The organism is Metabacillus flavus, assembly GCF_018283675.1.
GTDB lineage: Bacteria > Bacillota > Bacilli > Bacillales > Bacillaceae > Metabacillus_B > Metabacillus_B flavus.
On record NZ_JAGVRK010000001.1, the window covers coordinates 1,488,425 to 1,545,585 of the forward strand.

The window sequence follows — 57,161 nt, forward strand, 5'->3', positions numbered from 1 at the left end:
AATTCATGATATATTTTGAAAGTATTATGATGGACGGAGGTAGCAAGTGCTCATTTATTTAAAACCACTTATCGTTAACATGGCCATTCTGTTTTCATTTACCTTTAACGCCAATTTGATGTTTCCCTTTCACTCAAGAAAGAAAATTAAGGTGAAGCAGCAGGTCATATATGGGCTTGTCAGCGGATTTGGAGCCATGCTTTGCATGCTTTATCCGATTGAAGATCTTGGAGAAACATTTTTTGATTTCAGAATGATCGCCATATTGATTGTGACCCTTTATTCTGGATGGCTCGCAGGAGGAATTGCCCTGCTATTTGCTTGCGCCGTCCGCTATGGCTTCGGAGGAGAATTTGTTTTCGTTGGAATTTTAATCAATGCAGCAGCATATGCAGCTGGTTTGCTGTTCAGAAAAATCTACATGAAATCCAAGGTGCGCCTGCTGGCAGGAGCCTTTATTATCATGCTTTATTTCTTCTTTTATATATGGATCGTCTCAGCTTTTATTACGTTTTTGCGCATTGAATTCTATATGATTTACTTTTTGTTTTTCTTTGCCGTTACAATGGCTATGATGGCCATTATTGAAGCCTTAGTCAGAATCAACCGGAATCTCGACAATATGGTATACCTTGATAAATTAACCACAATCGGACAGATGGCTGCATCCATTGCGCATGAAATAAGGAATCCGATTACGGCTGTGAGAGGGTTTATTCAGTTTTTGCAGGAAGATACAACCGATCAAAAGCTGAAAAAATTCTCACCGCTCATATTGGGCGAGCTCGACCGTACGAATAAAATTATTACGGATTATTTAAAGCTGGCAAAGCCATTTGAATTTGAGCTTGCGAGAGTAAATATTGATGAGCTTGTACAGGATTCAGTGGAACTGCTGAAACCGCTGGCAACCTATGAAAATGCGGAAATTAACTTAGAGATGATCCCTAGTAACGATGTTGTTGGAGATGCTGAGCATTTAAAACAGGCAATCATGAATGTACTGAAAAATTCCATTGAATCTATTGAGGGCGGGGGACAAATCACCGTTACCAAAAAACCGGATTATTTTAACGGCAAAGTGATCGTCACAATTGCTGATAATGGCAAAGGAATGACTGAGGAACAGCTTCAGAATATCGGCTTGCCGTTCTATACAACGAAAACAAAGGGAACGGGTCTTGGAACAATGATTACAAGCCGGCTGATTCATGATATGGACGGGGAAATTGAATACGCAAGCAAGATTAATGAAGGAACGCTGGTGACGATCAACCTAAAAGCTTATTCAAATTTGACATAGAATGGAATATTGCGATATATTGTACAGGAACAAATGTTCTTTTTAAGGGGGATGAGTATGAATCAATTGCTTGAATTAAAGGGGATGCTGGATTGGGCACAGCAATTAAATGGTACCGGGGAAGAAACGTTTTTCCAGCCTATTCAAGAAGGGAAATGGTCGCCTGCCGAAATCCTGGCTCATATGACTGCATGGGATCAATACACTCTTGAAAATCGTTTTGAGAGAATAGGGGAGGGAAAGGTTAACTTTGATTCGTTTCCTGAATTTGATTCTTTTAATGCAGAGGCAGCAGCCCATGCGAGGAATACAGCTGACAAATCGCAGTTAATCAGAGAATTTATTGAAACGAGAGAACGAGTTATACAATTTTATGAGAATCTTCCGGAGGAAAAGCGGAAACAGCCTTTTTGGATTGGAAGTCATCAATTAACAATTGATTCTTATATTAAGGATTTCTCAGAGCATGACCGCCATCATAGGCAGCAGATCGATAAAGCAGCCGGATTAGAAGAAATAAAGTAAAAAGCCGCCAAATAAAAAGGCGGCTTTTAATGTACAGAATGAAAGATCATGCTTGCTAAAAAGAGCAAGGCGATTATATATAATGGAAAAGCAATCTCCTTTGACCGTTTCATGGCCATCTTCAAAATAGGGTAGGCAATAAAACCGAAAGCCATTCCATCCACGATGCTGTATGTCAGAGGAATCAGAGCAATAATCAGGAAAGCAGGAAAGCTTTCAGAGAAATCCTGCAAATCAATGTTCTGGATGTTCTGAATCATCAGACCGCCAATTAAAATCAGGATTGGCGCAATCGCGGTATCAGGTATTAGTTTAATATAAGGCAGGAAAAGCAAGGATGCCAAAAAAAATAAACCTGTCGTTATTGCGGTCAGACCTGTACGCCCGCCGGCAGATATTCCTGCAGCTGTTTCTACGGTGCTTACAGTTGGACTCGTACCTAAAAAACCTGACGTAATGGCTGATATGGAATTTGCCTGGAGTGAACGTTTGAAACGATCCCCGCGTTTAATCATAGCAGTATGGCCGTGAACGAGTCCGACGTTTTCAAAAACGATAACCATAGTTAACGAAAAAACGCCGATCCAGAAGGCAAGGTCCGCTATCCCGGTGAATGAGATCGATCCAAGCACATCAGTGTAGCTGCTGAACCCTCCGGAACTTTCAGAAGACGTGCCGGTTTTAACTAATCCGAACGAAAAAGCGATCATTGTACCTGCGAGTATGCTGATCAGGAAATGTCCCGGTACACCTCTGGCAAAAAGTACAATCGTCACAAGCAGCGTTAATATGGATGCTATGACAGCAGGATCCGTTAAGTCCCCAAGCTGGACAAAAGTTGTTTCGCTCGCTTGCACAAGACCTGCTTTTTGAAGACCGATAAAGGTAAGAAAAATTCCGATTCCTACGGTAATGGCTTCTTTAAGTGCAGAGGGAATAGAAGCGGTAAGAAGCTCTGTCAGTTTAGTGAATGAAACGACTGCAAACAGAACGCCTGAAATCACCACGACTGCCAGTCCTTGCTGCCAGGGGATCCCCATTGATTGGCAGATGGTATACGTAAACAATGCATTTACGCCCATGCCAGGCACTAAAATAATTGGAGTGTTTCCAATCAGTCCCATGAGCAAGCACCCAATAAAAGATGCGAGTACAGTAGCAATCATTCCTGCTTCAAGAGGAATGCCTGCATCTGAAAGAATGGAAGCATTCACGGCAATAATGTAAACGGCTGTCAAGTATGAGACGAGACCTGCGAGTACTTCCCGTTTAAATGTTGTTCCATTTTCTTTAAGCTGAAAAATTGATTTCAACAGTAATCCTTCCTTGTTTGTCATCCCTCGACCCAACCCGTTCAATCAGCGAAATGCCGATTCACATTAAGCATTATATCAGGAGGCCGCTGTTTTTGCACCTTCGTTTTCCCCGGCAAATTGAAAATAATGTTAAAACTCCGTAAAGATACAGGAAGCAGGACCATTTCTATCGAATTATTCAAAGTTAGCCATTACATTGGAGGTGCTGTATCCATGCCTGAAATCAAGACCGATTCAAACAAGGCGTCCATGCTTAAGTCATCCTGGCCGATTTTCTTTTCCCTGCCAGTCTTATCCTGGGCGCTATATGACTTTGCCAATACCATTTTCTCCTCCAATATGATCACGATTTTCTTTCCTTTCTATTTGGAGGAAGCGATCGGAAACAGCGAAAAAATGGATCAGATTGCGAGTACGTTTCTTTCTTATGCCAATGCGGCTGCAGGGTTGTTCCTCGTATTGTTTTCACCGCTTTTTGGAGTGGAAATAGACCGGACCGGCAAAAAGAAAATCTATATTATCAGATTCACTGCTGTAACGGTTTTATGTACAATGCTTATGGGGATCTTTGGCTCGGTTCAGCTGCCCGGAAGCCTGCTCGGTTTACCTGCTTCACTTGGTATTGTCGTCATCCTGTTTATCATCGCAAAATTCTTTTATTCATCCAGTCTTATATTCTATGATGCAATGATTACCGATGTGAGTAATGCGAACAGCTTGCCGGTTATTTCGGGCTTTGGAGTGGCGGTTGGGTATGTTGGAACCCTTGCAGGTCTGACTGTTTATCCATTCATAGGAGGTGAGAATTTCCACCTCGCTTTTATTCCAACGGCCATTTTTTTTGCTGTATTTTCCCTGCCGCTTATTTTTTTCACCAAGGATCAGCCCTTACATAATCAGGGGCAGAAAAAGCATTTTATAAGCGGGTATAAAGAAATTCTCGTAACATTCAACGATTTGAAACGCTACAGACCGGCTTTTTTGTTTATGATTGCTTATTTTTTCATTAATGACGCCCTTGCGACAGCGATAGCGATGATGGCGATTTATGCAAAGGCAATAGTCGGCTTTTCAAACAGCCAATTCATTTTGCTTTATCTTGTTTCAACGATAGCAAGTATTGGCGGGTCCTTTCTATTTGGATTTATCACAAAAGCGCAAGGGGCAAAAAGAGCTTTTATGGCAGTAGGCTTTATTCTGCTTGCGGCGCTTTTGATTGCAGTGGCAGCAACTGAGCAGTGGATGTTCTGGATCGCGGGAAGCTTATTCGGAATATCACTGGGAGCGGTTTGGGTAACATCCAGAACGCTGATTGTAGAACTTACTCCTGAAGCAAAACGGGGACAGTTTTTCGGTTTATTTGCTTTCTCCGGGAAAGTATCCTCTGTAGTGGGACCATTCATTTATGGAACAATTACTTTGCTTTTCGCTGACTACGGCGATATGGCAAGCAGGGCAGCACTCGGCTCTCTTATGGTCATGGCTGCTGCGGGATTAGTCATCCATAACCGAGTGCAGTATACAAGGCCTTCACTGATGGATTAATACATGCCTCCTCCTGCATATACATAAAGCGATAAGCACCCGGGAGGACGTGAAAGGCATGGCGCGCAAAGCTTGGGGAATTGATTCTGCAAAAAAAGCAGATCAGGACTTATATAATTGCGTTAAAAAATATTACGGAACCCCTGCATACTGGGGAAGGTATCTGGCAGATGTTCCAGGAGTATCAAGAGGATTATCCAAGCTTGAGATAAGTTTTATTCATAGCAGAGGCATAAAGGTTTTACCAATCTATAACGTGTTTGATCAGGCGATACATTATGATAAAGGCGCCATTGCTGTCCGTAATGCTGTATTTCATGCACGAAGGCTCGATATTGCAGAGGGCACAGTCATTTTTGCTAACATTGAGCATTTTTTCTCGGTACAGCCGGAATGGATTGCAGCGTGGGCTGAAAAGATGTCAGAAACCGGCTATCGCCCAGGGTTTTATCACGATCCGCTGAAAGGGGATTTTTCTGAAGCGTATTGCGCTGCTGTTAGTCAAAACAGTAAAATTGCCAATCAGAGTATCCTTTGGAGTTCTAGGCCTGAAACGGGAACCAGCAAGGAGTATGAAGCCCCTCCATACAATCCTGCAAAGCCTCCCTGCAAAGGGAATGTTTGGATTTGGCAGTATGGGAGAGATGCAAAAAACTGCCCGATTGATACAAATCTTGCAGATGACCGCCTTTTAAAATATTTATATTGATGCTGTTTGATACAGATACTTCATCTATCAGCAGAAACAGCCGATATAATCTCTATAACAGTCAATGGAAGGAAGAACTGCATGGAAATGAACAAAGGTATACTGCTTGATAGCGGAACAAATGAATTGGAACTGGTTGAATTTCTCATAGGTGAGAACCGCTTTGGAATTAATGTGATAAAAGTCAAAGAGATCATTCAGCCTGCTGAAGTGACAGCTGTGCCTCATTCTCATCCAAACGTTGCAGGAATCATGGAGCTGCGGGGTGAGGTGCTGCCTGTTATTCATACAGCAAAAGCCCTGAATTTACCTGATAAAGAGCCAACAAGAGCCGACAAATTTATTGTCACAGAGTTTAATAATCAAAAACTCATTTTTCATGTGCATGGAGTTACACAAATTCATCGGGTAACCTGGGATCATATCGAGAAGCCCACCTCCATGTATCAGGGACTTGAAGCGCATGTTACAGGCGTTGTCCAGCTGAATGAGAAAATGGTTTTAATGCTGGACTTTGAAAAAATTGTAGTGGATATCGATCCTTCTTCAGGGCTGACAATAGACCGGATAAAGAAGCTTGGCAAAAGAGAGCGTTCTGAGAAAAAAATTGCAGTTGCTGAGGATTCTCCAATGCTCCGGAAGCTTTTGAAGGAAACACTGAAAGAGGCTGGGTTTACAGAGGTGGAGTTCTTCGAAAACGGAAGAGATGCACTTGAGTTTCTTGAGAATATGGCTGCTGCTGACGGACCGATGCGTGATCGCATTCAGCTGGTTATCACCGATATTGAGATGCCGCAGATGGACGGGCACCATCTAACGAAGAGGATTAAAGAAAACAGCAGGCTGCAGGAGCTTCCGGTCATAATTTTCTCTTCCCTTATCACGAACGATTTGATGCACAAAGGCGTAAAGGTAGGAGCAGCTGCTCAGGTTAGCAAACCGGAGATTGATAAGCTGGTTGCATTAATTGATCAATTTATTTTATAGTTAGTCTGTGTTAGAAGATTCTGCTGATTTTTGAAAATTTGCTGGTTTTTGTTCACTGCACAAATAACGGTTTAGCTTGGAGCAGGAAGGCCCGGGAATCCTGCGGGAGCAGCGGACAGTGGATACCCGGCAGACGCTCCCGTTCGAACCAGCTAAAATCAGCTGATAAATTCAGCAGTTGCCGCTATGCGTAAATTTTTTCTCTTTATTAAATATGAAAATAAGAACACTGGACAATACTTAAAGGGTGATTTTAAGTAAAATAAGAGAGGATGGGATGTGGATGATAAGTGAAGCGAAGAGGTTTGCTGAATTTGCTCATAGGGGCCAAGTTCGCAAATTGTCCGGCGTCCCATACTTTGTACATGTTGAAAATACTGCTACCATCCTGCTCAAAGCAGGGGCTTCCGATGAATTGATTGCAGCGGGTTACCTTCATGATACAGTGGAGGATACCGATGCTGAGCTAGACGATATTAAAGAAAAATTCGGGACTGCTGTGGCTGAACTGGTAGCCTTTAATACAGAGGATAAAAAGAAATCCTGGGAAGAACGAAAACAAGCAACGATTAATCACACAGGTTCAGCAAGCCTGGAAGAAAAAATGCTTTTGGCTGCTGATAAATTAGATAATCTCAAGAGCATTGAACAGGAGGTTATCAAATATGGAGATCAGGTGTGGCAGCATTTTAGCAGAGGCAAGGAACAGCAGGCTTGGTATTACAGCCAGGTAGTGGAGCAGCTGTATGCAAATTTAAAGCCCGAAGAAGTTCCTACTTATTTCTACTCGCTTGATAGGCTTCAACAGAGGCTGTTTTCGGATAAAGCTTAATTACAAGTAAAGCCGCGCAAATGAATGCGCGGCTTTTTAATAATTTTCACCAAGTTTTTTAAAGACAGGCTTCACGTATGTACGGGATTGCTGCATAGGCTTACCTGTGTTTTCTTCCCTTGTTCCAGTATACATTTGAAGCAAATCTTTTGCTTTTTGCAATGATAAATGCGTTTTTGGGTTGCGATAAGATTGGCTGAGTGCACCTAAGTGCGGTAACTGATGAAAATCTTCTTTGGTAGGGGGCATGTGAAAGTAATAGGAGCCTGCACATACTAAAACATCAGACTGCTGTTTGCTGAATTTGGGGTTTTGAGAAAAGTGGAGCCCTTTCTTTTCGGCCTTTCCTTCAGATATCAATTTTAACAGGGCTTTTTTCTTTAAAAAATAAAGGAATTTTGGGTTTGTAGCAGTTTTTGCATGACGGTTGACGGTGTAAATGGCTTTTGCAATATTGTCAGCTGTCATGGGCAGGGCTTGTTCTTTCTGTCTATCCATCATACGAAATCTCCTTAATATTCCATTTGTATAAACTGGTTTAGTACAATTATACGGAACCTCGAAATAAATGCAACCTGGGAGCAGACTCACGAACTGGCTTCTTCCCCCAAATACCCTTGGTTTTCCATATGCTCCAAAAATAAATCGGCATATTTTGGATCCCACTGTGTGCCTTTTCCTTCCCTTAGAATGGAAAGGGCTTTTGAAACCGGCATGCCCTTACGGTAGGGACGGTCAGAAGTCATGGCATCATAGGCATCAGCAACTGCAAGGATTCGTCCGAATTTAGGGATGCTTTCCCCCTTAAGTCCTTCAGGATAACCTTTCCCGTCATATCTTTCATGGTGGTATTTAACCCCTGGGATCAGGGGGGCCATAGCAGACGCGGGCTCTACATTGGCAAGAATGTTTGCTCCGATTACCGGATGAAGTTTTATTTCTTCAAATTCATCTTCCGTGAGCCTGCCATCCTTTAATAAAATGCTGTCTTTTATTCCTATTTTGCCAATATCATGCAGCAGGGCTGTTTTCTTCAGCAAATCAAGTTCCTCTTTATTCATACCCGATTGTTCACCAATAATAAACGCATATTCGGCGACCCGGATTGAATGGCCTGCTGTGTACAAATCCTTAGCATCTAAAGTCATGGCAAGAGTCCTGAATAGGCTTTCCGTTAGAAGACTGTTTATTCGGTCCTTTGCCTTTAGACCTTCGAGCATCTGATTATAGCCAGCGATAAGCCGGGAGAATTCATCTGAATATACTTCGTTCCGGTACTCATATTTTCCTTTCTTAACGAGCCGCATCCCTTTTTCTAAGCTCGCAATCGGCTCGCCGATGTCCTTCAGCAAAAGGAAACATACGAAGGAAGAAAATGCGATCGACATAAACATAACAATAGCTGCCCAGCTCCAGTATTCCTGCGTCATATCAGCAGCAGCCTCGGAAAGGTGCACTTGTGTTGCCAGGCTGAAGAGGAGGAGGGGGAAAATCCCAATATAGATGGCCGTAAATAAAACCTTGCTTCGAATGGAGGTATATATTTTGGACGGCTGCGCTAAATCCTGATCATAAAGCATAAGTGCTCTTTTTCTAAGGTCATAAAGCAAAGGCTTGATTGAACTGGTTGTTAGAAAATATTCGATGACACTATGCATACCAGCAATTAGAATCGCGCCCACCATTGCAAGTATCATATAATACGAAGGAAAGCTGAATAGACCTGATTGATATAAATAGACAGAAAGGGAGAAACCAGGCAGTGAAAAGCTAAACAAATGGGGGATATTGATCCTGAAGATTGTGCGCATTGGAAATCTGTGTACTTCATCGAATGCTTTTCTGATTTCTTCAAAAGAGGCATCATGCAGGAGACCTTTTTTGATTGGTGTCAGCTGAAACTTGAGAAAGAAAACGTCTGAAGCTATCATACATAAAAACGAAATCAGCATAATTCCAAACAGAAGAAGCATTTCTTTTGAAGAGATCGATATGGTAGAGAAAATAAAAACAGAGCCTACACCAAAAACAGCTATCAAGGAGCCGGCAATATAATTCGATATCACTTTTTTTATAAAATTTGAATAAGTCTTCAATATTTCACAACCTTTGGAAGCAGTAGCATGATATTCCTAATTATACTAAATTCGACAAAAATATTCATTATTAAAATAATAAAAAACGGCTGATGTCAAATCAGCCGTCTATTGTACCGGGTTAACTGTTTTTTTTGCTTTTTTTTCCTGCAGGTTTTTTCGCTTTTCTTCAAGATCTGCTTGCTCGCTCAGCTTAGGGAGCGTTAACGCATAGAAGATAAAAACAAGAAAAATCACGGAAGCCATTCCATAATAAATATAATCAATCGTTTCAATAAATTTTGGGAAAACAAGAGCGATGAAACCTAAGGTTAGAGACTGGGCTGTCATCATTAGAGGATCAATCCATCCGCTGACTCTACCCATAAGCTTCGGATTCACAATTTTTGGCATCCATCCGCCAATCGCGATATTGATCGGTCCTAAGCATATTCCAATAAAGAAAACAGTTGTTAAGTATACCCACAAATGATCGGTAAAGCCCAGCAAAACAATAAGTGCAGAAGCCGCCAGGATAGGAACGATCATCATTAGATGAGGCTTGATCTTTTTTTCGATGAATGTTGCAATCGCACTGCCGGCAAGAAGACCGATTCCGAGCGATATGGCAAAAAACGAAGCATACCATTCGTAGTTTTCAGGTGATAACTTGTATTTCATCGTAAACATTGGAAGAATGGCAAATCCTCCATTAACGAAGCCAAATACAAAGAACCCAAAAATGATGACAGCAAGAAGCTTGTTTTGAATAATATAAACAATTCCATCTTTAAAATCCCTGAAAGATGTTTTAAAATTAATGTCCTTCCAGTTGGGATTTCCGTTTGGAAGTCTTGCACCTCTAGGAATTTTACAGGCTCTTATCAATAAAGCAGAAATTACAAAGCTGATAAGATCAATCGCAACTGCCCCGTGGATACCGATCGTTTTATATGCGATCGCGCCAAGGCCAACCCCAAACACCATAAATAAACTAAAAAGGATTTGGTTCAAACCGGCTGCCTGAGCGTATTGTTCTTTTTTTAGTATCCCCTGAACGAGGCTGTTTTCAGCGGGAAAGAAGAATTTCGTTACGGAACTTCTTAGAAATAGAATGAAAAAAATGAGAGGGATTGAATTCAGAAAAAGTGCTCCGAAAAGGACGATACTCAGCCCGGCACGGATCCAATCACAATTTTCTGCTACTTTTTTCCTGTCAAAACGGTCTGCTACAACTCCGACCACAAAGAATACAAAGATAGTCGGGAGAGAGTACATAAGCTCTGCAAGCGTCGCATAATAGGGCTGGCTGCTGAAATGCTCCAGCATATAAAAAGCAAAGGCCATGTTGCCGATGGTTGTACCCATTTGCGATGAAAGGGCTGCAAAAAAGAGCTTTACGAAATTAGGATTCTTAAAAATCTCCATTCTAACGCTCCTATTCACCTTTAAATCCAATCAATTGTTATTATAAGTGATTCAATCTTTTTTTAACATGGAATGTTTGTAAATTTTTAACTACAATTTTTCTTTACATCAGCTTCACTAACTGATTATGGAGACCCGTGTACCATTCGGAACAGCAGCAGCAAGCTCAAGAACATCTTTATTATACATTCTTATACACCCTTTTGAAACGGATTGGCCTATAGAAGCGGGGTTATTTGTTCCATGAATGCCGTATCCTGCCTTTGATAAGGAAAGCCACATCGCTCCATAGGGGCCTCCGGGATTCGGCTCTCTGTTCACAATAACAAATTCTCCAATGGGTGTGCTATACAGCATGCGTCCGGTAGCAATGGGATATTGCTTTACTAAAGTTCCATTTCTGTAAAGCCCCAGCTTTTTTTTGCTAATTGATACAGCGATTCGGTAGGGAATGGTGTTCGGATCACGGAGGCCGGGAACGAGAAGCTTTCTGCCTGGTGAGAGGGCAGACTGAACTGTGAGGCCGTTGGCTTTTGCCAGTGCCTCGGGACTGATTCTGAAATCTTTTGCAATTGAACGTACAGTTTCCCCAGCCTTGACCATATAAACCATCCTTAATCCCCCTTTTAATTGACCGCGATTGCCCATGAAAACAAATTATGCAAAAGAAGGCGTTTGTTTCCTTTAAGGAATGAAGTCAATGGGGAAGATTATGGTATAATGAGGTGCAAAATTCATATTGAATTAAGGGTGTTTAAGATGGAAAAAGAAAAATTTGCGATAGTGGATATCGGGTCCAATACAATGAGACTGGTTATTTATGAAAGAGATAAAAGCGGCAGGCTGAAGGAAATTGAAAACGTGAAAGCTGTAGCACGTCTTCGGAATTATCTAAATGAAGAAAATGTACTGGAAGAAGAAGGCATAAAAAAAATGCTGGATACCCTTAAAAGCTTCCAGGAGGTATCCAGGCATCATCAAATGAAAAATGTTCATACAGTAGCGACAGCAACAGTCAGACAAGCAGTTAATAAAGACGAAATATTGGAGCGTGCCGAAAAAGAAACCGATTTTTCAATCAGGCTGCTTTCAGAATACGAAGAAGCTTATTACGGGTATTTAGCAGTTGTGAATTCTACATCCATTAAAAATGGAATTACCATTGATATTGGCGGAGGGAGTACAGAAATAACCCTCTTTGAAAACCGCGAGCTAAAGGAATACCATAGCTTTCCTTTCGGAGCCCTTTCATTAAGAAAGAAGTTTGTAAGCGAAGAACTTCCAGATGAAAAAGAGTCCATTCGTCTCACTGCTTACATTAAAGAGCAGCTTCAAACTCTTCCTTGGCTTAAAGACAATCGTCTCCCTGTTATCGGAATCGGAGGAAGCGCCCGAAATCTGGTACAAGTAGATCAGGCATTAAAGGAATATCCGTTTGCTGGTGTTCATCAGTATGAAATGACCCCGCAGGATATGAAAAATGTCCTCACTTATTTGAAGTCTCAGACTTTTGAAGATTTGCAGCGTGTGGATGGGCTGTCCAAAGACCGCGCCGATCTAATTATTCCTGCTGGAATGGTCTTTCAAGTTCTGTGCAGCCAGGTACAGGCAGATCGGTTCATTATGAGCCGCAAAGGGCTTAGAGACGGCGTGTTTTTTGAGGATCTTTCAAGGGAGTATGGAATCAGCGCTTACCCGAACGTGGTAGAAGAGAGCTTCTATGAGATGGCTACTGACTTTCATATTGACTTAAACCACGTTATTCCGGTTACAAACATGGTTTTCGATTTCGTTCGTCTTTTGGAAAATCACGCTCTTGTCTCCTATTCTGAGGAAGAGCTGACGGATTTAAAAAGGGGAGCCTTTGTTTTTAATTTAGGGCAATACATTGATTCTGAGTCAAGCAGCAAGCATACTTTCTATCTGCTAGCTAACCGGACCATTGATGGAATGACTCATAAAGAAAGATTAAAAACAGCCTTAATCGCATCATTCGTGAGCAAGGCATCCTTAAAGCAATATTTGGAGCCATTTCAGGATTGGTTTACGAAAGACGAACAAAAAAATATCCGGACATCCGGGGCTATTTTAAAATTCATATACAGCTTTAATTCAACTAAGCGAAACATCGTTGACTCACTGGATCTTGCTATAAACGACGGGGTCTTAACAGTTCATGCTTATTGCTCTGCTGACTGGGGACCGGAGGCCTATCAGGCAGAAAAACATAAAAAGCACGTTGAGAAGCTATTCAGAATGCCCGTCGAGATCGTATTTAGTTATTCTGAGAGAGTTTAATCTCACCTGATAAGGGTATGTAAAAATTGAACTTCCTGCTTTTCCATCTTTCACACAATTATAACAAAACATTTACATAGCGTTGAATATACTTTGCTAGGATAACTAATAGGGAAGGGTGGCGGATACATTAATGACAACAACAAAGAATGCGATTGAGTTAAGCAGTCCTGCTTACTATAACAACAGGGAGCTTAGCTGGCTTGCGTTTAATGAAAGAGTATTAGAAGAAGCAATTGATACAAGAAACCCATTGCTTGAGAGGTTTAAATTCCTCGCTATCTTCAGCTCGAATTTGGATGAATTTTTTATGGTGCGGGTGGCCGGCTTAAAGGATCAGGTTAAGGCCGGATTTAATAAGCCTGAAAATAAGGCAGGGCTGACTCCAAAAAGACAGCTTGCGAAAATAGCAGAGCTCAATCACCGGCTGGTGGCACTGCAAAGCAGTACATTTACAAAAACTCTTCTTCCGGCACTGAAGGAAGAGAATATTGAGTTTTTGACGTTTGGCCAGCTTTCTTCATTGCAGCTCAATCATCTGGAAGATTATTTTGACGAGCAGATTTTCCCGGTTCTGACTCCAATGGCGGTAGATGCATACAGGCCGTTTCCTATGCTTTTAAATAAAAGTTTAAACCTTGCGATTGTTTTGAAGGATCCTGATGCACCTGAGGAGCTTCGCCAAAAAACCGCGATTGTTCAGGTTCCGTCTGTCCTTGAGCGGTTTGTTAAATTAGATCATCCAGATAAAGATCATTATGTTTTGCTTGAAGACATAATTGCTCATTTTATTTTTAAGCTTTTTAAAGGATACAATGTGCAATCTGTTACACAGTTCAGGATTACAAGAAATGCAGATATGACCATCCACGAAGAGGGCGCAAGGGATCTTCTGAAAGAGATTGAAAAAGAACTGAAAAAAAGGAAATGGGGATCAGCAGTCCGTCTGGAACTAAAAAAAGATGGCTATGACAGCAATGTGCTGCAATATTTGCTTCATGAGCTGGAAATCCATGAAAAAGATGTTTACGAAGTAGAAGGGCCGCTGGATTTAACCTTTTTATTCGGTTTTTCTAAAGAGCTTTCTGCAAAGCATGACCATCTGGAATTTCAGACGCTGATTCCGCAGCCGCCAAAAGACCTTCATTCTGATCAGCACATTTTTGAACAGGCATCTGAACGTGATATTTTCCTTCACCATCCGTATGAATCGTTTCAGCCTGTCGTTGACTTTGTTGCTGATGCAGCAGATGATCCGGACGTATTGGCAATCAAGCAGACTCTCTATCGTGTAAGCGGAGGTTCTCCTATTATAGAAGGGCTTAAAAGAGCCGCTGAAAACGGAAAACAGGTAACGGTTCTGGTCGAATTAAAAGCAAGGTTCGATGAAGAAAATAACGTTCAATGGGCGAAAGAGCTTGAAAAAGCCGGCTGCCATGTCATATATGGCATGACCTATCTGAAAACCCACAGCAAAATTACGCTCGTTGTCCGCAAAAAGAATAACCGGATTGAGCGGTTTGTCCATCTTGGAACTGGAAATTACAATGAGAAGACAGCCAATATCTATACAGATATGGGATTGATTACGTCTAAAAGGAAATTTGGCATTGATGCCACCAACTTCTTTAATTATTTAAGCGGTTATACGGAAAAACCCGAGTTCCACCATTTATCCGTTGCCCCATTTGACATACGAAAAGATTTTATTCAGCTGATTGATCAGGAAATTGCCTATCAAAAGAAATACGGCAACGGCCGGATCATTTCCAAAATGAATTCCCTGACTGATAAAGCCATTATTATGAAGCTGTATGAAGCTTCGAATGCGGGCGTAAAGATTGATCTGATTGTGAGGGGAATCTGCTGTCTGCGCCCGGGTATTAAAGGTGTAAGCGAAAACATTCGGGTTCGCAGCATTGTCGGCCGTTTCCTGGAGCACAGCCGCATTTATTATTTCCATCACAATGGAGAAGAAAGAATGTATCTGTCCTCAGCAGATATGATGACGAGAAACATGGAAAAAAGAGTGGAAATCGCCTTTCCGATCTTTGAAGGCCAGATTAAAAAGCGCATTAACAGGATCCTTGCTATTCAGCTGGAAGATAATATGAAGTCAAGGGAGCAGGATTCAGAGGGGATTTACAGCTACGTGAAAAAAGATAAAGATACTCCTGAGTTCGACAGTCAGCTTGTAATGTTCGGAATGGCCTATCAAGTACTCGAAGATGAAGAATAACTAAGAAAAAGTCCGGAATCCCGGACTTTTTTGCTATGACTTGGCGCTTTTCAATGTGAATACAGTTAATTCAGGAACGGATAAGAAGCGAAAAGGCAGTCTGGTTGTCCCTAAACCACGGTTAACGTATAATTTTTTGGATCCGAACTCATACAGACCTTCTGTATATACATCAGCATATGGAGGGGTGATAAGCGGTCCGTAGAAAGGGAGCTGAATTTGACCGCCGTGGCTATGGCCGGACAGCTGCAAATCAACATGAAGCTTTTTTGCCTGAATCCATGAATCCGGTTCATGAGCGAGAAGGATGTTGAATGTTTTAGGGCTGAAGGAGCCTGCCGTTTTTTGATAGTCAGGTTTGCCAAGCATCAAATCGTCCAAACCTGCGATGTTTATATACGTACCATCCAGGAGACGAACCTTTTCAGATTCGTTTTTCAGGAGCTTGAAGCCTGAATGCTTCAGGATTTCCGCATAAACATCACTGCCGTATCCTCCGTGATCATGATTGCCGTAGACCGCGTATTTACCAAGTGGAGCTACTATATCCTTTAAATGCGGGATTATATCTTTCGTTTGTCTGTAGTGAAGAGGATCGTCCATTAAATCTCCAGTAAAGAGTACTATATCAGGTTTATATCCATTAATCGCATCTTTAATTTTCCCAAGCTGGCTGATTGAATAATAGTCGCTCAGATGCGTATCACTGAATTGAACGATTTTCATTCCGCTGAATCCATTCGGGATTTTAGAACTGATCACTTCCAGCTCCTGGATATCGAGAAGCTTCGGCTCCAAGTATCTGGCGTAACTGTATCCGCCAATGGAAAAAACAAAACCAGCAACAGTAAACGAGAGAAAACTCTTCAGGAATAATCGCCGGGACATCTTTTTATTCATATTCCCCAACCATTCTAATAAGTAATGACTAATTATAACATGGTTTATTTAAGAATATGATCGAATGATGGATCGTAAGAAAATAGTTCGAAAAGAAAGACTGCATATGCTAATATATGAATGAGTATTCATTCATTGAACAAGGGGGATTATTTATGGGAGAAAAAGTTATGATCATTACAGGCGGATCCAGCGGGATGGGAAAAGCTATGGCAAAACGCTTTGCACTGGATGGAAAAAACGTTGTTATTACGGGAAGAACTCTGGAATCGCTTGAAAAAACGAAGGAAGAGATTCAGCAGACTGAAGGCCAGATTATGACTTTTGCAATGGATGTCAGACAGCCCGAGAAAGCAGCAGAGCTCGTTCAAGCTGTACATGCACAATACGGAAGAATAGATGGGCTAATTAATAACGCTGCAGGAAATTTCATATGCCCTGCTGAAAAATTATCAGTAAACGGATGGAATTCTGTAATCAATATTGTCCTTAATGGTACTTTTTATATGAGTTCCAGCGTCGGAAACTACTGGATTGAGCAGAAACAAAAAGGGGCAATCATCAACATGCTCGCTACATATGCATGGGGAGCGGGAGCAGGGGTGATTCATTCAGCTGCTGCAAAAGCAGGTGTTCACTCCATGACACGCACGTTGGCTGTTGAATGGGGCAGCCGCTATGGGATCAGAGTAAATGCAATTGCTCCTGGTCCAATTGAGCGGACTGGCGGTGCGGATAAATTGTGGGAATCAGAAGAAGCCGCTAAACGAACATTAGCAAGTGTCCCGTTAAAAAGGCTTGGAACTCCTGAAGAAATTGCAGGTATTGCTGCCTTTCTAATGTCAGATGAAGCTGCATATATTAATGGGGAATGCATCACGATGGATGGCGGCCAATGGCTCAATCAGCACCCATTTTGATATTAAGATCAGCCTGCAGAATTTCTGCAGGCTGTTTTAATCTTGGACGTTCAATCAATATTCTGTTTGGATATTCCTAGCCGGCGATAACTAATATATTATCGAAACCGAACCAAAGTTTATCGAATCCCGATATATTATCGAAAACACCCCTTTTATTATGAAACCCGAACAATCGACATTTCCCGCGCGTGTACCGCCCATAAAGCGTGCGCCAATGGCCAGATAAGACGACCCACGATCTACCAAGACGGCAAACTCCGCACATCCTTGAGAATCCATTCATAATACCCCCACTTTGCAGCAAAGTTTTAAATACAACCAATTACAAAAAAGTGGAAGGGATAGACAAACGGTTCCCCGTCAGAATTGTGATATAATTTGCATAATAGAGACAGAATGAGGGGGAAAGAATCATGGATGCTCTGGATATTCTTTCGAATAAACAAGATGTAGTGCCATACTATCAAGCTATATTCAGTGCAGATGAACAAATCATTGCAGGTTATGAAGTGCTTGGAAGAATCCATTATCAAGGAGAGCTTAGAAGCCTTGGGGATTTTTTTGCAGACGAGAGTGTACCAGATGAATACAAAATTGAAATTGATGATTACATAGTTGAACAGGCACTTGAATATGCTCTGGCTGAGAAACTGGATGCCCTTATTTTTATTAACCGGGATGCAAATTTACTCATGATGGATCAGGGAGAGAGCTTTCTTGCCTTGTTGCTCCGTTTTCAAGCAAAAGGATTGAACCTAGAGCAAATTGCCATCGAGTTAACGGAGCATCAATTTAATGGGGATATTGAACGTTTGCAGCATCTGATTCTTTATTACCGGACTTACGGGATCAAGCTTGCTGCTGCGAATATTGGCAGGGAAAGCAGCAACCTTGATCGAATTGGAAAGCTTTCGCCTGACATTTTGAAAATTGATCTTCAGCCTCTCCGGATGACTTCTGCATCCGCATCTTTTAATGATGTGCTGTATTCTATTTCTTTGCTTGCCAGAAAAATAGGTGCGTCCATTCTTTTTGAGGATATCGAGGCGAATTTCCAGCTTCAATATGCCTGGAGAAACGGAGGCCGCTATTTCCAGGGCTTTTACTTAACAAAACCTGAAGCGCAATTTCTTCAAAAGAATTTGCTGAAAGAGAAGCTTTCCAGCGAATTTCATCACTTTATTATCCATGAGAAGAAGAAATTAGAAACCTTTTATGAGTTATCCGAACAGTTTTACCAGAGGATTCATCATCTTGCCGGAATCAGCGAAAAGCTGTGCAGCAGCCAGGACCAGTTAATTACGATGCTGTCTAAAGAGCTTTCTGATTGCAGCTTCCGCATTTATGTTTGCGATTCAGATGGTTTTCAAACGACCGGCAATATCTTCAAAGCGGGCGATGGCTGGGTATTTCAGGAGCAATATAAGCATAAAAATTGGAGCTGGCGCCCTTATTTCCTGGAAAATCTGATGAAGATGAGAATCGGAAGAAAAGGCTTTTTCAGTGATTTATACAGTGATATCGAAACGGGTGAAACGATCCGCACGTATTCATATCCTCTTGATGATGGCCACTACCTGTTTATTGATCTGCCCTATCAATACCTCTACGATCAAAACGGTATGCTGTGAATGAATTCACGCAAAACGCAGACAATAAGGAAAAAATAATGGAGGAATTTATGATTGCTCTAGGTGCCATTGGTCTGCTTATCTTGCTGGGAGGACTTTTCATCACATTCAGGACAGGGATTTGGACTCAGGCCAGAAGAAAAGAATTTGATGTTTCAGCTCCAAAGCCTGTTCAAGCGCATCCGTATCTTTTTAACCCGATATTTCTTGTATATTTAGGTGCGGGGGTTCTTGTAATCGTATTGATCCTATATTTTGTTTTTAAATATGGAAGTTATTAAGAACAGAGCTTTTTAACGGGCTCTGTTTTTTTAACGTTTCGTTTTTAAAAGAAAGTGGAATAACAAAAATATAAATGATCGACGCCGGTAGATAACCTGATTAGGCTAAAGGACGAAAGGGAGGAATAAACAATGAAAGCGTTATCAACGATTACTGCAACAGCTGTTCTATTTTTTTCACTTGGATCCCCGGCCGTAGGTGAAACCGTATCGGTTAAAACCGATCGTGTGCAGCAGTCTGCTCCGCAGCAAGCCACAGTGAAACAGCGTTCATTCAACATGCTGCAGGATGCATATCAGGCCCAAATATCACTAGGCAGCAAAGAACGGTCGAAAACCGAAATGAAACGTGTTCTAAACCCGTATTTTACAGATGAAATGGCTAATATTTATTTAAAGCATAATGCTGTAAAAGGGCAAAAACAATATATTGTATACGGCACAGATTTCCCTATCTTATCCATTCCGTTTTTCAGCTATGGTGCTGAGACGAAACTCAAGGATAAGGGGGATAAAAGAATTATTTATCAATACTTTGAACATACAGATGAAGGGCCCGTTACATATGATAGTCATTATGAAGCTGTAACATTGACTAAATCTGCGGGGAAATGGAAAGTGTCTTCAATTACTGAAAGCAAGGAAGAGCCAAAATAAAATAGATATTGACACAGATAATGATAATCATTATCATTGATGTAAATAAATAAATTGTCTAACGTTCCCGCTCCCCCAAAAAGTGCGGAATACTGAACCCGGTCCTTCATGACCGGGTTTTTCTTTTTTTTTTATAAGGCATTTTCAGAAGCGGATATTGAAAAATGATTGATAGCAGAAGTCATAAGCCTCATCACCCAGCATCTTTGAACGGAAAATGACCATTTCCAATACTTAATGTTTAGCAGCTGAGTATGCGGATACAGTCTGAAAAATAGAATATGGCCATGCACCTTCCACATAGGTAAATAACAGTGCCTTAAAAAAGGGAGGAATCTGCGTGTTTACTCGTATCGACCGACTGCTCATTGATCTTCCAAAACCCAAAAACCCAGACGCAAATGCTGCAGCGGCTGTGCAGGAGCTGCTTGGAGGAAAGTTCGGTGAAATGTCTACCTTAAATAATTATTTGTATCAGTCTTTCAATTTTCGCAGCAAAAAAAAGCTAAAGCCATTTTATGATCTTGTAGCAAGTATAACCGCAGAAGAAATGGGTCATGTAGAGCTTGTGGCGAATACGATTAACCTTATGATTATTGGGACGACTCACCCTGGTCCGCCAGACTCTACACCTATGAGAGAAGCAGTAAATAAACGAAACACACTGCATTTTATCTCTACAGCTCAAACCGCTTTTCCTTTTGATTCAATGGGGCGGCCGTGGACTGGAGACAACGTATTCAACAGCGGTAATCTTGTGCTTGATCTCCTTCACAACTTTTTCCTGGAATGCGGAGCGAGGACTCACAAGATGAGGGTGTATCAAATGACCGATAACCCGGTGGCAAGGGAAATGATTGGCTATCTGCTTGTCCGGGGCGGGGTTCATATCGTTGCTTATGCAAAAGCTTTAGAAATAGCCACCGGCGTCGATGTAATGAAAATGCTCCCTATACCCGATCTGGATAACACCAAATTTGCTTCTGCTAAAAAGTTTGAAGATTTAGGGGTGAATAGAAGGCTGTATACATTCAGTGATCAGTATTATAGGGATATCGATAAAATCTGGAAGGGAAGGGGACCTAAGGGAGAACCTCTTGAAGTCATAATCGGCCATCCTCAAGGTGTACCGGTTCCAGACCTGGAAGAGATTCCTGAAGAGTTTGCTCCGGGAATTTCGGAAGAGGATTTTCAGGAAATTGCCCGCCGTCTTCAAAGATCAGCGGGCATTTAGAAGAAGCCGGAGGGCTTCTTCTTTTTTACAGTACTAATTTTTCAAGTGCCGGAAGATCAAAACCTTTAACAATAAATCCATCCACTGTAATCGTGGGTGTAGAATAGGATTGCAGATTTTTAATTAAATGGTCTCTGGCTATTTGGTCCTTCGAAATATCTATTTCATCAAACATCACATGATGGTGATCCAAGAATTGCTTAACGATTTTACATGGGGGACAGTCAGGCTGCGTATACACTGTAATCTTTTTTGTCATAGTTATCACTGCTTTCTATTGCTTAAACTTTGAAAATAATGGACAAGGCCCATCGCACTTACAGACAAATCAAGATTTAGAATATCATAGACGGGGTGGTTATTGGGAATGTTTTTGATCTCAGGCTCTTCGAATACCCGTTTTTTTAATTCCTCCTCTGTCTTAGCGGCCAGGTTAGAAAGAGACAAATCTCCTGAGAGGGAAAATACCAAATCTGCTGCGGCAAGAAAAACCGGGAGCATTTTCCGGAGTTCGGCAAATGCTCCGTATGGATGATCATGAGGACCGAAGTGGCTGAAATAAATGAACTCCGGACAATACGATTACAAGCGTTCTGCAGACTTAAGCATTGCTTCCGGATTGAACTGATTGGGAGAGGTGGAAGGAAGACAAAACCTGCCGAATGAATCGTCCTCATAAACAATACCGAGAACGTCTCCGGCAAAAATCCCTTTACTTATTGGATCAAATATGCTGAAATGATGATTGGCATGTCCGGGTGAATCAATAAACTCCAGGACACAATTTTCGCTAATCGCCAATTGTTCTTTATCCCCCATGATTAGAATCCGTTCTTCAGGAACAGGAATAACCGGATCAAAAAGGACATCAAAATCTTCCTTATAAACGGCCTTCGCACCGGCAATCAGTCTCTCAGGACAAACAAGATGGCGGGCACCTTTAGGGTGAACAATGATTTTGGCATCTGGGCATTCTTTTAAAAGCAATCCTGCCCCTCCTGCGTGATCCAGATGGACGTGCGTAACAATGATATATTTTATAGCTGTTACAGACAGCCCAAGCTCCGATAAGCCTGATTTGATGTGCGGGATGGAGGGGCTCGCTTAAGGCTCCAGCAGGGTAAGCTTTTCCTCATGGAGTACATAGGAGGAGGTCCTGCCCTTTTTCCCTAAGTCAAAAGTGTCAATCATGCTGATCCGGTCTGATATTCGTTTTGCAAATCCCATTTTCTTTCCCCCTTTTGCCTTAACTCTTATAGTATAGCCCGGCAAAAAGCTGAAAGAAAATTAGATGATTGCGAACATATTATCCTGAAGGCAAATGTGGTAAACTTTCTAATAGATATAGGATGAAGCAATATGGTTAAGAATAGCAAATATGAGGAAAATAACCGATAAGAACAAGTTGTTCTTTGGAAGGAGAAAAAGAAATGTCTCAATTAACAGGTATTATCAGCCGTCTACAAAGTCTACAGGAAACAGCAGCAGGAAATGAGCCTTCCCAGCGTTTTTTTGAAGTAGAAGGTGAGAAGCGCTGCAGCGTAAAATATTTCGAGAAAAACGAAATGTTCGAACTTGAAGTTTATGAAAAAGGCGGAAAGCCTCAGACTTACCAATTCGATAACATTGATATCATTGCCATTGAAATTTTCGACCTTTTACAAGCCTAATCAGGCATTTACATATTTTTAACATGAATGGGAGAAAAGGATAACATATCGGTTTTAGATTGCGTATAAGGTTAACAAGAACCTTTAAAGGAGATGCATGATGAGCGATACGTTTGCCTTTTATAATGTAACGGAAGAGAACATGACACTTCAGGATGTAATATCACGCCTAAAATCCTTTATCCAAAAGGATCCGCGGTCTGTTTATGTGTTGTCGATCGGTACAGACTCCCATGTTCATCAAAAGGAAACGAAATTCATTACGGCTATTCATCTTCACCGAGTGGGAAAAGGGGCCTGGGGGTGCCTGAAAAATTATGTTCTTCCCAGGCCGATTAACAGTGTTCATGAAAAAATTTCGACGGAAACCGCGCTTAGTCAGGAATTGGCTTACTCTTTTATCACCCTTTATTTGGGAGGATTGACTGATATTCTCATCCCATTTTCGGATGAAGGGGCAGATTTGACTTTCGAAATTCACCTTGATATCGGAAGAAAAGGCGTAACGAAAGACCTCATTCAGGAAATGACAGGGAGAATTACGGCAATGGGGGTTGAAGCGAGAATAAAACCAGATTCTTACACTGCCTTCAGCTATGCGAACCGATATACAAAATAAGGGAAATGCATGTCGAAAATTGCGTTTGACGAAGAAAACCCCTTTTATTATGCTTGTAGTGACAACAGGCAACAGGGGGGCAAAAAGATGGGTTTGGCAGATAAAAGACTCTCAAGTGAAGAGCAGGAGCTACTAATCAGTTTGTTAATGAAGCAAGAGTATGCCATTGAGCTTTTGAGCAGTGAGTTGAACGATATCGAAAGCGGCGAGAAAGCAGTCGATATGGAAACATACAAGCAGCTGACAGTTCTTTATGACCGAATTCGTTTTGAGTGATGTGATTACATAGAGAACGGTACTCAAGTCGGGTGCCGTTTTTTTTGTCCGCTTGTTTTAACTTAAGCAAGCATGGGTAATAGTAATACGCTAACTGTAAAAAAAGAGAGGAAGTACAGCAATGATTACTCTTCGGGCTGAAAAAATTATGGAAATTAACATTCAGGATTTAATGATACCGGGCGACAAAGTTGCCCACGTGCAGCTGGGGAACAATTTGGAGCACGCTCTTCTGGTTCTGACAAGAACAGGCTATACCGCCATTCCAGTTCTTGACTCTTCCTATAAACTGCATGGATTAATCGGAACAAATATGATAATTGATGCCATTATGGGTCTTGAACGGATTGAAGCTGAAAGACTGAGCGAAATTAAAGTGTCAGAGGTTATGAACTTTGATATTCCAAGGCTAAAAATTACCGATTCTGCGGCTAAAGGCCTTGAAATTGTGGTAGATCATCCGTTTGTCTGTGTGGAGAGCGGAGACGGCTATTTCGAAGGAATCTTTACGAGGCGTGAAATTTTGAAACAGCTTGACCGCCATGTGAAAAGATTAAACAGGGGCTGAGGTGAAAGCAGCCGCCGGTCCCCTCCTGCTCCACGGAAGAGGAGGGTGACAGTCTGGAATGCGGCCTTATTTGTACTGTAAAAATTCAATCCGGTTTCCGAACGGATCCGAGAAGCTGAAGCGGTCTCTTCCAGATATTGGAGGCTCCTCGTTCATCATCACTCCGGACTCCATAAGCAGACGTCTTGCTGCTTCAATATCTGCCACTTCGAAGGCGGGGTGCCTTTTGCTTCTTGTAAACTCCATATCCTCTAATCCGATATGAACTTCAATTTCCCCTGCCTGACACCAGAAACCACCATTCTTTCTTAAGCTTTCAGGCTTCCTGACTTCGTTAAACCCAAGCAATTTCAAGTAAAATTCCCTTGCTTTTTCTTCACAATCAACAGGCACGCAAATTTGCACATGATCTATTTTAATAAACTCTATCTTTTTCAAGTTGCCGTCCTCCTATTGAATAAGCTGATAAACGATTTGACCAATTAATAGCACGGTAGCCCCCCTGATAATCCATTTAGCTGATGCAAAAGAAATAAACTTGGCGGTTCTGACTGACAGCTGCGCACCGATTACAGAACCGATGGCGAGCGGAATGGCCGCTTTGAAATTGACCATACCTGCTGATAAATACATCGTAAAGGCTCCAATACAGCTGATGAAGGTTTGGAATCTTGTGTAAGCGATGGATTGAAGATATGACAGTCCGATCTGAAAATACATATACATGCTCAATGTAGCCTGGCCTGGGCCGAATAACCCATCATACACACCGATCCCATATATCATTGGAAATGACTTGGCCGGGAGCTTGCTGCTTGGATCGCTTCTTTTTTGCGGATTCTTTATCATGCTTAAGAGAAGAGCAAAAGCCAAAAGAATGAGGGCGATTCCATTCATGAACTTTTCAGGGATCATTCCTGCTAGAGACGCACCGGTTATCCCTCCTGCCAAAGCAAAAGGGATAATTTTGATTACCTCTTTCATCTTGATTTCATCACTTCTCAGCAAAAAGAAAAAACTTGAAAATGAGCTGATTGTATTTGAAAATTTTACAGCTGCGATAATTTGGTGAATGGGAAGTCCATACAAAATCATTGCCGGCATCCCAATCAGTCCGCCTCCGCCAGCAAGTGTTCCAAGGAAAGAAGTGATGGCTCCGATAAAGAGAAGCGGCCACTCCATATGCATCCCCCCTCTGTACAAATATTATATTCCGAACTGAAACATAATGAAATAACGAAAAAAAAAGAATATAATATAAGAAAAACTTATTGAATGAGGGAACGCCTTGCAGATTACAGAATTACGAATGCTGCTAGTCCTGTCAGAAGAAATGAATATGAGAAAAGCAGCGGAGCGTTTATTCGTCTCCCAGCCTGCCTTGTCACAGCGGCTGCAATCGATTGAAAAAACCTGGGGAGCCAAAATATTTATCCGGTCACAAAAGGGTCTTACGCTTACACCTGCAGGGGAAAAAATAGTGGACTATGCAAAAGAAATGGTTCTCCGTGAAGAAAAGGTAAGAGAAGAAATATCTTCTCTTGAAGGGGAGGTCAGCGGGACGCTAAGACTTGCCGTCGCCTCTATCATTGGCCAGCATTGGCTCCCGAAAGTGCTTAAAACATACGTTCAAAGATATCCTCAAGCAAAAATCTCCCTTATTACAGGGTGGAGCAGCGAGATCATAAAAAGTCTTTATGAAGACAACGTTCATATAGGCATTGTCAGAGGGAGTCTCGAATGGCGCGGGGTAAAGAAGCATCTGCTTAGAGATGAACTCTATCTCGTAGATACAGAACTTCGCAATGCGGAAGAGCTGATGACGACAGAACGGCCATTTATCCAATTCCGCAGTGATTCCACCTATTATCAGGAAATACAGGACTGGTGGCACCGAAAATTTCAAACCTCGCCTAAGCGGACCATTGTCGTTGACCAGATTGAGACGTGTAAGCAAATGGCATATAACGGAATAGGTTATGCGATCCTCCCCTCGGTAGCCCTTGATGAGAATGAGCCGATTTATAAAGTCCCGCTCACGGATCCGGAGGGGAATCCAATAGCCAGGGATACATGGATGATAGGATATGAGGCAGCCTTCCAGCTCAAGCAGGTTCAGGCGTTCTTAGAGGTAGTCGAAGATTGGTCGAATGAAGCAGAACGGGAGAACGGCATCTGAGAGCCTTAAATTACTTGAACCAGTACTTGCTTATCCTCCAAACTATTCTTAAAAAGCTTAAAAGCATGATTATCATGCTATAGGAGGTAAGCGACTCATGGAATAATTTGGATTGATTTTTATTCTTTGTTTAAACAGTGTAGCAGTCGGTAGCCTGAGTAAAACTTCATTGTGATGAATATGCTTGTCAATTAACCGCTCCTTTTGATAGAGTAAAAAAGATATTAAATTAGACGGAGGACGATACATATGAAAATGATGGATGCAAATGAGATTATTTCATTTATTCAAAATAGCACGAAATCCACACCTGTAAAGGTTTATGTTAAAGGGGATGTTGAAGGAATTGATTTCGGGGCTTCCTCTAAAACCTTTTTAAACAGCGGCAGCGGAGTTGTTTTCGGTGAATGGGCAGAAATTAAAGAAGCAATTGAAGCTAATGAAAGTAAAATCGAAGACTATGTTGTAGAAAATGACCGCCGCAACTCAGCGATTCCTTTACTTGATATGAAAGGAATCAAAGCGCGCATTGAGCCTGGCGCCATTATCCGTGATCAAGTTGAAATCGGAGACAACGCTGTAATCATGATGGGTGCTTCCATTAACATCGGTTCTGTTATCGGAGAAGGAACAATGATCGACATGAATGTCGTTCTTGGAGGAAGAGCAACCGTAGGAAAGAACTGCCACATTGGTGCAGGTTCCGTACTTGCAGGGGTTATTGAGCCGCCTTCCGCAAAGCCGGTCGTTATTGAAGATGATGTATTGGTTGGAGCAAACGCTGTAATCCTTGAAGGCGTAACAGTCGGTAAAGGAGCAGTTGTAGCAGCAGGAGCAATCGTAGTAGAAGACGTGGCTCCTTATACAGTTGTTGCTGGAACTCCTGCTAAAAAAATAAAAGATATCGACGAAAAAACTAAATCTAAAATCGAAATCAAACAAGAGCTTCGTCAACTGTAAGAAGCTGCATATGCTGTGCGCGGGTGTCTGTCATCCGCGCATTGCTATATCTTTTGGAGGCTGATCGAATGCTCTCATTGGAAAAATTGACTGCGATCCGCAGGGATCTTCATCAAATACCTGAACTCGGTTTTCAGGAATTAAAAACACAAAATTATCTTATTCAGTTCTTTGAACAGCTTCCTGCAGACCGGTTTGAATTAAAGAAATGGCGTACGGGACTGCTTGTTAAAATAAAAGGAACCAATCCTGCTAAAATGATGGGCTACCGGGCGGATATCGACGGACTGCCGATCACGGAGGAAACCGGCTATCCCTTTTCATCCATTCATGAAGGGATGATGCATGCATGCGGGCATGATCTGCACATGACAATTGGGCTTGCCATTGCTGAGCATTTTGTCTATCATCCGATTTCTGACGACCTCCTCGTAATTTTTCAGCCCGCGGAAGAGGGGCCAGGCGGGGCAAAGCCAATGATGGAAAGCGAGGAATTCCTGGAATGGAAACCCGATTTCATTACTGCTCTTCATATCGCTCCTGATCTGCCGCAAGGAACCATTGGAACGAAAACCGGTTTGCTTTTTGCCAATACATCTGAGCTCTTTATTGATTTGAAAGGAAAAGGCGGTCATGCTGCCTATCCACATACAGCTAAAGATATGATCGTTGCCGCAAGCCAGCTGGTCGGGCAGCTCCAAACCATCATTTCCAGAAACGTCGATCCGCTAGACAGTGCGGTCATTACAATAGGGAAAATAACAGGCGGCACCGTCCAAAACATCATTGCAGAAAAAGCAAGACTGGAAGGGACAATCAGAACCCTTTCCGCCCATTCGATGGGCAAAGTGAAAGAACGGATCGAAGCTCTTGTAAAAGGACTGGAAGTTGCTTATGAATGTGAAGCACATATCGACTACGGGGCAATGTACTATCAAGTCTTTAACGAACCTGAACTTACAGTGGAATTTATGGAGTTTGCTAAAAAACTTCCTTTTGTACAATTGGAAGAAAGCAAAGAAGCCATGACAGGAGAAGACTTTGGATATTTTCTATCTAAAATACCCGGCTTCATGTTTTGGCTTGGTACCGGCTCGGAATATGGTCTCCATCACAGCAAGCTGCAGCCTGATGAAACAGCAATGGAAACCGCCCTTCGAACAATGACCGCATATTTTTCTTTTAAGTCCTAAATTATGGAATAAACACCTCCAATCTGAGGCACCTTATCAGACAGGAGGTGTTTTTATGCCAAGAATAGGTGTAGAACAATCATTAACCAATGTAGAAGAAGCACTAAAATCGATGGGCTATGATGTTGTTCAAATCCGAAGCGAAGAGGATGCCCAAAACTGCGACTGCTGCATCGTAACCGGTCAGGACAATAACATCATGGGAATCAGCAACACGGTCACAGAAGGTTCCGTTATTGAAGCAAGCGGATTATCAGCTGAAGAAATCTGCCAGCAGGTGCAGCATCGTTTTAATCAATAAAAAGCCAGCACTGCTGGCTTTTTTGTTTTTGGGGAAATGTTTGGTATGAAGGGACAGAGAGGGCGATGCCGCGCATTAGGAGAGAAGAGCGCACGATGCCAGGCAAGAATGCCGGGAATGGAGTGAAAGAGTGCATGATGCTAGGCAAGAATGCCGGGCATGGAGTGAAAGAGTGCACGATGCTAGGCAAGAATGCCAAGCATGGGGTAAAAGAGTGCGTGATGCCGGGCAAGAATGCCAGGCATGGAGTGAAAGGGTGCACGATGCCAGGCAAGAATGCCAGGCATGATGAGAAAAGTGTGCGATGCCAGGCAAGAATGCCAGGCAAACGTGAAAAAGGATGCAATGCCAGGCAAGAATGCCAGGTAAGCGTGAAAAAGGATGCGATGCCAGGCAAGAATGCCAGGCAAACGTGAAAAAGGTAGCGATGCCAGGCAAGAATGCCGGGCAAACGTGAAAAAGAGTGCGATGCCAGGCAAGAATGCCAGGTAAGCGTGAAAAAGGTAGCGATGCCAGGCAAGAATGCCAGGCAAACGTGAAAAAGGTAGCGATGCCAGGCAAGAATGCCAGGCAAACGTGAAAAAGAGTGCGATGCCAGGCAAGAATGCCAGGCAAACGTGAAAAAGGATGCAATGCCAGGCAAGAATGCCAGGCAAGAATGCCAGGCAAATGGTAAAGTCCATATAATTGTGTAAATAGAAAAAGGGTCATATCACCCTCATGTTACAATGTTTTCGACCAAGAAAAAATGTAATGGAGGATGAATATGACCCAAATTAATCTTACCCTAAATGTAGAGGACTTAAAAGACCACCTCATGAATTCCAACTTGGACGCTGTGGTGAAATCATCACTTGTCCTCATTCTCAATCAAATGATGGAAACCGAGAGGGATGAGCACCTGAATGCGGATGCTTATGAAAGAACGAGTGCCCGTACAGACTACCGGAATGGCTATTATGACCGAGACTTTCTCGTCTCCATCGGAAAAATCAACCTGAAAGTCCCTCGTACCCGAAACGGGGAGTTTTCCACATCTGTATTCGAGAAGTATCAGCGTGCGGACCAAGCACTCGTCTTGTCTATGATAGAAATGGTCGTCAACGGGGTTTCGACCCGCAAAGTGACGAAGATCATGGAACAGCTTTGCGGGGAAAGTGTGTCCAAGTCCCTTGTCTCCACGATCACCAAAAAACTTGATCCCATCGTGAACGAGTGGGCTAGCCGACCCCTGAATGTCATGTACTACAAGTATGTGTTTGTGGACGCTTTGTATATTAAGGTCCGCGAACATCAGCGTGTAGTTTCCAAAGCCGTTTATGTGGCCGTTGGGGTCAACTCCCAGCTCAAACGGGAAGTCATTGGGCTGGCTGTCAATCATTCCGAATCCAAAGAAGGCTGGACGCAATTCTTTAGCTACCTCAAATCCAGGGGATTTCAATCTCCCAAATTGATGATTTCAGACGCCCACAAGGGCTTGAAGGCAGCGATTCAGGAATCCTTTGTCGGAACCAGCTGGCAGAGATGCACGTTCCACTTTAAAAAGAACCTCTTTGACCGCATGCCGAAGAAACAGGCAGAAGAATTAAAACACGCCCTCCTGCGTATTTTTGATGCCACAAAACCAGAGGACGCTAGAGCTTTAAAAGAGGAGTTTATGCAGACCTATGATGGAGAGCGCGGATATGAAACGGTCTTGTCTCTATTGGACGATGGCTTTGAAGATGCCATCCAATTCATGAATGAGCCACTGGGCTTTCAAAAGAAGCTGCGGACCACGAACAATCTGGAACGCCTAAATTCGGAAATCAGGAGAAGAGAGCGTGTCATTCGGATCTTCCCCAACACCCAGTCTGCTTTTCGTCTAATCGGAGCTGTCTTGATGGACTATGAAAAATCTCTTGATCCTGGAGAAAGAAAATACATGTACGATGAGAAAGAGAACTAAGTTCTCTTCCTTTATAGATCCATACCCTATCCAATTTATAAGGTTGAAAACATGGTAATGAACTTTTACACAAAATAATGGACTTGACCCAGGCAAACGTGAAAAAGGTAGCGATGCCAGGCAAGAATGCCAGGCAAACGTGAAAAAGAGTGCGATGCCAGGCAAGAATGCCAGGCAAACGTGAAAAAGGATGCAATGCCAGGCAAGAATGCCAGGCAAACGTGAAAAAGGATGCAATGCCAGGCAAGAATGCCAGGTAAGCGTGAAAAAGGATGCGATGCCAGGCAAGAATGCCAGGTAAGCGTGAAAAAGGATGCGATGCCAGGCAAAAATGCCAGGTAAGCGTGAAAAAGGATGCGATGCCAGGCAAAAATGCCAGGCATGATGAGAAAAGCGCACGATGCCAGGCATGATGAGAAAAGGGTGCGATGCCAGGCAAGAATGCCGGGCATTATGAGAAAAGAGAGCGGAATCCACACCAAGCAAAAAAGAGCCTCTTCGGCTCTTTTTTCATGCATTTCCAGAGGGATCTTTCTTTTCCATATATACTTGATGCGGAAATGGAATTTCAATTCCATTAGCATCGAAGGCTTCTTTGAAAGCTTTTCTTAATACGCGTTCAGCTCCCCATTGTTCTCCGTTTTCTGTTTTTGCTATAACACGGATGACTACGTCTGAGGCCCCGAGGGTTTGTACACCGATTACGTTTGGACCTTCAACGATTGAAGGCATTTCTGCTGCTACTTTATCACAGACATCCTGCATGACTTTGATGGCGTGGTCGATATCATCGTCATAAGAGATTCCGATGTCAACAAGTGCGCGCATGTTGCCTCTGGTGTGGTTGCTCAGATTCGTGATTTCACGATTTGGGACGTAGTGCAGGGTGCCGTCAAACCCGCGGATTTGGGTGGTGCGAAGGCCTACCTGTTCAACGATTCCAGAGAAACCGGCTGTTGTGATGTAATCTCCGACATCCAGCTGGCGTTCGAGAAGTAGGAAAAATCCAGTAACAACGTCACTGACAAGACCCTGTGCACCGAATCCGATAGCAAGTCCCACTACCCCTGCTCCAGCAAGGAGAGCTGTGGCATCATATTCAAAGACCTGAAAGACCATTACGACGAAAATGAAAACCAGTATGTATCCAAAGACGTTTAAGGATAGGCTCTGCAAGGTCATTGCCCGCCCAGGGGATACCTGCTGCCGGTTTTGAACCTTTTGGAACGCTCTTTCAATGAGGCGGCTTCCGATTGCTTTGACAATAAGGAATGCGACTAAAATGATGATAAGTTTAAGTGTAATGATCCCTGCATTTGTCAGCAGGCCTGCCCAATTGATTTTTTGTATGATATCCATTTGCATCTTCCTTTCTTTCCATACAATAGGGGATAAGCTAATCATTTTGTTACCCTTCCACCAGCATGTTAAACTTAATATGCTCTGGGAAATGAAAAATCATTGATCAGTTTATCACAGGTTTTTTCGTATTAAAAACAAAAACCTTCATGTTTTGCTTGAATTAGGGTATAACAAGTAGAGTGTACCTGGGCATATTCGCTAATTAAATTCATTATCATTTAACATTGACTAAAAATAGCTATCTGCTATAATAGGCAATGTGAAAAATGAATAGGTGTTGAGAAAGGACCTGTTTTTTTCTCAATTGCTTTAATAAATACTGGAGGGATACATAATGGCAGAACGTATGGTAGGAAAACAAGCACCCCGTTTTGAAATGGAAGCCGTATTGGCTAACAAAGAATTTGGCAAAGTAAGTCTTGAGGAGAACATGAAGAACGATAAGTGGACTGTTCTTTTCTTCTATCCAATGGATTTCACATTTGTTTGCCCGACTGAAATCACAGCAATGTCTGACCGCTATGATGAATTCGAAGATCTTGATGCTGAAGTAATCGGTCTTTCTACAGATACAATCCACACTCACCTTGCATGGATCAACACAGACCGCAAAGAGAATGGCCTTGGAGATCTTCGCTATCCGCTTGCAGCAGATACGAACCATGCTGTATCGCGTGATTATGGTGTACTGATTGAAGAAGAAGGTGTAGCACTTCGCGGACTTTTCATTATCAACCCTGAAGGCGAGCTTCAATATCAAACAGTATTCCATAACAACATCGGCCGTGACGTGGATGAAACACTTCGTGTGCTTCAAGCACTTCAAACCGGCGGACTTTGCCCGGCTAACTGGAAGCCAGGACAAGCTACACTTTAAGATTTAATTAGAACTGAATAGCTGAAGGTCTAACTGCCGGTTAGGCCTTTTTCTTACTATAGGAGGGTTATATATGAAACTGCGTGAGCCAATGCCTGAATTGAACGGCGCCGTTGAATGGCTGAATGGCCAGGTAACGAAAGAGGAGCTAACAGGGGAAAAACCTACATTAATTCATTTTTGGTCCGTGAGCTGCCATCTTTGCAAGGAAGCTATGCCGCAGGTGAATCAGTTCAGAGATGAGTACAAGGATAAACTAAACGTTGTGGCTGTCCACATGCCTCGTTCTGAAGATGATTTGAACCTGGATGCAATTAAAAAGACAGCTGAAGAACATGGCATTCATCAGCCAATCTTTGTAGACAGTGAACATAAGCTTACAGATGCATTTGAAAATCAATATGTGCCTGCATATTACGTTTTTGATAAAGACGGCAGTCTTCGCCATTTCCAGGCCGGAGGAAGCGGAATGAAGATGCTTGAGAAACGTGTAAACCGTGTACTTGCTGAAACGGAAAACGCTGAATAAAGGAGAACAGACCGTTTTATAAACGGTCTGTTTTTCTGCTTATAAAGACAGCGAGGAGGGCTCCGGCCAGCGGGAGCAGGCAGTATTTTTCATACCCGGGGGATTCTCTTCTCATCCACCAATAGGAATAGATATATAGTACAAGGAAATCCGCAGTCATTACACTCACGAGATTGGATTGCATAAAGGCTTTTTGATAAGCAATGGCGCTGCCTTGAGTGATTCCGAATACAAATAAAAAGAGAGTGATCAAAATGAGAGGAATTATCACCCACTCGCTTGACAGGGCCTGGCCGATTTTTATTGCTGCATTCCGCTTCTTTTTTCCATTGCCTTTGAAAAACAAATAGGGCAAAAGGGAAAATGCGCCCAAGATGAATGAGAACAAAGCAAACGGCCATGCAGGTACGGCTGATTCATCCCGGCGAAGATAGAGGGCTGTCCAAAGGAAAGGAAAGATTCCAAGAAATGAAAAGACCATAGTGATCATTGGATCAGGATCATTAAAATTTCCCGATAAGAATGCCTGGAGAACGGGATCCTGCTTTCCGCTTTGTCCAGGAGCAAAGAATACCGCATAGGCGATTAACAAGAACCATAGCCATTTCATGAAAGTTACACCAGCCATTCGAATTTATTTTCAAGTAAGGTTGTACTTTTTATTTAAATATAGTATGATGATATATGTAAAGTTAAAGTGTTCCATTTCCTCTTGAAGTTCACATACAATAGGGATGTATCTCACGTGACACTTTAGGGATGCTGCTTATTGTATGTGAATTTTTTATTTACACAGGTAAAGGAAATGCGCATAAATAAATTTTTGGAGGTACCAACATGGAAACAGGTACAGTAAAATGGTTTAACTCAGAAAAAGGATTCGGATTCATCCAACTTGAAGATGGAAACGATGTATTCGTTCACTTCAGCGCTATTCAAGGTGAAGGTTTCAAAACTCTTGAAGAAGGCCAAAAAGTTGAATTCAACGTTGTTGAAGGCCAACGCGGACCTCAAGCAGAAAACGTTACTAAACTTTAATTTTCTGACTTAACCGTCTAAAGTCTTGATTCATTTTTATGAATCAAGACTTTTTTATGTTCTTTTCTGCAACTGTCTGGAAAGATCATCAAATTCATGCGATGATTGATTAAATCAGCATTTAAATGATAGCGCTTTAATAGGGGGATTTTAAATTGAATCAGGATTACATAAGGAAGATTCAATCAGCAGATGCAGCGGTTTCTGAAAAAGGAGCAGCGATTAGAGAGAGTTCATATAGACTCGGTTATCATATTAGTGCACCTTCTAATTGGATCAATGATCCTAACGGATTAATTCAATTTAAGGGAGAATATCATGTGTTTTATCAGCATCATCCGTTTGGAGAGGATTGGGGCCCGATGTATTGGGGGCATGTAAAAAGCAAGGATCTTGTTCACTGGGAACAGCTTCCGATTGCTCTAGCCCTCTTTGAGGAGTATGACTGTGATGGATGCTTTTCAGGAAGTGCTGTAGAGGTAGATGGGTTGTTAACTCTAATATACACCGGCAATGTATGGCTGGATGATCAGCAAAAGGAACTGAAGCAGGTTCAGTGTATAGCTAGAAGCGAAGATGGAATTTCCTTTACTAAGGATACTCAAAATCCTGTTTTGGAATCGGTGCCTGAAGATGGATCAAGTCACTTCAGAGATCCTAAGGTGTGGAAAGAGGGTTCATTTTGGTATATGGTGCTTGGCACACAAAAAGATGGGTTAGGCAAGGTTGTTCTTTACCGTTCAGAAAAATTGACAGACTGGGAATACTGCGGAGTCCTGGCTGAAAATAGAAACGAAAACCTGGGGTTTATGTGGGAATGCCCTGACTTATTTGAGCTGGGGGGGAAACATGTTCTTCTCATCTCTCCTGAAGGAATGGAACAGGAGGGGCCTCTCTATGCCAATTTAAAGCAGACTGGCTATTTTATTGGGGACTTTTCTTATGAAACGCTGAAATTTGACTATGGGCATTTTGAGGAGCTTGATAAGGGGCATGACTTTTATGCAGCCCAAACGTTTCTGGATGATACCGGAAGGCGCATCCTAATTGCCTGGATGGATATGTGGGAACAGGAAATGCCATCAAAACAGGATGGATGGGCGGGTGCGTTAACGATCCCCCGGGTTCTTTCGCTAAGTGAAGATAACCGCATGTTCATGAACCCGATTGCGGAGCTTGAAGCGCTTAGGGCAGAAAAAAGTGTTTCCTTGCAGGAGATTACAGTTGAAGAAGAATTGACGATTGGGTTCGCCGATATGGCTGAAATCATAGTGGAATTCGCGGTTGAAGATCCGGCGCTCTTGGCATTTGGGTTAAAGCTGAGATGCGGTGCTGAAGAAGAAACGGTGCTTACCATTGACCTGTCTTCTTCTAAGCTCATTCTGAACAGGGATAACAGCGGGATAGGTCCTGGCGGGGGGATTCGAGAAGCGGATTTGTCGAAAACAGATAGGGTTAAACTGCATATTTTTCTGGACCGATCATCTGCAGAGATCTTTGCAAATGGGGGAGAAGCGGTTATGACCTCAAGAATTTATCCAAAAAAGAATAGTACCGGTATTAAGCTATTTGCTTCAGGCGGTAAAGTTTGTGCCCAATCAGTAAATGTGTGGAAGCTTAATGAAGGGTATGTAAAACGATGAAAATTGAGCTTATTCCTTATCAGAAAAGCTGGCAGGGAGAATTTGCTTTTCTGAAAAAACGGCTGGAACACCTGCTGGCTCCGCTTGAACCTGAAATTGAGCATATTGGAAGCACTTCAGTACCAGGATTATGTGCAAAACCGATCATTGATATCATGGCTGGTTTAAGGGAAGAGGCTGAATTGGATGATGCAGCCAGGCTGCTGGAAGAGACGGAATTTTTTTACATGTCTGTATACAATGAGCAAACCCCTTTCCGGCGTTTTTTCATTGGGGCGAAAAATGATGCTGAACCTGGAGAAGTGATTCATAAGAACCGCTCCTGTCATCTTCACATCGTTCCCGTTAAATCGGACTGGTGGAGGGATCATCTGCTTTTCAAAGATTATTTGAAGAGGAACGATGCTGCAAGAGATACCTATGCAAGGGTGAAAAAAGAATTGAGCATGCAGGAATGGCCACACGGGAATGACTATGCAAATGCGAAAACAGAAGTGATACGAAATCTATTAATGGAAGCCAAAAAGTCACCATGATTAGGTTATCCAGGGTTTAATGAGCAGCTCAAGATCAGGGACTGTGTGATAAAGACCGCAGCGGAGTGTGATTTACGGCTGAAATAAACCGAAATGTGCAGTGTAGCGCTGCATGTTTTTTTTGCGGAAATATTGCGGTTTTTAATAATTTATAAGATAGATATCCTGCATCGTAGGTCGCGAATTAAAGAATTTCATCGAATGAACTGGCTAATTTCACCGTATACCGATATATTATGGTGTACATTGAAGAATATGGCAGTTTGCTTTAAGCATGATCGGGGATGAATCTATGAATGACTTTAAAAACCTTACATATTATTGCGGGTCCTATAAAAAAACTTTCTATCAGTCACTTTTATATCTTTTTCTTCTTCAAATCCTCGTCGCAGGCTCAATCGTCATTTTGCAGCGAGCAGCTGATGATCAAATTAATGATCTTGCTTTTTTGTGGACAGCGGGCGCGATGGGGCTTCTAATCCTGGGCTGGCTTTTCTGGGCTATTTACCGAAAACGGAGCATCCGCTTTGGGTATAAGATGGGTAAAAAGATTGATTCGCTAATGCATAAGAAGCTTACGGAGTCTTCCTTCCACTCTTTTGATGAAAAGCGGGTAGTTCAGCTGATGGAGGCTTTCAAACCGGATGTAGACAGAGTCCGTTTATTTTTTTCAAGAGGGGTATATAAACTCATTCAGTTTCTTCTTCTTGCCATCATTTATCTGCTGGTTATTTTTATGTATTCTCCTCCACTCGTAATCTTTGCAATTATCATTCTCCCGGTATGGGGATTTGTGATGTATCAGTCGGAGAAGGCATGGATCAATAAACATCATACTGAGTTCGATCCCTTGAAAAGAATGGCGCAGAATGATGAAAATGATCTGGACGCTTTATTTTCTCCCTCCAGCCGGTTTAAGTATGCAGGAGTTCTCTGGGCTGGCTTTTTCTTTTTGTGCGGAGCATTCTTTGCTTGGACGGGCAGCTTGGAAATAGGCGAACTAACAGCTGCCTCTATTCTATGGGGGAGCATTCTGTATTCTTTATCGGATTTTTGCTCAGAGCTTGCTCAAATGCATTTGGCAAAAGAATCCTCCGGCAGATTGCTTAAGATATTAGAGCCCTCTAAGCAGGCTTCCTCTACAATATCTCCAAGACTGAGAAGAGGATATCTGCAATTTGAAGAGGTGTTTTTTTCATACGGCAAAAAAAGTCTTTATGCGCTCAATTCGATTTCGTTTACACTGACACCTGGAGTAACCATTGGAGTAATTGGGGAAACAGGGGCGGGAAAAACGTCCATAGCCCATTTGATGAGCGGGTTTTACAGTCCTGAAAGAGGGCGAATTAAGTTTGATGGGGAAGAGCTTAATCAAGAGCCTCCTGCTGCGTCCATTGCTGCCGTTTTTGAACATTCCTCTTTAACTTCAGAAACTGTAAAAGAAAATATAGCCTTTTCGAAACCGGATGCACCTATGAGTGAGATTATTGACGCTGCAAAGCTCGCCCAAGCACATGACTTCATTATGGAACTGCCTGAACAGTATAATACGGTTCTTTCAAGAACGGGTTTATCGAAGAGTCAGGTGCAGCGTCTTGCTATTGCCAGGGCATTATGTGTAAATCCGGGTATCCTTGTATTGGATGATGCTGCAAGTGAAGTGGAATACCAGACGAAGCAAAAGATCCGAAGAGGAATCAGATCAATGAAGGGGAGCAGAGCGATCATGATTTTGACTCGTTCTGTTGACTCGGTATTCCAGGCAGACGAAATTCTGGTTTTATGTAAAGGTAGAATTGCTGAAAGGGGAACACATAATGAATTGCTCGAAAAAGATGGAGTATACGCAAGGCTTTTTAAAAAGCAAAAGGAGCAAGAAGGTACCTGGACTGCAATAAACAGAAGCTGATTTTTAATCACATAGGCTATTAGCTTATGGAGTACAGGAAATGCAGGGGATTGGTTCTCGCTCTGACTGTTCCCTCTCATTCCGGCTACAATTATTCTCATATTCCTGGAGGCTCTCCGTATCATTTAAATCACTCAAGTAAGGATGGCCTGTGCGGGCCATCCTTTTTAATGAATATGAAGTTCATCCTGTTCTGTTTCCGTCATAAGCACTTCGCTTTTATCAGGGTAGACACGTTCAATATGCTGTTCTCCCCAAGCACAAAGTGAGTCAAGAATTTCCTTTAGGGACCAGCCATAGTCAGTGAGGAAATATTCAACCTTTGGAGGAACCTGATTGTAAACCTTTCTTTCTATAGCACCGTCATCTTCCAATTCGCGAAGCTGCTGGGTCAGCATTTTTTGCGTAATACCGGGCATAAGCCGTTTCAGTTCACCGGTCCTGCGTTTGGCTTTTATAAGATGGCAAAGAATCACAACTTTCCATTTTCCGCCGATTACCTCGAGTGCCGCCTCAACAGGAATGTTGTATTTTTTCATTCATAACACCGCCTTTTCGTTTTCTCTTATGACTAGTATAGTGCCTAGTGCAATAAAAGACTATACGTTACTTTTTGGTGCCTATGGATGATTAACTATCGAATATAAACAGCCCCCATTCATTTCTGAACGGGGGCTGTTTACCTTCATGAAATTTAATTGTCACCTGAAAACATCGAACGTTTTTGCTGGTAAGATATATTCAGGATTAATCCCAGACCGAACATCGTTGCAAGAACTGAACTTCCCCCATAGCTTAGCAACGGGAGAGGGATCCCTGTAATAGGAAGAAGCCCAATTACCATGCCGATATTCTGAAACACGTGGAACATAATCAATCCAATCATACCCACACAAATATATAATTCGAACATGTTTTTCATTTGGTTAAAACCGATGATGACAATCCGGTAAATAAGAATGAAATATAAACAAACCACAATACATGCCCCTACGAATCCGAATTCTTCTCCGATCATGGTAAAGATGAAATCGGAATGCGCTTCAGGGATATAAACCTCTCCACCGCCGATGCCTTTGCCTGAAATCATACCGGAACCGATTGCAGTAATGGATTGTTTCAGCTGGTAGCTGATATCCGAACCGTATTTAGCCGGGTCGAGCCATGCATAAATTCGATTCACTTGATATTGATCCACGAAAAGCAGCAGCCAGTCCATCTTATATAGAAATAAAATGACTAAGGTTGAAACGGCAGTAACAGCGAATCCTACAATGACGCTTATGATTTTCCAGCTAATGCCTGAAACGAAAATAACCGTTGCTGTAATAACTAAAATAACAAGTGACGTTCCGAAATCATTTTGCTTCAAAATTAATAGGATAGGAACGCCTGAGGTTATTCCGACTTTTAGAAGGTACTTTAAATCACTGTAAATATCGCCCATTTCATGAGAATCACTGTGTTTTTTCGTAATATACGAGAGCATCAGAATGATGAAGATCTTCATATATTCGGAAGGCTGGACGGAACCAACTCCAGGAAATTTAAACCACGCTTTAGCTCCGTTTATCTCGGGAACCAGACTGGAAGGAGCAACCAGGATTAATACTAGAAGCAGCAAACCAAAGCCATAGAGAAATGGAGTAAGTCTCTCAATTTGTTCAAAGTCGAATGTTAAAACTCCTGAAATGATAATAGCACCAATAACAAACCATAGTATTTGTTTGAAAAGAAAATTCTCATCATATTGACCATGACTTTGCGCACTGTAAATGGCGATACAGCTTGAACACATAATTAAAATCAATACCATTACTAAATTACTGTCAAAAAAACTTTCCTTAAAACGCTGCAATCCTATCACCTTTCTTAATCCTCTGTATGGAAATACATTTATCATGTAATCTGCAAGGCGTTCGTTTTAATTGTCTATCATGAATTTTTCCCTAAATCTGCATATACCCCATAGGACAGCCATGCCGCTAACTTATTGCAGAATAGCAGCTTTAATTAAAGGCTGATTCAGCGCTGATTGACAATAGCTTCCGCTAGAATATTGATTCCAGCCGGTCTAAACACTAACTATCATCCTACCACAATCCATTTCATTTTTGTGAGAAAAAAAGCTGTTTGTGAATACATAACCAATTAGTCGTAAAGATTGGGAATTTGGTTTCTCCTAAAAAAATGAAATCCCCGCACATAAGGCAGGGATCTTAGTTGGGGAATGAGGAAAATGGTGCTGGCCGTGAAGGCGTCCTTCAGTATTTTTGTTTGGGTTGGCTACTTGGTACCCCTTTCGGTTCATATAGGTAAACAATTCAGTTGCCATCTCAGCACAGTTTCGTGCACTGTCAAGCAGCGACCGGCGAATCGGTTCGTTTGTGCATTCAATCACTGTCATACTGCGGAGCTGGGCACTGGATTTATGAATACCAAGAATACAAGCGGACAGCTCTTTGTCACCTGCCTCATCAGCGTTGAGTGGCTTTAATGGCGTTCCTTTCTGAAGACCGTAAAGAGGCATTCCTTTTTGACATGATTTGTAATGGATTGGCTTTAAATACTGATTTAGCTGTAAGGCGTGAACCACTCCTTGGTTTATCCATAATAGTATGGAACTGATGGAGCAGGCGAATTCCCTTTAATTGAACGAATGAAAAAAATCCCAAATAAGCTTGAAAGAGAACGCAATCAGCATTAGTCCGGCAGCAAAGCTTATTTTTTTAATCATTTTGTTAGAAATAAGGTTTCTTCCAAAATGGACTGTGAATGCCACATTCAAGTTCCAAAGAAAGATTCCTAAAATAATGAAAAAGCTGTAACCCAATATGTGCGGCCATCCGGCTGCAGGTGAAAATCTGGACAGGGCAGCACCATAAATTCCGAACCAAAACAGAAAATTAAAGGGGTTGGCAAAAGCTATCAGGAACCCAGTTAAAAAGCAATGCGGGAGAGAGTGTGGTATTGGCTCGGAAGATTCGATTAGGGCATCCTTTTTAAAAAAGACCAAAATACTTTTGGCGCCCAGTCTGAACAGAAGTACCGCCCCAGCCGCCATAAGGAAAAAGGATACAGCAGGATTTTTGAATAACGGAAGAAAACCGGCAGCGATTGAGGCCATATAAAATAAATCTGCCGTAATTGCTCCGATTCCTGTGAGCCAAGAGGGCCAGAAGCCTCCTGCCATTCCTTTTTTAATCATTTCAAGCTTAACCGGTCCTAAAGGTGCAGCTAAGCTGATGCCTAAAACGAGCGGTGAGAGTATCAGTGATATTGCATCCTCCATGTCTTTACGCTCCTTTGCGGCCAGTCCTAAAACCAGTCTATTCACATAGGAGGGGGGAGCATTCTATATTTCGCTTTTTGTGCTGTATTAAAGGAAAAGGCTGATTTGAGCACGCTTGAAATGAAGCGGCAGGCACTAAGCTTCGATTGCTTGCAGAGAGCCCAGTCATCCTGGTTATATATTTAATTGACAGGGTTATAGCAGACCGATAAACTTGAGTTAATTTGAAGCTTATGTGATAAAATAGGGAAGCATATGCTATTTTACAGCAACTTTAGGAGCAGTACATAGAGGAGGAACACCTGTGTCGGATAAGTCAGCCCCAAAAAAGAAAAAAAGTCCTGTGCTGGAGTGGATTATTGCCATTGCAGTTGCCGTGCTGCTTGCGGTAAGTATCCGAATCTTTATTTTCGAGCCCTACGTGGTAGATGGAGATTCCATGGATCCTACACTGAAAAATACTGAAAAGCTTTTCGTAAACAAGGCGATTCATTACATTGGAAAGTTTGACAGAGGAGACATCGTCATTATCAATGGAAAAGAAAATAAAGAGCACTATGTAAAAAGAATAATTGGGCTTCCAGGGGACACTGTTGAAGTGAAAAATGATGTTCTGTATGTGAATGGGAAAGAAGTAAAAGAGCCTTACTTAAACTCAAATCGTAAAGCTGCCCAGGCTTCAGGCCTTCAGCTCACCAACGATTTCCAGGAAGTAAAGGTCCCCGATGAAAAATATTTTGTTATGGGTGACAACCGTCTGGTCAGCATGGACAGCAGGACAGGTCTTGGCTTAATTGAAGCGGATCGAGTCATTGGAAAATCAGAGTTTGTCATGCTTCCTTTTAATAAAATTCGCGCAACAAATTAATAAAAGCAAGACAGCTGGCCGTTTACGGACCGGCTGTTTTTTTGTTTGGCGGCTTTAAAGGCTTTCAAGGAAGATCCTGGACAGTATTTTTTTATGTAACATTTATTACAGCACATCCGTCTGTTTACATAAATAGGAAGTGAGGCGATTTGATGAAAAAGGCGGCAGCTGCATTGATATTTTGTATGCTCTTACTGACTGGCTGTTTAGGGGGGAGAGTGAATCAAAAAAAGAAAGCAGTGATACAGCATCCCAAAGCTCTGCCGAAAGCGGAGGGAAAGCAGAAACGGAACAGGCGGCAAGTGATAATAAGGAGCAGGCTCTCCAGACGCCTTCGAACAGGAAAATCATTTACACAGCCGATATGGTTATCGAAGTGAAAGATTTTGATAAAGCCTATCAGAACATTCAGCATGAGGCTCAATCCGCTGGGGGATATGTGGTCAGTACAAGCTCCAATGTGAGCGGAGAAGAAAGCGGGCTGAATGAGGGGACGATGACCCTCCGTATTCCACAGGATAAATTCAGCGGGTTTTTAAGTTCTATGGAAAAGGGAGCATATAAGATTGTCCAAAAAAATATATCGGGCCAGGATGTAACAGAGGAATTTGTGGATTTAGAATCACGGCTTAAAGCAAAAGAAGCGGTCGAGGCACGTTTGCTGGAATTTATGAAGAAGGCGGAAAAAACAGGTGATCTCTTAGCCATTTCAAAGGATCTTTCAGCGGTTCAGCAAGAAATCGAACAGCTGAAAGGGAGAATGAAATATTTGCAGAACCAAACGGATCTATCAACCATAACCATTCAGCTGAGTGAAACCAAAGTCGTCGTTCCAGGAGTGAAAAATCAGGATTTAAATACGTGGGAGAAGACTCAAAAGCAATTTATGAACAGCGTGAATGCACTTCTTTATGCAGGTTCTGCACTCATTATATTTTTCGCGGGTAATTTGCTGGTATGGATTCTTTTACTTGCAGCGGGGTGGGCCGCGTATTACTTTTGGAGAAAGAGGCGTTCAGATTGAAGGAATAGACCGCTATTCCAATTGTCTACAGCTGCCTGATTCATGCTATAATGTAAAGGATGCTTATTAATTGGAGGATTTAGACTATGATTACCGTAAATAATGTCGGTTTGCGCTATGGTGACCGCAAACTGTTTGAAGATGTTAACATAAAATTTACCCCAGGCAACTGCTACGGCCTTATTGGAGCGAACGGAGCCGGAAAATCGACGTTTCTTAAAATTCTTTCCGGTGAGATTGAAGCTCAAAGCGGAGATGTCCACATGGGCCCGGGCGAACGTCTGGCCGTATTGAAGCAAAACCACTTTGAATATGAAGAGCACGAAGTATTAAAGGTTGTCATTATGGGGCATGAACGTCTGTATGCGGTCATGGAAGAAAAAGATGCCATCTACATGAAGGCAGATTTTTCTGATGAAGACGGTATGAAAGCTGCTGAGCTTGAAGGCGAATTTGCTGAGCTTAACGGGTGGGAAGCTGAGAGTGAAGCAGCCATATTACTTAAAGGTCTTGGAATTACAGAAGATCAGCATACAAAAACGATGGCTGAACTGACAGGCGGAGACAAGGTTAAAGTGCTTCTCGCTCAGGCTCTGTTCGGCAAGCCGGACGTTCTTCTTCTGGATGAGCCTACCAACCACTTGGATCTTAAAGCGATCAACTGGCTTGAAGAGTTCCTTATTAACTTTGAAAACACTGTAATCGTCGTATCCCATGACAGACACTTCCTTAATAAGGTTTGTACGCATATTGCAGATTTGGATTTCGGCAAAATTCAGCTTTATGTAGGAAACTATGATTTCTGGTATGAATCAAGCCAGCTTGCACAGCGTATGGCTTCTGATGCCAATAAGAAAAAAGAAGAAAAAATCAAAGAGCTTCAAGCGTTTGTCGCGCGATTCAGCGCCAATGCGTCCAAATCAAAACAAGCAACCTCACGTAAGAAATTGCTTGATAAAATTTCTCTTGATGACATTCGTCCTTCTTCAAGGAAGTATCCTTACGTTCACTTTACGCCTGAGCGTGAAATTGGGAACGATTTGCTTCGCGTTGAGGGCATTTCAAAAACGATCGATGGTGTAAAAGTGCTCGACAATATAAGTTTTATCATGAATAAAGATGATAAAATTGCATTCACCGGCGCAGATGAAGTAGCGAAAACGACGCTGTTTAAAATTCTGATGGGTGAAATGGAAGCGGACAGCGGAACATACAAATGGGGAGTGACAACGTCTCAATCATATTTCCCAAAAGACAACAACGAGTATTTCGATAACAATGATCAAAATCTTGTTGATTGGCTAAGACAGTACTCCCCAAATGATCAAAGTGAAAGCTTCCTTCGCGGCTTCCTTGGCAGAATGCTGTTTTCAGGAGAAGAAGTACTGAAGAAGTCCAGCGTTCTATCCGGAGGAGAGAAAGTCCGCTGCATGCTTTCAAAAATGATGCTTAGCGGGTCAAACGTACTGATTATGGATGAACCAACCAACCACTTGGATCTTGAATCGATTACTGCCTTGAACAACGGCATGATCAACTTTAAAGGCTCCATGCTGTTTGCATCCCATGACCACCAGTTCGTTCAAACGATTGCGAATCGCATCATCGAGCTTACACCAAACGGAATGATCGACAAACAAATGACTTATGATGAATTCCTTGAAAACGCAGAGATTCAAAAACAGCTGCAGGAAATGTATGCATCTTAATAATGAATAAAAAAGGAGAAAAGGCTAACGCCCTTTCTCCTTTTTATTTTTCTCATATAATTCTCGTCCAGTTTTTCCGAAATAGGATACTAGGATAGATAGAACCGTATAAACGGATACCCAAATCGTAAACGTACTGTTAAAAACCGTCATGGTTAATGCGATTAGTACAACAAGGCTAATTACAGGCATAACCCAAATTTTTCTGAAAAACCATGAACCGGCGAGAGACAAAATCATCACCGCAAATGGAAGGATATACAACACGAGTGCAAATTCCAACTGAACCGCTCCTTTCCAGCTCTCTTGATTATAAAAGAAAATGAAAGCACCTGAAAGTTTTTTTCTCTTATAGAAGGGGAACATACGAAGGAGAAAGGATGATGAAAATGAGCGAAAAGATGAAGGCTGTAGGGCTGCATCACTATTTGCCAATTGAGAAAGATGAGAGCTTAGTAGATGAAACAGTGAATAAACCTACGCCAGGGGAAAGAGACATACTGGTGAAAATCCGGGCTGTTTCTGTTAATCCAGTTGACACCAAAGTACGCGGACCAAAAGAAGGCGAAGAAGAGGAACTGAAAATATTAGGCTGGGACGCAGCGGGTGTTGTTGAAGAAACCGGATCTGGAGTGACGATGTTCAAACCGGGTGACGAAGTATACTATGCCGGTTCAATCGCGAGGCAGGGAACGAACAGTGAATATCACCTGGTTGATGAGAGAATTGCAGCCCTCAAACCGGATCGTTTAACCTTTGAACAGGCAGCAGCTATGCCTTTAACCGGCCTGACAGCTTGGGAAGGCATGTTTGAAAGACTTGGAATCAGTAAAGATGCCAATGAGAATGCATCTAAATCCATTCTTATCATTGGCGCTGCTGGCGGAGTAGGCTCGATTGCTGTCCAGCTCGCTAAATGGGCCGGTCTGCATGTCATTGGAACGGCATCAAGACCTGAAACTGAAAAATGGGCGAAGGAGCATGGCGCAGATGAGACAATCAGCCATTATGAGCCGTTCAAAGAACAGCTTGAAGAAAAAGGATTGGATCAGCCTGACTATATCTTTTGCTTAAACAGTACGGATAAACACTGGGAAGCGATGATGGAAGCGATCGCGCCGCAAGGGAAGATCTGTTCAATTGTTGAAACGGGCACTCCAATTAATATTAGTTTGCTTCAGCAGAAAAGCGTCACATTCGTCATGGAGTTTATGTTTACTAAATCCCTTTTCGGAACAAAGGATATGCAGACCCAGCATGAAATCTTGTCCGAATTGGCGAAGCTTTTTGACCAGCAAAAATTAACCTCAACCTTAACGGAAACCATCGAGCCCTTTAATGCTGCTAGTTTGAGAAAAGCACATGAGAAGCTCGAGTCGGGAAAAACAATCGGCAAGATCGTTGTATCGGGGTTTGACTCTCATAAAAAATAACCCTCCGCCAGGAGGGTTATTTTTCTTCAAACCAGCTGTCAGTAAGCTCGCGGTTTTTCTCGACCCACTTTTTCGCACCCTGTTCAGGATAATATCCTTCCTCGGATTCAGCAGCATCGTTCACATATTTAATCAGCTCGGACATTTGATCGTCGTTTAGCTCCCAATTATCCATCCATTTGATGATATCCGGGTGTTCTTTTGCAAAGCCTTTTCTAGTCATGTACTGAATGTTATCCGGTTTTCCGTAAGATCCTTTTGTATCCTCTAAATACTTAAGATCCAGATCTGAAAAGATCCAGTGCGGACTCCAAAGGGTTACAGCAATCGGCTTTTTGTTTTCGTAAGCCTTTTTAAGCTCTACAAGCATAGCAGCTTCAGACGATTCAACGATTGTATAATCAAGATCGTAGTCTTTTTTCATCTTATCTGTAAGCTGCATTAAACTTGATCCGGGATCAATTCCATATACTTTTCCGGAAAATTGATCCTTATTTTTGTTCAAATCATCAATTGTATTAATATCCTTCATATACGACGGGACGGCAAGGCCGAGCTTCGTACCTTTATACCATTTATCATGAAGGTCAACGTCGCCTTTATACTTTTCGTAAAAAGGTTTATCAGTAATGGGAAGCCATACGTTCCCCTGGATATCAATATCCCCCCGAGCTACTCCTGTCCAGTTGGCAGCTTTATCAAGCTCCATCATTTCAACGTCGTACCCTTTTTCTTCTAAAAGAACCTTCCAAAGATAGGCAGTTGAGATATTATCAATCCAGTTGATCATCCCGATTTTAATTTTCTTTTTGCTGTCCCCGAGCGGGTTGCTGCAAGAGGCAAGGACGAGGGTAAATAATAGGGTAATAATAGCGGCTGCTTTCCATCTTTTCAATATGTATGTCTCCCTTCACTCTTATGTAGGCTATACTTGTATTCCCTAAACAGTATTGAATAAAACGTTTTTTTACAAAAATAATATGTGAATATGTTTACATAGTGATGAAAAGGGTAAATGAAAGATACCCTCATTCATGAACTCATTTCTATTTTTTCCTGAAAGCATGAATCTTAACAGTCATTCACACAAACAATAGCAGTAGAAAGAGGTGGACGTATGGAAAATGTGAAAATCAAAGCCGAGAACGTTAGCAAAATCTTCGGTAAGAATCCTCAAAAAGGAATTGAACTCCTGAAAAAAGGAAAGACAAAATCAGAAATTCTAAAAGAAGCTGGTCTGACTGTCGGTGTGAAGGAAGCGAGCTTTGAAGTACATAGCGGTGAAATATTTGTGATTATGGGGCTTTCCGGAAGCGGGAAATCGACGCTTGTCCGTATGTTTAACAGGCTCATTGATCCAACCTCAGGATCACTCATGATTGATGGAAAAGACTTAGTGAAAATGAAGAATGAAGAACTGCGGGAAGTCAGAAGAAAAAAGATGAGCATGGTGTTTCAAAAGTTTGCTTTGTTCCCACATCGCAATGTATTGGAAAACGCCGCGTACGGTTTGGAAGTACAAGGTGTTTCCAAGCAGGAGCGGGAGTCAAAAGCTCAGCATTCCCTTGAATTAGTAGGCTTAAAAGGGTATGAGAACAGCTATCCCGGGGAACTTAGCGGAGGAATGCAGCAGCGTGTAGGACTTGCCAGGGCTCTTGCAAATGATCCGGACATTCTTCTCATGGATGAGGCGTTCAGCGCACTGGATCCTTTAATCAGAAAAGATATGCAGGATGAGCTAATCGAACTTCAGGAAAAGATGAAGAAAACGATTATTTTCATCACCCATGATCTTGATGAAGCATTAAGAATTGGAGACCGTATTGCCTTGATGAAGGACGGAGAAATCGTCCAAATCGGGACACCTGAGGATATCATGACGAATCCTGCTAACGAGTACGTTGAGAGGTTTGTTGAGGACGTAAATTTGGCGAAGGTGCTGACAGCCGAATCTGTTATGTCCCGTGCAGAAACTATTCAGGTGGACAGAGGACCTCGTGTAGCCCTTAAAATTATGCGTGATGCCGGTATGTCCAGTATTTATGCCGTGGATAAAAGAAAATCCTATATGGGTCTCGTAACCGCAGACGATATTTCTCAGGCTGTAAGGCTTGATCAGCCGATTTCATCCTATCTTCATACAAATGTCCCTGTCGTAAGACTGGATACAACGATTGAAGAGATGTACGAAAAGATAGCAGATACACGGTATCCGCTGCCGGTTCTTGATGAAGACAACCGAATCCGGGGCGTTGTGAAACGTGAACGGGTGATTCAGGCTTTGGCCGGGAGAGAGGTGAACACCATTGAACATTCCTAAACTCCCAATTGGTAAGTATGTCGATATGTTCGTGGAATTCTTAAATGATAAACTGTTAGGATTTTTTACCTGGATCGGCAATATCATCGAAACCTTTAATGATGTGCTCGTAAACTTGATGCTGCTTATACCAGCGGTCATTTTTGCAGTCATTGTAGCCGGTCTTGCCTACTGGGTAAGCAGAAAATGGGGTTTAACTATTTTCACCCTTATCGGATTGCTGCTCATCATCAATCTTGGCTACTGGGAGCAAACGATTGATACGCTTGCGCTTGTTTTGACGGCCGTTATAATATCGATTATTCTTGGAATACCGCTTGGGATTTGGTCTTCACAAAGTGACAGGGCTTCCGGAATTATATCTCCGGTGCTGGATTTTATGCAAACCATGCCTGCCTTTGTATACTTGATTCCTTCCATCCTTTTCTTCGGAATTGGGGTTGTTCCGGGAATTATCGCTTCTGTTATTTTCGCTATGCCTCCGACCATTCGTTTGACGAACCTTGGTATCAGACAGGTTCCGGAAGATCTTGTAGAGGCGGCAAACGCTTTTGGATCGACCACGTCCCAAAAGCTGTTTAAAGTTCAGCTGCCGCTTGCGATGGGAACGATCATGGCAGGTATTAATCAAAGCATCATGCTTGCTCTGTCCATGGTTGTTATCGCTTCACTCGTCGGAGCGCCAGGGCTTGGGGTGGAAGTATACAGAGCCGTTCAGCGTATTGAAGTAGGGCTTGGATTTGAATCAGGCCTTGCCATCGTCATTCTTGCCATTATCCTAGACCGGATTACACAAAATCTAAAACCTGGAAACAGGAGATAAAAGAGCAAAGAAAGCCGGCTGCCCTTGGGCAAGCCGGCTTTTCCTATTTTGTGATCTCTTCCATTTTGCTGCGAATCCAGCTGTGATCCAAATCCTCGCCAATAAACACGAGCAATGGCTTCATTTTAACAGGTTCCTTCATATACATGGGCATTCCGTACGAATACTGCACAGAAAAACAGCCATCGGTATCAGCAAAGGAAACGTAGCCTTTTATCCGGTAAATCGTGTCCGGCATGTCTCTTAAAAACTGCTCAAACCCTCCAAGATCTACAGTCCCTGTAAACTTATGCACGTATGTTTTCATATGAAGCTGTTCATTGATGCCGGACTTTAGCACAGCCCCTTTAGGGGAGGCAGTGAGCTTTCGGATATCCTCTAATTTGACGCGGGCATGGGCAGTCATCAGGACTTTCCCCTTGGCCTGTATCTCCTGTATCTCCCGGACAACCTCACCCTGCTCCGTTTCGGTCAGCAAGTCGGTCTTATTTAAAAGGACAAGGTCGGCATGCTTGATCTGTTCATGGAGCAGTCTTCTTACGGGGATGCTCAGACGATCCTGGTCCTGCCATCTTGAGCCATCCGCAAGAGAGATAATCCCCCTTACTAGAAGCTTGTCTGCAAAGAGAGGGGATAGACAGGAATCCAATACTTCTACGGGATGAGCCGCACCTGTTGTTTCTATGTAGATTACATCAAGTTCATTTTCTGCCAGCAGAGCATGCAATTGAGCTTCAAATTGCCCCTGCATTGTACAGCAAACACATCCATTCAACAGCTCTTTTAGAGGGATATCTTCTGAAACCGCACTGCTGTCGATTGATTCTTTTCCAAGCTCATTCATAACAACAGCCACTTTCCTGCCGGCTGCCTTTTCCTCTTGCAATAGATTTTTGAGGAGAGTTGTTTTTCCGGCTCCTAAAAATCCGCCTAATATATATATTTCCGTTTGTTCCATGATTTTCTCCATTTCTGATTGTTTCTCTCATCTTACTGAAAGGCCAGGTGCACCGTCAATGAAAAAAGGCGGCTGCACCGTTAAAACAGCCGGTCCGAAAAGTATCGTTTTCGATTATAGTAGTAGTAGTAGAATGAATGGATAAGAGAGGAATCTTTGTGAAAATTGACTTCCATGTGCATGCAAAATTAGGAAAGAAAGTGCCTTTCTCATTAAAGGAATTTACAAAAATGGTGGAAGAAGCAAAATGGAACGGACTTGATGCCATTGCATTGACTGAGCATTTTAATGCAATGGATTATGTGCAAATCTATCAAACACTGGACCGCCACTATCCGTATCAGAGTACCTATTATGATGTGGCTGGAATTAAAGTATTCCCGGGAATGGAAGTAGACATTGCGGAAGGCGGGCATATTCTTTTAATTGGATCGAGATCAGACATCATCAGAATGACCAAACGGCTTGAACGGTATAAAAACAAGGATAACTATATGCCATTTGACCAGCTCATGTCATTTCACGGAATGGAAAACATGCTTAAAATTGGCGCGCATCCCTTTAGAGAAAAAAATCCGCTTACCGCTCTCTCCGAAAGTCAGCTTGCTAAATTGGATGCGTTTGAATGGAATGCAAAGGATGCAGCAAAACAGGGAATAGGTTTAAGGCCAAAGCTTGAAAAAATGGCTGCCGTCCACGGAAAAACTTTGACAGCTGGAAGCGATACCCATCACTACAGCCAGATTGGCGCGGTTTATAATCACTTTAATGAACCGTTTCAAACCGTGAAACAGCTGAAAGAGAAATTAGCGAATGCTGAGTTTGAGGTTCGAAAGTCTCCATTTCTTCCAGTGAAAATCCAGGCGGCAAAGGTTTTGAAAAAAAAATACAAAGACGGCAGAAAAGGATGAGAGTCTGTAATGCAAGAAGGCTCTCATCCGCACCTGCATAAAAATGAGAAAAGAGCTGATACATATGAGTGCAATCCCTTATCGAAAACTTGGCAATTCGAATCTATCCATTTCTCCGCTTGGTCTCGGATGCTGGCAGTTCAGCAAAGGAAGCGGTCTGGTAGGGAAATATTGGTCTGTTATGGACCAAAAGGATATTAACGAAATTATACGGGTGAGCCTGGCAGGAGGCATTAACTGGTTTGACACGGCTGAGGCATATGGAAAAGGAAAATCGGAAGAAGCATTGGCAGAAGCTTTGATTGAGCTTGGGGATCAAGCCGAAGGAGCCTTAATTGCGACTAAATGGTGGCCGTTATTTCGGACAGCTTCTTCACTAACCGGTACAATCGACCAGCGCTTGAAGCATTTGAAGGGCAGAGCAATCGATCTTTACCAGATCCATCAGCCATTTTCCTTTTCCGGCATTACCGAACAAATGATTAAAATGGCCAAGCTTCTTGATGATGGGAAAATCAAAACAGCTGGTGTCAGCAATTTCAATGCTGCACAAATGTCTAAAGCAGCAGGTGTGATGCATGACCAAGGCCATTTCATTGTCTCCAATCAGGTTAAATACAGCCTGCTCGACCGCAGGATAGAGCGGAACGGTGTTATGGATGCGGCAAAAAATCTGGGGATTACAATTATTGCCTACTCTCCGCTGGAACAGGGCATTTTAAGCGGAAAGTTTCATAAAAATCCGGAGCTCCTGAAACAGCTTAAGGGACCAAGAAAACATTTATCGGGATTTAAGAAAAACGGATTAATGCGTACGAAGCCGCTGATTGACCTGCTCGAAAAATATGCAATGGAATATGAGGTAAAACCAAGTCAAATCGCTTTGAACTGGCTTATCCGCTTTCATGGGGAAACGGTTGCGGCCATTCCAGGTGCATCAAAAGTAAGACATGCAGAAGAAAATATTGGTGCGATGAAATTTGCGTTAACCCAAAACCATATGGATGAGCTGGACCGTGTTTCAAAGGAAGTAGCGGGATATTAAAAAGGCCTGTCTGAAAAGGCGCATTAACTTAAACAGGGAGACGCATTCTAAGCGTCTCCCTGTTTAAGTTTGAAGTCTGAGTCAGGCTGATTGAAGCGGAAGGACGACACTCCAGCGGGAGCAGCGGGACAGGTGAGACCCCGCAGGCTCTTGCGCAGGAGGCTCACCGCCCGCCCCCGGATGAGGGAGTCCTGTAGCGGAAATCAGCCTAAGCAAATCTAGATTATATAGCAAGTGGGACTCTACGATATTCTATGGGCAGCCCCTTTTATATGATCGCTAAAGAATTAAAACGCCCAATCGCCGTTTCTGAATACGGGCTCCCGAGTACCATCTTCTAATATTCCATCAATATCCATATCCTGTGAGCCAATCATGAAATCAACATGCGTCATGCTGCTGTTGACTCCATGCTTAGCAAGCTCTTCGCGGTCCATTTTCTTTCCGCCTTCAATATTAAAGGCATAGCCGCTGCCGATTGCCAAATGGTTCGATGCATTTTCGTCAAACAATGTATTGTAAAATAAAACGCCGGACTTGGAGATAGGTGAATCGTAAGGCACAAGAGCCACTTCTCCAAGGTACTGGGACCCTTCATCCGTTTCAATCAGAGTTTGCAGGATTTCTTCGCCGGCTTTTGCTTCAGCTTTCGTGATCTTACCGTTTTTAAAGGTAATCTGAAATTCATTAATCAGATTTCCGCCATAGCTTAAAGGCTTGGTGCTTGAAACTACGCCATTTACTCCGGTTTTAAGGGGTACTGTGAAAACTTCTTCAGTTGGCATATTTGCCATAAAAGGAGTGCCTTGCTCATTTTCACTTCCTGCTCCGACCCATTGGTGTTTTTCGTGCAGTTCAATCGTTAAATCAGTCCCTTTTGCTGTATAGTGTAGGGCCTTATACTTTTTGCCATTCAGATAATCAACTTTCTTATGTAAGGAAGCATTATGCTCTTTCCAGGCCTGAACCGGGTTCTCCTCATATACTCTTACTGATTTGAAGATAGCATCCCAGAGCTTTTCAACCGCTTCATTTTCTTCAGAATCAGGAAACACCTTTAATGCCCAGTCTTTAGAAGGTGCTGCGATGACAGTCCAGCTCATTTTATCAGATTGAACGTATTGGCGATAGCGATCAAGCGCTTTGCCGGCTGCTTTATTTGCAGCGGCTATTCTTTTGGTATCTACCCCTTTAAGAAGATCTGGATTTGCTGATACGATGCTCATAAATGCAGCATTGTTTTCAGCGAGCTCTTCGCGTTCCTTTGCCCTGTGCATAGGATATTCATTAAATACTTCGTCTGGAGCCATATCATATTTGAGTCTTGCAACCGTATCATCCATCCAGTCAACGATGACATTTTTTGCTCCGGCTTCGTATGCTTTTTTTACAACTAAGCGAGTAAACTCGGCTGTGTCGATGGCTGCATATACGGCAAGTGTTTGCCCTTTTTGAATATTGACGCCGACTTTAACGGCTAAATCTGCATACTTCTCTAAGTTCTGCTGAAAGTTAGACATAGAAATGCCCCCTTATATTCTTATTCTCCATTATTTTAGCAGACTTATGCGAATCTTCAAACGAAATAGTCATAGAGCGTTAAACCAATCGGATTACTTTAAGAATAGAGCTCTCAAGAGTTACAATAGAAAAAGACTAGTAGCAGAGGTGACGAAGGTGAGATTTCTTGAAACGCAATTTATCCGGAATGAAGCTGAGAAGCAGCTTTTCATAAAAGCAAAAAACCTGTCGGAAAAATTCTTTGAACGTGCTGAAAAGCATGACCGCGAAGCTACCTTCCCATTTGACAACTTTGCTGATTTGAAAGAAGAGGGCTTTTTGTCATTGACTATACCAAAGTCACATGGAGGTCAGGGAATATCGCTGTATACGTTCCTGCTTTTGCAGGAAAAGCTTGCTGAAGGAGATGCAGCAACGGCTTTGTCAGCAGGCTGGCATCTTGGACTCTTCCTCAGCCTCAGAGAAACAGGTAAATGGGATCCTGAACTATTTAAAAAAATAACCCGTGAAGTCATTGAGTCCGGTAAGCTTGTGAACAGTGCGGCAAGTGAGTCTAAGACCGGCAGTCCAGCACGCGGCGGCAAGCCTGAAACTGCTGCCGTAAAAAAAGGGGAGAAGTGGCTGATCAGCGGCAGAAAAATTTTCGCCTCGCTTGCCCCTATTTTGGACTATTTCATTGTGACAGCTACAATTGAAGAAACAGGAGATATCGGTGAATTTCTAGTCCCGAGGGAAGCGGCAGGCGTTCGTATTGAAGAAACATGGGACACAATGGGAATGAGGGGCACGCGAAGCGATGATTTGATTCTTGATGGAGTTTTGCTGGATGCTTCTGCATTAATTGCAAATCGAAGCAAGCCTGCTAAACCGATGGCCCAAGGGTGGCTGCTGCATATTCCTGCATGCTACTTGGGCATCGCTATTGCAGCCCGCAATGAGGCTGTCCGTTTTGCCCGGAATTATCATCCGAACAGCCTCCCCCATCCGATTATGGATGTGCCGGAGGTCAGAAGAAAAGTGGCGGAAATGGATATTAAACTGCTGACCGCGAGGCAGCTGATGTACGCGACAGCTGAAAAGTGGGATACCAAACCCGATGAGCGTTCAGAGCTCCAAACCGAGCTAGCCGCAGCCAAATATACTGCGACTAATATCGCCATCGAAGTCGTGGACCTTGCCATGAGAATAGAAGGAGGCCAAAGTCTTTTCAGGAACAAACCGCTCGAACGATTTTATCGGGATGTCAGGGCAGGGCTTCATAATCCTCCTTCAGACGATATCACGGTTAAGATTATGGCGGACAGAGCCTTTTCTGAAGAAGAATAAGGTTTCGAATGAGCGGAAATTAGTGTAACGTAAAGATAGATGCTTAAAGAGTTTCTGGAGGTTGTGCAGATGAAAGAATATATGATGGGTGTAGATATTGGAACGACAAGTACAAAGGCTGTTCTTTTTGACCGGAACTGTGCTGTAATCTCAAAGCATAATTCAGGATACCCGCTTTACACGGAAGCTCCGGGTGAAGCAGAGCAGAGTCCGGAAGAGATTTTCTCAGCCGTCGTGAGTGCAATCCGGGAAACCATCAAGGAAGCGGGAGTTTCAAGAGAGGAAATCGGCTTTGTCAGCTTCAGCTCGGCCATGCACAGTCTGATTGCCGTGGATGCAAGCGGAAAACCGCTGACACGGAGTATTACATGGGCAGATCAGCGCAGCGAGGCATGGACCAAAAAGCTAAAGAAAGAATGGGGCGGACATGAAATTTATCTCCGTACGGGTACCCCCATTCATCCGATGTCCCCGCTATCCAAAATTATTTGGCTGCGGGAAGACCATCCAGAAATTTTCAGTAAAACAGCTAAATTCATTTCCATCAAAGAATACGTTTTTTTCCGCCTTTTCGGTGAATACATAATCGATCATTCAATCGCTTCTGCTACAGGCCTGTTTAACCTTGAAAAGAAGGACTGGGATAGCGGGGCGATGGAAATCGCCGGAATCACAGAGGATCAGCTCTCAAAACTCGTTCCAACCACCTTTCAGATACGGGGACTTCGTTCTGAAACAGCTGCTGAAATGGGGCTGCCTGCAGCTATTCCATTCATTGCAGGCGCAAGTGACGGCGTACTGTCCAACTTAGGTGTTAATGCCATCGATCCTGGTGTCGTTGCTCTCACAATCGGTACAAGCGGGGCAATCCGGGCTGTGACAGACCGTCCGGTTACGGATCCAAAGGGGCGGATCTTTTGCTATGCGCTGACAGAAGAGCGCTGGGTCATTGGCGGTCCTGTGAACAATGGAGGAATGATTTTCCAATGGATGAAAGATGAACTTTGCCAATCTGAAGCAGAAACTGCAGAAAGACTGGGGCAGGACCCGTATACGTATTTGACAGATATCGCAGCAAAAATCAGGCCGGGAGCAGAAGGACTGATTTTCCATCCGTATTTGGCAGGGGAACGGGCGCCGATTTGGAATGCTCATGCAAGAGGAGCTTTTTTCGGCCTTGGGCTTCACCATAAAAAAGAACACATGATCAGGGCTGTTCTTGAAGGAATCAATTACAACCTTTATACGGTCCTGCTTGCACTGAAAGAACTGATTGGTATACCGGAAAAAATTCACGCAACAGGAGGCTTCGCTCAATCTGAATTTTGGCGCCAAATGCTCGCTGATGTGCTGGATCAGGAGGTTCTCATTCCAGAGAGTTATGAAAGCTCTTGCCTTGGCGCAGTCATTCTCGGCATGTATGGTCTTGGGGAAATTGAC

The 57,161-nt window shown here is 42.7% G+C and carries 63 protein-coding genes (1 of these 63 cut by a window edge); 41 read left to right on the top strand and 22 right to left on the bottom strand.

Going from position 1 to position 57,161, the window contains the following annotated elements; genetic code table 11:
• Positions 1-46: 46 nt before the first annotated feature.
• Both J9317_RS07690 and J9317_RS07695 read left to right on the top strand, forming a co-directional pair.
• Positions 47-1,303, top strand: a complete 1,257-nt coding sequence (locus J9317_RS07690; protein ID WP_347880507.1) for an ATP-binding protein — start codon at positions 47-49, stop codon at positions 1,301-1,303.
• Between the two features lie 57 nt (positions 1,304-1,360).
• Positions 1,361-1,828 (top strand): DinB family protein, encoded by a 468-nt coding sequence (locus J9317_RS07695; protein ID WP_211557610.1) that lies wholly within the window; start codon positions 1,361-1,363, stop codon positions 1,826-1,828.
• 26 nt (positions 1,829-1,854) lie between these two features.
• Here J9317_RS07695 and J9317_RS07700 read toward each other — a convergent pair whose 3' ends face one another.
• Positions 1,855-3,165: an NCS2 family permease gene (locus J9317_RS07700; RefSeq protein WP_211557614.1), complete on the bottom strand. Its 1,311-nt coding sequence runs from the start codon at positions 3,163-3,165 to the stop codon at positions 1,855-1,857.
• Positions 3,166-3,357: 192 nt separating this feature from the next.
• On the opposite strand from J9317_RS07700, the gene J9317_RS07705 reads away from it, so the two are divergent.
• The 4 genes from J9317_RS07705 to J9317_RS07720 all read left to right on the top strand — a co-directional run bounded on the left by J9317_RS07705 (position 3,358) and on the right by J9317_RS07720 (position 7,217).
• Positions 3,358-4,689: an MFS transporter gene (locus J9317_RS07705; protein ID WP_211557616.1), complete on the top strand. Its 1,332-nt coding sequence runs from the start codon at positions 3,358-3,360 to the stop codon at positions 4,687-4,689.
• A 58-nt stretch (positions 4,690-4,747) separates the two neighbouring features.
• Positions 4,748-5,398 carry a glycoside hydrolase domain-containing protein gene (locus J9317_RS07710; protein ID WP_211557618.1) on the top strand — a complete coding sequence of 217 codons (651 nt, stop codon included), beginning with the start codon at positions 4,748-4,750 and terminating at the stop codon, positions 5,396-5,398.
• A gap of 81 nt (positions 5,399-5,479) precedes the next feature.
• On the top strand, positions 5,480-6,385 hold the full coding sequence (locus J9317_RS07715; protein ID WP_211557620.1) for a chemotaxis protein: 906 nt from the start codon (positions 5,480-5,482) through the stop codon (positions 6,383-6,385).
• A 283-nt stretch (positions 6,386-6,668) separates the two neighbouring features.
• Positions 6,669-7,217 (top strand): HD domain-containing protein, encoded by a 549-nt coding sequence (locus J9317_RS07720; RefSeq protein ID WP_249292050.1) that lies wholly within the window; start codon positions 6,669-6,671, stop codon positions 7,215-7,217.
• Between the two features lie 36 nt (positions 7,218-7,253).
• Here J9317_RS07720 and J9317_RS07725 read toward each other — a convergent pair whose 3' ends face one another.
• From J9317_RS07725 to J9317_RS07740, 4 genes are all read right to left on the bottom strand, one after another.
• Positions 7,254-7,718 (bottom strand): YkyB family protein, encoded by a 465-nt coding sequence (locus J9317_RS07725; protein WP_211562202.1) that lies wholly within the window; start codon positions 7,716-7,718, stop codon positions 7,254-7,256.
• Between the two features lie 86 nt (positions 7,719-7,804).
• Entirely contained in the window at positions 7,805-9,313 is a 1,509-nt protein-coding gene (locus J9317_RS07730; RefSeq protein WP_211557625.1) for an HD-GYP domain-containing protein, read from the bottom strand.
• A 108-nt stretch (positions 9,314-9,421) separates the two neighbouring features.
• Positions 9,422-10,720, bottom strand: a complete 1,299-nt coding sequence (locus J9317_RS07735) for an MFS transporter (protein ID WP_211557627.1) — start codon at positions 10,718-10,720, stop codon at positions 9,422-9,424.
• A gap of 117 nt (positions 10,721-10,837) precedes the next feature.
• Positions 10,838-11,332 carry a L,D-transpeptidase family protein gene (locus J9317_RS07740; protein ID WP_211557628.1) on the bottom strand — a complete coding sequence of 165 codons (495 nt, stop codon included), beginning with the start codon at positions 11,330-11,332 and terminating at the stop codon, positions 10,838-10,840.
• Positions 11,333-11,479: 147 nt separating this feature from the next.
• Here J9317_RS07740 and ppx point away from each other — a divergent pair, with 147 nt between their 5' ends.
• Together ppx and J9317_RS07750 are read left to right on the top strand one after the other, a co-directional pair.
• Positions 11,480-13,018 carry an exopolyphosphatase gene (gene ppx / locus J9317_RS07745; RefSeq protein WP_211557629.1) on the top strand — a complete coding sequence of 513 codons (1,539 nt, stop codon included), beginning with the start codon at positions 11,480-11,482 and terminating at the stop codon, positions 13,016-13,018.
• 133 nt (positions 13,019-13,151) lie between these two features.
• Positions 13,152-15,257 (top strand): RNA degradosome polyphosphate kinase, encoded by a 2,106-nt coding sequence (locus J9317_RS07750; RefSeq protein WP_211557630.1) that lies wholly within the window; start codon positions 13,152-13,154, stop codon positions 15,255-15,257.
• Positions 15,258-15,290: 33 nt separating this feature from the next.
• Here J9317_RS07750 and J9317_RS07755 read toward each other — a convergent pair whose 3' ends face one another.
• A complete protein-coding gene (locus J9317_RS07755; protein ID WP_211557631.1) occupies positions 15,291-16,157 on the bottom strand; it encodes a metallophosphoesterase in 867 nt (288 codons plus the stop codon).
• A gap of 155 nt (positions 16,158-16,312) precedes the next feature.
• Here J9317_RS07755 and fadH point away from each other — a divergent pair, with 155 nt between their 5' ends.
• The 5 genes from fadH (at position 16,313) to J9317_RS07780 (ending at position 20,883) form a co-directional block, all read left to right on the top strand.
• Complete coding sequence (gene fadH / locus J9317_RS07760) at positions 16,313-17,077, top strand: 2,4-dienoyl-CoA reductase (RefSeq protein WP_211557635.1); 765 nt, start codon at positions 16,313-16,315, stop codon at positions 17,075-17,077.
• A 413-nt stretch (positions 17,078-17,490) separates the two neighbouring features.
• Positions 17,491-18,711 carry an EAL-associated domain-containing protein gene (locus tag J9317_RS07765; protein ID WP_211562203.1) on the top strand — a complete coding sequence of 407 codons (1,221 nt, stop codon included), beginning with the start codon at positions 17,491-17,493 and terminating at the stop codon, positions 18,709-18,711.
• A gap of 50 nt (positions 18,712-18,761) precedes the next feature.
• Positions 18,762-18,992 (top strand): hypothetical protein, encoded by a 231-nt coding sequence (locus J9317_RS07770; RefSeq protein ID WP_211557636.1) that lies wholly within the window; start codon positions 18,762-18,764, stop codon positions 18,990-18,992.
• Positions 18,993-19,124: 132 nt separating this feature from the next.
• Positions 19,125-19,649 carry a DUF3993 domain-containing protein gene (locus J9317_RS07775; protein ID WP_211557639.1) on the top strand — a complete coding sequence of 175 codons (525 nt, stop codon included), beginning with the start codon at positions 19,125-19,127 and terminating at the stop codon, positions 19,647-19,649.
• Between the two features lie 340 nt (positions 19,650-19,989).
• Positions 19,990-20,883, top strand: a complete 894-nt coding sequence (locus tag J9317_RS07780) for a manganese catalase family protein (RefSeq protein WP_211557640.1) — start codon at positions 19,990-19,992, stop codon at positions 20,881-20,883.
• Positions 20,884-20,908: 25 nt separating this feature from the next.
• On the opposite strand, the gene J9317_RS07785 is transcribed toward J9317_RS07780, so the two are convergent.
• From J9317_RS07785 to J9317_RS20910, 4 genes are all read right to left on the bottom strand, one after another.
• Positions 20,909-21,142, bottom strand: a complete 234-nt coding sequence (locus J9317_RS07785; RefSeq protein ID WP_211557642.1) for a glutaredoxin domain-containing protein — start codon at positions 21,140-21,142, stop codon at positions 20,909-20,911.
• Between the two features lie 5 nt (positions 21,143-21,147).
• A complete protein-coding gene (locus tag J9317_RS20900) occupies positions 21,148-21,330 on the bottom strand; it encodes a hypothetical protein (RefSeq protein WP_347880508.1) in 183 nt (60 codons plus the stop codon).
• A 135-nt stretch (positions 21,331-21,465) separates the two neighbouring features.
• Positions 21,466-21,975 carry an MBL fold metallo-hydrolase gene (locus tag J9317_RS20905; protein WP_347880551.1) on the bottom strand — a complete coding sequence of 170 codons (510 nt, stop codon included), beginning with the start codon at positions 21,973-21,975 and terminating at the stop codon, positions 21,466-21,468.
• 12 nt (positions 21,976-21,987) lie between these two features.
• A complete protein-coding gene (locus J9317_RS20910; protein WP_347880509.1) occupies positions 21,988-22,110 on the bottom strand; it encodes a hypothetical protein in 123 nt (40 codons plus the stop codon).
• A gap of 203 nt (positions 22,111-22,313) precedes the next feature.
• On the opposite strand from J9317_RS20910, the gene J9317_RS07795 reads away from it, so the two are divergent.
• The 4 genes from J9317_RS07795 (at position 22,314) to cbpB (ending at position 24,016) form a co-directional block, all read left to right on the top strand.
• Positions 22,314-22,553, top strand: a complete 240-nt coding sequence (locus J9317_RS07795) for a YkuJ family protein (protein WP_211557644.1) — start codon at positions 22,314-22,316, stop codon at positions 22,551-22,553.
• A gap of 100 nt (positions 22,554-22,653) precedes the next feature.
• The gene (locus tag J9317_RS07800) at positions 22,654-23,172 is read left to right on the top strand and encodes a ribonuclease H-like YkuK family protein (protein WP_211557646.1); all 519 of its coding nucleotides are present in this window, start codon (positions 22,654-22,656) and stop codon (positions 23,170-23,172) included.
• An 87-nt stretch (positions 23,173-23,259) separates the two neighbouring features.
• A complete protein-coding gene (gene abbA / locus J9317_RS07805) occupies positions 23,260-23,448 on the top strand; it encodes an antirepressor AbbA (RefSeq protein WP_211557648.1) in 189 nt (62 codons plus the stop codon).
• Positions 23,449-23,569: 121 nt separating this feature from the next.
• Complete coding sequence (cbpB, locus tag J9317_RS07810; protein ID WP_211557653.1) at positions 23,570-24,016, top strand: cyclic-di-AMP-binding protein CbpB; 447 nt, start codon at positions 23,570-23,572, stop codon at positions 24,014-24,016.
• Between the two features lie 66 nt (positions 24,017-24,082).
• Here cbpB and J9317_RS07815 read toward each other — a convergent pair whose 3' ends face one another.
• Positions 24,083-24,454 (bottom strand): VOC family protein, encoded by a 372-nt coding sequence (locus J9317_RS07815; protein WP_249292056.1) that lies wholly within the window; start codon positions 24,452-24,454, stop codon positions 24,083-24,085.
• A 12-nt stretch (positions 24,455-24,466) separates the two neighbouring features.
• Complete coding sequence (locus J9317_RS07820; RefSeq protein WP_211557654.1) at positions 24,467-25,198, bottom strand: sulfite exporter TauE/SafE family protein; 732 nt, start codon at positions 25,196-25,198, stop codon at positions 24,467-24,469.
• Positions 25,199-25,304: 106 nt separating this feature from the next.
• On the opposite strand from J9317_RS07820, the gene ccpC reads away from it, so the two are divergent.
• The 8 genes from ccpC to J9317_RS20805 all read left to right on the top strand — a co-directional run bounded on the left by ccpC (position 25,305) and on the right by J9317_RS20805 (position 31,010).
• Entirely contained in the window at positions 25,305-26,195 is an 891-nt protein-coding gene (ccpC, locus tag J9317_RS07825; protein WP_211557655.1) for a transcriptional regulator CcpC, read from the top strand.
• Positions 26,196-26,444: 249 nt separating this feature from the next.
• On the top strand, positions 26,445-27,155 hold the full coding sequence (gene dapD / locus J9317_RS07830) for a 2,3,4,5-tetrahydropyridine-2,6-dicarboxylate N-acetyltransferase (protein WP_211557656.1): 711 nt from the start codon (positions 26,445-26,447) through the stop codon (positions 27,153-27,155).
• Between the two features lie 68 nt (positions 27,156-27,223).
• On the top strand, positions 27,224-28,348 hold the full coding sequence (locus J9317_RS07835) for an N-acetyldiaminopimelate deacetylase (RefSeq protein ID WP_211557657.1): 1,125 nt from the start codon (positions 27,224-27,226) through the stop codon (positions 28,346-28,348).
• A 55-nt stretch (positions 28,349-28,403) separates the two neighbouring features.
• On the top strand, positions 28,404-28,649 hold the full coding sequence (locus J9317_RS07840; RefSeq protein ID WP_211557658.1) for a YkuS family protein: 246 nt from the start codon (positions 28,404-28,406) through the stop codon (positions 28,647-28,649).
• Between the two features lie 95 nt (positions 28,650-28,744).
• Positions 28,745-29,065: a hypothetical protein gene (locus J9317_RS07845; protein WP_211557660.1), complete on the top strand. Its 321-nt coding sequence runs from the start codon at positions 28,745-28,747 to the stop codon at positions 29,063-29,065.
• 147 nt (positions 29,066-29,212) lie between these two features.
• Positions 29,213-29,344, top strand: a complete 132-nt coding sequence (locus J9317_RS20800) for a hypothetical protein (protein WP_284143262.1) — start codon at positions 29,213-29,215, stop codon at positions 29,342-29,344.
• A gap of 71 nt (positions 29,345-29,415) precedes the next feature.
• Positions 29,416-30,597, top strand: coding sequence for an IS256 family transposase (locus J9317_RS07850; protein WP_211557504.1), 1,182 nt, complete (start codon positions 29,416-29,418; stop codon positions 30,595-30,597).
• A gap of 290 nt (positions 30,598-30,887) precedes the next feature.
• A complete protein-coding gene (locus J9317_RS20805; RefSeq protein WP_284143263.1) occupies positions 30,888-31,010 on the top strand; it encodes a hypothetical protein in 123 nt (40 codons plus the stop codon).
• A 97-nt stretch (positions 31,011-31,107) separates the two neighbouring features.
• Here J9317_RS20805 and J9317_RS07855 read toward each other — a convergent pair whose 3' ends face one another.
• The gene (locus J9317_RS07855; RefSeq protein ID WP_211557667.1) at positions 31,108-31,956 is read right to left on the bottom strand and encodes a mechanosensitive ion channel family protein; all 849 of its coding nucleotides are present in this window, start codon (positions 31,954-31,956) and stop codon (positions 31,108-31,110) included.
• A 337-nt stretch (positions 31,957-32,293) separates the two neighbouring features.
• Between J9317_RS07855 and ahpA the strand changes: the two genes are divergently transcribed.
• The gene (gene ahpA, locus J9317_RS07860; RefSeq protein ID WP_035403865.1) at positions 32,294-32,836 is read left to right on the top strand and encodes a biofilm-specific peroxidase AhpA; all 543 of its coding nucleotides are present in this window, start codon (positions 32,294-32,296) and stop codon (positions 32,834-32,836) included.
• Between the two features lie 73 nt (positions 32,837-32,909).
• Positions 32,910-33,365 carry a TlpA family protein disulfide reductase gene (locus J9317_RS07865; RefSeq protein ID WP_211557668.1) on the top strand — a complete coding sequence of 152 codons (456 nt, stop codon included), beginning with the start codon at positions 32,910-32,912 and terminating at the stop codon, positions 33,363-33,365.
• 16 nt (positions 33,366-33,381) lie between these two features.
• Here the strand turns inward: J9317_RS07865 and J9317_RS07870 are convergent, their stop codons facing one another.
• Positions 33,382-33,975 (bottom strand): hypothetical protein, encoded by a 594-nt coding sequence (locus tag J9317_RS07870; RefSeq protein ID WP_211557669.1) that lies wholly within the window; start codon positions 33,973-33,975, stop codon positions 33,382-33,384.
• A 227-nt stretch (positions 33,976-34,202) separates the two neighbouring features.
• Between J9317_RS07870 and J9317_RS07875 the strand changes: the two genes are divergently transcribed.
• The 4 genes from J9317_RS07875 (at position 34,203) to J9317_RS07890 (ending at position 38,491) form a co-directional block, all read left to right on the top strand.
• Positions 34,203-34,403 carry a cold-shock protein gene (locus J9317_RS07875; protein WP_035403871.1) on the top strand — a complete coding sequence of 67 codons (201 nt, stop codon included), beginning with the start codon at positions 34,203-34,205 and terminating at the stop codon, positions 34,401-34,403.
• A 170-nt stretch (positions 34,404-34,573) separates the two neighbouring features.
• Complete coding sequence (locus J9317_RS07880; protein WP_211562207.1) at positions 34,574-36,046, top strand: glycoside hydrolase family 32 protein; 1,473 nt, start codon at positions 34,574-34,576, stop codon at positions 36,044-36,046.
• Complete coding sequence (locus tag J9317_RS07885) at positions 36,043-36,582, top strand: GrpB family protein (protein ID WP_211557670.1); 540 nt, start codon at positions 36,043-36,045, stop codon at positions 36,580-36,582. Before J9317_RS07880 ends, J9317_RS07885 begins: the two co-directional genes overlap by 4 nt.
• A gap of 292 nt (positions 36,583-36,874) precedes the next feature.
• Positions 36,875-38,491, top strand: a complete 1,617-nt coding sequence (locus tag J9317_RS07890; protein WP_211557671.1) for an ABC transporter ATP-binding protein — start codon at positions 36,875-36,877, stop codon at positions 38,489-38,491.
• Positions 38,492-38,658: 167 nt separating this feature from the next.
• Here J9317_RS07890 and J9317_RS07895 read toward each other — a convergent pair whose 3' ends face one another.
• The 4 genes from J9317_RS07895 to J9317_RS07910 all read right to left on the bottom strand — a co-directional run bounded on the left by J9317_RS07895 (position 38,659) and on the right by J9317_RS07910 (position 41,783).
• Positions 38,659-39,030, bottom strand: a complete 372-nt coding sequence (locus J9317_RS07895; protein ID WP_211557672.1) for a winged helix-turn-helix transcriptional regulator — start codon at positions 39,028-39,030, stop codon at positions 38,659-38,661.
• A gap of 155 nt (positions 39,031-39,185) precedes the next feature.
• Entirely contained in the window at positions 39,186-40,358 is a 1,173-nt protein-coding gene (locus J9317_RS07900; RefSeq protein ID WP_347880510.1) for an FtsW/RodA/SpoVE family cell cycle protein, read from the bottom strand.
• Between the two features lie 315 nt (positions 40,359-40,673).
• Entirely contained in the window at positions 40,674-41,087 is a 414-nt protein-coding gene (locus tag J9317_RS20810) for a spore coat protein (RefSeq protein WP_211557674.1), read from the bottom strand.
• 51 nt (positions 41,088-41,138) lie between these two features.
• Positions 41,139-41,783: a LysE family translocator gene (locus J9317_RS07910; protein WP_211557675.1), complete on the bottom strand. Its 645-nt coding sequence runs from the start codon at positions 41,781-41,783 to the stop codon at positions 41,139-41,141.
• Between the two features lie 304 nt (positions 41,784-42,087).
• Here J9317_RS07910 and lepB point away from each other — a divergent pair, with 304 nt between their 5' ends.
• The 3 genes from lepB (at position 42,088) to J9317_RS07925 (ending at position 45,384) form a co-directional block, all read left to right on the top strand.
• Positions 42,088-42,651, top strand: coding sequence for a signal peptidase I (gene lepB / locus J9317_RS07915; RefSeq protein WP_211557676.1), 564 nt, complete (start codon positions 42,088-42,090; stop codon positions 42,649-42,651).
• Positions 42,652-42,790: 139 nt separating this feature from the next.
• Positions 42,791-43,675, top strand: a complete 885-nt coding sequence (locus J9317_RS07920; protein WP_211557677.1) for a DUF4349 domain-containing protein — start codon at positions 42,791-42,793, stop codon at positions 43,673-43,675.
• An 86-nt stretch (positions 43,676-43,761) separates the two neighbouring features.
• A complete protein-coding gene (locus J9317_RS07925) occupies positions 43,762-45,384 on the top strand; it encodes an ABC-F family ATP-binding cassette domain-containing protein (protein ID WP_035413362.1) in 1,623 nt (540 codons plus the stop codon).
• 24 nt (positions 45,385-45,408) lie between these two features.
• Here J9317_RS07925 and J9317_RS07930 read toward each other — a convergent pair whose 3' ends face one another.
• Positions 45,409-45,666, bottom strand: a complete 258-nt coding sequence (locus J9317_RS07930) for a DUF2651 family protein (RefSeq protein ID WP_211557678.1) — start codon at positions 45,664-45,666, stop codon at positions 45,409-45,411.
• Positions 45,667-45,785: 119 nt separating this feature from the next.
• On the opposite strand from J9317_RS07930, the gene J9317_RS07935 reads away from it, so the two are divergent.
• The gene (locus J9317_RS07935) at positions 45,786-46,817 is read left to right on the top strand and encodes a zinc-binding alcohol dehydrogenase family protein (protein ID WP_211562209.1); all 1,032 of its coding nucleotides are present in this window, start codon (positions 45,786-45,788) and stop codon (positions 46,815-46,817) included.
• 16 nt (positions 46,818-46,833) lie between these two features.
• Here the strand turns inward: J9317_RS07935 and J9317_RS07940 are convergent, their stop codons facing one another.
• Positions 46,834-47,712: a glycine betaine ABC transporter substrate-binding protein gene (locus J9317_RS07940; RefSeq protein WP_249292063.1), complete on the bottom strand. Its 879-nt coding sequence runs from the start codon at positions 47,710-47,712 to the stop codon at positions 46,834-46,836.
• A 222-nt stretch (positions 47,713-47,934) separates the two neighbouring features.
• Here J9317_RS07940 and J9317_RS07945 point away from each other — a divergent pair, with 222 nt between their 5' ends.
• Complete coding sequence (locus J9317_RS07945; RefSeq protein ID WP_211557679.1) at positions 47,935-49,137, top strand: quaternary amine ABC transporter ATP-binding protein; 1,203 nt, start codon at positions 47,935-47,937, stop codon at positions 49,135-49,137.
• 25 nt (positions 49,138-49,162) lie between these two features.
• Positions 49,163-49,960, top strand: a complete 798-nt coding sequence (locus tag J9317_RS07950; protein WP_211562213.1) for an ABC transporter permease — start codon at positions 49,163-49,165, stop codon at positions 49,958-49,960.
• 43 nt (positions 49,961-50,003) lie between these two features.
• Here J9317_RS07950 and J9317_RS07955 read toward each other — a convergent pair whose 3' ends face one another.
• Complete coding sequence (locus tag J9317_RS07955) at positions 50,004-50,918, bottom strand: CobW family GTP-binding protein (RefSeq protein WP_211557680.1); 915 nt, start codon at positions 50,916-50,918, stop codon at positions 50,004-50,006.
• A gap of 158 nt (positions 50,919-51,076) precedes the next feature.
• On the opposite strand from J9317_RS07955, the gene J9317_RS07960 reads away from it, so the two are divergent.
• Together J9317_RS07960 and J9317_RS07965 are read left to right on the top strand one after the other, a co-directional pair.
• A complete protein-coding gene (locus J9317_RS07960) occupies positions 51,077-51,829 on the top strand; it encodes a PHP domain-containing protein (RefSeq protein WP_211557681.1) in 753 nt (250 codons plus the stop codon).
• Positions 51,830-51,893: 64 nt separating this feature from the next.
• A complete protein-coding gene (locus J9317_RS07965) occupies positions 51,894-52,874 on the top strand; it encodes an aldo/keto reductase (protein ID WP_211557683.1) in 981 nt (326 codons plus the stop codon).
• Positions 52,875-53,161: 287 nt separating this feature from the next.
• On the opposite strand, the gene J9317_RS07970 is transcribed toward J9317_RS07965, so the two are convergent.
• The gene (locus J9317_RS07970; protein WP_211557685.1) at positions 53,162-54,394 is read right to left on the bottom strand and encodes an aminopeptidase; all 1,233 of its coding nucleotides are present in this window, start codon (positions 54,392-54,394) and stop codon (positions 53,162-53,164) included.
• Between the two features lie 157 nt (positions 54,395-54,551).
• Here J9317_RS07970 and J9317_RS07975 point away from each other — a divergent pair, with 157 nt between their 5' ends.
• Together J9317_RS07975 and gntK are read left to right on the top strand one after the other, a co-directional pair.
• Positions 54,552-55,721 (top strand): acyl-CoA dehydrogenase family protein, encoded by a 1,170-nt coding sequence (locus J9317_RS07975; protein ID WP_347880511.1) that lies wholly within the window; start codon positions 54,552-54,554, stop codon positions 55,719-55,721.
• Positions 55,722-55,790: 69 nt separating this feature from the next.
• On the top strand, positions 55,791-57,161 hold the 5' portion of the coding sequence (gntK, locus tag J9317_RS07980; protein ID WP_211557690.1) for a gluconokinase. The gene runs 192 nt beyond the window's last position; the window shows 1,371 of its 1,563 coding nt (coding positions 1-1,371); the start codon lies at positions 55,791-55,793; its stop codon lies off the right edge, out of view.

Coding starts and splice junctions, on each gene's coding strand:
- J9317_RS07695 (WP_211557610.1), top strand. CDS start 1,361: ATGAATCAATTGCTTGAATTAAAGGGGATGCTGGATTGGGCACAGCAA.
- J9317_RS07700 (WP_211557614.1), bottom strand. CDS start 3,165: ATGACAAACAAGGAAGGATTACTGTTGAAATCAATTTTTCAGCTTAAA.
- J9317_RS07705 (WP_211557616.1), top strand. CDS start 3,358: ATGCCTGAAATCAAGACCGATTCAAACAAGGCGTCCATGCTTAAGTCA.
- J9317_RS07710 (WP_211557618.1), top strand. CDS start 4,748: ATGGCGCGCAAAGCTTGGGGAATTGATTCTGCAAAAAAAGCAGATCAG.
- J9317_RS07715 (WP_211557620.1), top strand. CDS start 5,480: ATGGAAATGAACAAAGGTATACTGCTTGATAGCGGAACAAATGAATTG.
- J9317_RS07720 (WP_249292050.1), top strand. CDS start 6,669: ATGATAAGTGAAGCGAAGAGGTTTGCTGAATTTGCTCATAGGGGCCAA.
- J9317_RS07725 (WP_211562202.1), bottom strand. CDS start 7,718: ATGATGGATAGACAGAAAGAACAAGCCCTGCCCATGACAGCTGACAAT.
- J9317_RS07735 (WP_211557627.1), bottom strand. CDS start 10,720: ATGGAGATTTTTAAGAATCCTAATTTCGTAAAGCTCTTTTTTGCAGCC.
- J9317_RS07740 (WP_211557628.1), bottom strand. CDS start 11,332: ATGGTTTATATGGTCAAGGCTGGGGAAACTGTACGTTCAATTGCAAAA.
- ppx (WP_211557629.1), top strand. CDS start 11,480: ATGGAAAAAGAAAAATTTGCGATAGTGGATATCGGGTCCAATACAATG.
- J9317_RS07750 (WP_211557630.1), top strand. CDS start 13,152: ATGACAACAACAAAGAATGCGATTGAGTTAAGCAGTCCTGCTTACTAT.
- J9317_RS07755 (WP_211557631.1), bottom strand. CDS start 16,157: ATGAATAAAAAGATGTCCCGGCGATTATTCCTGAAGAGTTTTCTCTCG.
- fadH (WP_211557635.1), top strand. CDS start 16,313: ATGGGAGAAAAAGTTATGATCATTACAGGCGGATCCAGCGGGATGGGA.
- J9317_RS07770 (WP_211557636.1), top strand. CDS start 18,762: ATGATTGCTCTAGGTGCCATTGGTCTGCTTATCTTGCTGGGAGGACTT.
- J9317_RS07775 (WP_211557639.1), top strand. CDS start 19,125: ATGAAAGCGTTATCAACGATTACTGCAACAGCTGTTCTATTTTTTTCA.
- J9317_RS07785 (WP_211557642.1), bottom strand. CDS start 21,142: ATGACAAAAAAGATTACAGTGTATACGCAGCCTGACTGTCCCCCATGT.
- J9317_RS20910 (WP_347880509.1), bottom strand. CDS start 22,110: ATGGGATTTGCAAAACGAATATCAGACCGGATCAGCATGATTGACACT.
- J9317_RS07795 (WP_211557644.1), top strand. CDS start 22,314: ATGTCTCAATTAACAGGTATTATCAGCCGTCTACAAAGTCTACAGGAA.
- J9317_RS07800 (WP_211557646.1), top strand. CDS start 22,654: ATGAGCGATACGTTTGCCTTTTATAATGTAACGGAAGAGAACATGACA.
- abbA (WP_211557648.1), top strand. CDS start 23,260: ATGGGTTTGGCAGATAAAAGACTCTCAAGTGAAGAGCAGGAGCTACTA.
- cbpB (WP_211557653.1), top strand. CDS start 23,570: ATGATTACTCTTCGGGCTGAAAAAATTATGGAAATTAACATTCAGGAT.
- J9317_RS07820 (WP_211557654.1), bottom strand. CDS start 25,198: ATGGAGTGGCCGCTTCTCTTTATCGGAGCCATCACTTCTTTCCTTGGA.
- dapD (WP_211557656.1), top strand. CDS start 26,445: ATGAAAATGATGGATGCAAATGAGATTATTTCATTTATTCAAAATAGC.
- J9317_RS07835 (WP_211557657.1), top strand. CDS start 27,224: ATGCTCTCATTGGAAAAATTGACTGCGATCCGCAGGGATCTTCATCAA.
- J9317_RS07840 (WP_211557658.1), top strand. CDS start 28,404: ATGCCAAGAATAGGTGTAGAACAATCATTAACCAATGTAGAAGAAGCA.
- J9317_RS07845 (WP_211557660.1), top strand. CDS start 28,745: ATGCCAGGCAAGAATGCCGGGAATGGAGTGAAAGAGTGCATGATGCTA.
- J9317_RS20800 (WP_284143262.1), top strand. CDS start 29,213: ATGCCAGGCAAACGTGAAAAAGAGTGCGATGCCAGGCAAGAATGCCAG.
- J9317_RS07850 (WP_211557504.1), top strand. CDS start 29,416: ATGACCCAAATTAATCTTACCCTAAATGTAGAGGACTTAAAAGACCAC.
- J9317_RS20805 (WP_284143263.1), top strand. CDS start 30,888: ATGCCAGGTAAGCGTGAAAAAGGATGCGATGCCAGGCAAAAATGCCAG.
- J9317_RS07855 (WP_211557667.1), bottom strand. CDS start 31,956: ATGGATATCATACAAAAAATCAATTGGGCAGGCCTGCTGACAAATGCA.
- ahpA (WP_035403865.1), top strand. CDS start 32,294: ATGGCAGAACGTATGGTAGGAAAACAAGCACCCCGTTTTGAAATGGAA.
- J9317_RS07865 (WP_211557668.1), top strand. CDS start 32,910: ATGAAACTGCGTGAGCCAATGCCTGAATTGAACGGCGCCGTTGAATGG.
- J9317_RS07870 (WP_211557669.1), bottom strand. CDS start 33,975: ATGAAATGGCTATGGTTCTTGTTAATCGCCTATGCGGTATTCTTTGCT.
- J9317_RS07875 (WP_035403871.1), top strand. CDS start 34,203: ATGGAAACAGGTACAGTAAAATGGTTTAACTCAGAAAAAGGATTCGGA.
- J9317_RS07885 (WP_211557670.1), top strand. CDS start 36,043: ATGAAAATTGAGCTTATTCCTTATCAGAAAAGCTGGCAGGGAGAATTT.
- J9317_RS07890 (WP_211557671.1), top strand. CDS start 36,875: ATGAATGACTTTAAAAACCTTACATATTATTGCGGGTCCTATAAAAAA.
- J9317_RS07895 (WP_211557672.1), bottom strand. CDS start 39,030: ATGAAAAAATACAACATTCCTGTTGAGGCGGCACTCGAGGTAATCGGC.
- J9317_RS07910 (WP_211557675.1), bottom strand. CDS start 41,783: ATGGAGGATGCAATATCACTGATACTCTCACCGCTCGTTTTAGGCATC.
- J9317_RS07925 (WP_035413362.1), top strand. CDS start 43,762: ATGATTACCGTAAATAATGTCGGTTTGCGCTATGGTGACCGCAAACTG.
- J9317_RS07935 (WP_211562209.1), top strand. CDS start 45,786: ATGAAGGCTGTAGGGCTGCATCACTATTTGCCAATTGAGAAAGATGAG.
- J9317_RS07945 (WP_211557679.1), top strand. CDS start 47,935: ATGGAAAATGTGAAAATCAAAGCCGAGAACGTTAGCAAAATCTTCGGT.
- J9317_RS07950 (WP_211562213.1), top strand. CDS start 49,163: ATGTTCGTGGAATTCTTAAATGATAAACTGTTAGGATTTTTTACCTGG.
- J9317_RS07955 (WP_211557680.1), bottom strand. CDS start 50,918: ATGGAACAAACGGAAATATATATATTAGGCGGATTTTTAGGAGCCGGA.
- J9317_RS07965 (WP_211557683.1), top strand. CDS start 51,894: ATGAGTGCAATCCCTTATCGAAAACTTGGCAATTCGAATCTATCCATT.
- J9317_RS07970 (WP_211557685.1), bottom strand. CDS start 54,394: ATGTCTAACTTTCAGCAGAACTTAGAGAAGTATGCAGATTTAGCCGTT.